Source organism: [Mycobacterium] manitobense (assembly GCF_025821665.1).
Lineage (GTDB): Bacteria > Actinomycetota > Actinomycetes > Mycobacteriales > Mycobacteriaceae > Mycobacterium > Mycobacterium arseniciresistens.
The window spans coordinates 1-56,366 of record NZ_JACKSJ010000025.1 but is presented as its reverse complement, the minus strand read 5'-3'; the positions used below and the strand labels follow the sequence as shown (position 1 = coordinate 56,366).

The window sequence follows — 56,366 nt, the reverse complement described above, 5'->3', positions numbered from 1 at the left end:
GTGGAGCGGCTGCGCTCGCCCTTGCAACACGCCGGCAATGGCTGAGCGAGCGCGCACAGGTCCACACCGAATCCGATGCCTCAGAACGCCGAGTAACCGAAATTTTCAACCGCGCGGTCGAGCAACTTGGCCACGAAAAGCCACAAGTTAGACTGGGCGGATTATATTCGCTTGAGCGGCTCGGAGTAGCCGCCCGAGGCCAGCGCCAGGCAATCGTCAACGTCATTTGTGGATAGCTGCGGATGCCGTACAACGCACCATATGTGCCGTCCGCCGATCACGTGTTCGAAGTTGATCGAAAGAGTGCGGGATCGCCACGCTCTATCCGGCCCGACGCACGGCGACAAGACGAGGAAGCAAGGCGGGAACTTGAAGTCCGCCAGACGGCGCAACGGATACTCGCGGAGCACTTGTCGAAGGACGACGCCCGCGGCTGGAGGGCTTTGGACGGTGGCGCACTGCACGTATCGCTGCGAGGAGCAACGCTCGTTGACTTTGATATGTCTTTGTGCAAGATGGGGGCCGCAGACTTTCAATATGCCCGGTTTGTCGGAACAACGCACTTCGAAGGGTGCGAGTTCGTCGGACAGACCCATTTTGATTCGGCGGTGTTCAAAGGCCCGTGCTGGATCGTTTTAGCCGATTTCCAGATGGCGCATGGTTCGACGGCGTTGAGTTCACGGATTTTGCTTGGTTCGATGAAACAAAATTCGCAGACCACGTCCGCTTTCCCAAGGCCGAGTTCCGCGACTACGCTTTCTTCGGGAATGCACTCTTCGAGGGTATGGCGTGGTTCGGAGACGCCCGATTCCATGGCGGGTTGACGTTCGAAAATGCAACATTTGTGCCGTGTTCGCCGCTGGACAAACTGGATTTGCTGAAAGCGCTAGTAAAACAAGAGGCTGCCGATGACGCCTGTGCACCCAAAGGGTGGCGGTTGTCGCAATCAGGAGTCGATGGTTGGTCTACGTTTGAAGTCATAGGCTTGGACAGCACGTCGGCGGACGCCTCTACGGAAGATCCTCTACCGCCTGAACGAACGTGACAACAAGCGGTGACTGCGCATACTGTGCGCTCGGAGGCCCAGTTACACGAGTTGATTTGCGGTAGTGGTGATGGTCACACGCCCGGCTGTGTGCTCTTACGGGTGATGATGTAAACGGGCACAGGCGCCTGCGTCGTACGGGCGCAGGTTTGCTCCGACTGACCGCGTTTCGACCGTCATCAGGGGCCTACACGGCTAAGTCGCAACCCAACTGACGTCTGCGGAAATCGGCTACAAGTAGCCCCTTAGCTGCACATAGAGGCCGAGTTCCGGCGGTTTACGGAGGCTAGCGAACGAGCCCCGATGGGCCGAAGCAGCTTCCCAAGCTGAATACGCGGGTTCGATTCCCGTCATCGGCTCCACGAAATGCCTGGTAACGGGCCTGAAGGCGCGGGACCCGTTCAGGTGAACACGTGTTGGAGCCCGTCGTGCCGGCTGCCGGCCAGCCGAACCAGGGTCTCCGGCGCTTCGGACAACGGCGAGTAGTCGGTGATGACGTGCTCGGCGATGCCCTTGCCGTGGGCGGTCAGCAGCGCCAAGGTCTCGGTGCTGAGGCGTTCGCGGTCCCACATATGGCCGGTCCCGCGCGGCACCCGTCCGATCTGAGCGCAGCGCAGGCTCAGTCCGTTGTGGTGGAATTCCTCCCCCAGGCGGACTTCTTCGCTTCCCCCCGGGTAGAACGCCAGGTCGATGACCGTGCCCTGGGGGCGCACCATGCGAAGGGCGAGCGCCAACGCGCTGGCTTGACCGCGACATTGAAAAACGACGTCGGCTCCGCGGTCACCGGCACCGTGACGCCATCGGCTTTTCAGCAGGACGGCCGGGTCGACGTCGTGTGGATCGACGACCTCCAGGCCGAGGTCGGCCGCGATCCGGCGGCGTGACGGGGTGGGCTCGACGAGGACGACCGATTCTGCGCCGTGCAGACGGGCGAACAGTGCGGTCAGCAGACCCACGACGCCGGCGCCGGTGACAGCGATTCGGCGACCCCGCACACCGTCGCCGAGGCCGCGCACATCAGTGCCATGAATGTCCGCGGCAGCGTGCAGTAGCCCGTTCGCGCAGATCGGCCCCATGTGGGCGGCGTAGATGCCCAGCACCGGATCGAGTGAAGTCGGCAGCGTGACGAAACGGTCGGTCAGCGCGTCAGCGCGGTAGGCGCTGCGATGCCCGTAGGTCATGGCGGCGAGGTCACCTGCCTGCACTGCAGGTGTCGCGCTTCCGGTGACCCGGCCGACCTGCATGTAGCCGAAACCCTCGATCGGATATCCCACGTCCGAGGTGCCCGGCATGAACAGCCCGAGCTCGGGATCCCACCTACGGTGCAGGCCCGGGTTCGTGCCCTTCACCCAACTGAGGTCCGTCCCTGTCGACAGTCCACTGAAAACGGTCTCCACGTCGAACTGGCCCTCCCGCAGGGGCGGCGGTGGGGGTTCATCGCGCAGTGTGACCACGCCGCTGCGCTCGACCACGACGGCGATCCTGCGATCAGGCATGAAGTCTCACCGGCCGGCCGTCTCTGGCTGAAGCCGCTATGGCGCAGGCCAATTCATGGGTCCGCAACGCTTCGTCGTAGTCGACCAGGATCCCGCCGCGAGCCGCGCCGTTGTCGAGAACGGCGTCGATGAACGCACGATCGGCCGCCCGCTTGGCGTCGTCGGGTTGCAGACTGCGCCGCACGACTCCTCGGTCCGTCCTCGCGACGATCTCGTCTTCGTGAATGGTGACCGACAGGCCGTCAGCATGTAGTTCAAGACCCGCCCGGTGCTTCCAATTCAGGCAGCACGTAGCGGCGACGGTTCCCACCGCTCCGGATTCGAACCTCAGGATCGCGACGGTGGCTCCGTCGACATCGGCGTCCGGCACGCCCGGCGGCGCGGCGTTGGCGTAGGCGTCGACTTCGACGACGTCGCCGCAGAACAGCCGAATCAGGTCCAGCACGTGCGCCGCCTGCTCGACGATCTGACCGCCCGACATCGCCCGCCTGCTCCACCAGGGCACCGGTGGCACGCGGTCGATCCACGACCCCACCGCGAGCCGAACAGGTCGGCCGTCGAGTAGTTCACGGACGAGGTCGACGGCCGCCGAATAGCGCCAATGATGACCGACCGCGGTGACGACGCCGGACATCCGCGCCGTGTCGGCTATGCGCTCGGCAGTAGGCAGGTCCAACGCCACCGGCTTCTCGACAAACATGGCGATGCCTGCGCCGAGCACCCGTTCCTCGATAGCGCCATGGGCATGCGGGGGAACGCACACATACACCGCATCCGGCGACGTGTCCAGGAGTGCCTGCAGGTCAGCTACCACGGCTGCCCCCGTCATGTCGGCAAATGACCGTGCGGCCGCCGGAACCGGGTCCGTCACGCCGATGATGCGTACATCCCCCAGTTGAGCGAGATGGTGTGCGTGGCGCACGGCAACACCACCGGCGCCTACGAATCCGACATTGCAGCAGTCCACAGTTGATCTCCCAGGTCGGCGTCGATGCCGTTTACCCCTGGACACCGGCGCTACTCCACCCCTAGGGGTGGATTTGACGTCGGTGTAAACGGTAACCCGGGTGTCATGCGCGAACGCGATGAACACATTCCGGCCGGGGTGGACCCCGAGGTATGGGCGTGGCTGCCACGGCGGTCCAGTCGCGGGATGTCGTGGACGTTGCAGCGGGTCATCCGGGCCAAAGGCACCAGACGAATCAGCGTCGTGCTGCCCGCCCGCGACGAGGAGCAGACCGTCGGGGGGATCGTCGCGCAGATACGGCGCCGGCTCATGGCGGACGTCAGTCTGGTCGACGAGCTCATCGTCATCGACTCCCGATCGTCCGACGCGACGGCTGCAGTCGCGGCGTCAGCCGGGGCAACGGTGTTTCATCAGGACCAGATCCTGCCCGACCAACCCCGAATGGACGGCAAGGGCGATGCGTTGTGGAAGGGGCTGGCTGCCAGCACCGGCGACATCGTGCTCTTCATCGATTCGGACCTACGCGACTTCACCACGCACTTCATCGTCGGACTGCTCGGCCCGCTGCTGTGTCAACCGGACGTGGTGTTCGTCAAGGCGCACTACCTGCGCCCGCTGACCACCGATCAGGTCACCGTCCCCGGCGGCGGTGGTCGGGTCAGTGAACTCGTCGCCCGGCCCCTCATCAACATGTTCTGGCCGCAGTTGGCCGGCTTCGTACAGCCCCTGGCAGGCGAGTACGGGGGTTACCGAAACGTACTGGAACAGATCCCGTTCGCGACCGGCTACGGCGTCGAGTTCGCGATGCTGGTCGATCTGCTCGATCTGGTCGGGCTGGACGCGCTCGCACAGGTGGACCTGGGCACGCGCACCCATCGTCACCAGGACATCGAAGCGTTGGGGCGGATGGCCGCCCAGATACTGCAGACCGCCAACGCGCGACTCCCGCGTGGGCGCCGCGGTGTCGACGACGCGCCGGTTTCGAGATGGCTCACACAGTTTCGGCACGACACGGCATCTCCCGTGCACCACCAGCTGGTGACCTCCGATGTCAGTGTGCGGGAGAGACCGCCGCTGGCTGACGTCCACGCCGTTGCCGACCTGTCCGCCGCCGCTCCCGCCGCCCGTTCCTGGCCGCTCGAGAATCACCGACCATGACTCCGACGGTGTTGATCAATGCCGGACCGTGGCTGACGGTTCCGCCGGTCGGCTACGGCGGAATCGAGAACATCATCGCGACGCTCATTCCGGAGCTACGCCTGCGCGGGGTGCGTGTCGTCCTTGCCACCGTCGGGCAGAGCACGATCGACGTCGACGAACAGATCCACGTGTTCGACGAGCCGCAGTTCGCCCACCTCGCGGAGCCCTACAACGACGTAGTCGGTGTCGCTGCAGCGCATTTGCAACGCATCGCCGCCGAATTGCGGTGCCGTTCGGACATCGACCTGGTTCACGACCACATGGAGGTGTTGGGCCCGAGCATGCTCGCGACCATGGGCGCCGACCGGCCGACCGTGCTGCACACCCTGCACTGGGATCTGACGAAGCACCGCGCCTTCTACCGCGGATTCGGCAGGCATGATCGATTCCACGTCAACGGTGTCTCCGCCGAGCAACTGCGGCGCGCGCCCGATGCGCTTCGCCACCACAGTCTCGGGCACATCCATCTGGCCACTCCGCTCGCACACCACGCCACACGTCGGCCCGCCCCAGCCGGGAACGGCCATCTCGTTCTGGTCGCGCGGATCAACCGCAGAAAGGGCCAACACATCGCCGCGCGCCTGGCGCAGCGATTCGGGTGGGAGCTGGTTTTGGCCGGGCCGATCGGGCCGTTCACCACGCCGGAGCAGCTGAGCGCCCAGCCGAACGCCGATCGCTGCGCCGACGTTCGGTACTGGCGCGACGAGGTTGCCCCATACGTCGACGGTGAGCGGGTGCGATGGATCGGGAACGTGACCGGGGATGATCGCGACCACCTCGTCTCGACCGCGCTCGCCACCTTGTTTCCGGTGTGCTGGGACGAACCCGGGGGTACCGCGGTCATCGAATCGATGGCCCTCGGCACACCTGTGGTCGGTTACCGCCGCGGCTGTCTGCCCGAACTCGTCGAACCCGGCACGGGATTGCTCGCAGAGTTCGGTGATGAGGCTGCGCTGGCTCGGCTGGTCACTGAAGTCGACAGCATTGATCCCGCCCACTGCCGCGCGGTAGCGGAACGTCGTTTCGCCCCGGACGTGATGGCCTCGGCCTACCTCGAGCTCTACGAGCAGTGCATCGAGGATTCGGCAGCGCGCTCACGCCCCAGGCTCTACGCGTGAGGCGGCCCGTCAATCGCCGGCGTGTTTCGCCACCGACTGCTTGAACGCCTCCTGTGCCTGCGGTGACGAGTTGAACCTCCAGTCGCGCTCTTTCTCGGCCTGGAACCAGATCAGGCCCCGCACCCGCTCCTGCGTGGCGAGGAAGTCGAACAGCCCGTAGATCCAGTCCGCCTTGTCGACGCCCGACTGCGGACCCTCGGCACTGGCCGTCTCCGCGATCACGATGTCGTGCTCACCGTCCAAGCGGCGCAGCCTGTCGAGAGCGTCACCGAAGATCTGATCGGCCGCCTGCCAGGTGTGGCCATCGTCCTCGCCCCAGTTGTAGCCGTCCAACCCCAACACGTCGACGCTGTCGACGCCGGGGAACGCGGCCGCCATGGCGTCGGCCCCCTCCGCGGTCGCGTCGGGACACCACATGAACGAGACGCGGTCGGCCCCGGCCCGCGCGAACCGCTCCCGGATGTGCTTCCATGCCGCGACCGAGTCGGCCGCGGTGTTGCCGTTGACGCCCACCGACCACGGATAGTGCGGTGCGTTCATCTCGTGGCCGACCCGCAGGGTTACCGGCCCACCCCAGGCCGCCAGTTCGCGGGCCCACCGATCCAACCGGTCGTCGAAATCACCGACCGCCACCCGGCTTGATGCGTACGCGGGCTGTTCGACGCCCGCGCCGGGCTGCCAGATCTCGAGCGTGAGCACCGGCTGGGCGCCGGCCGCCTGGATCGACGACAGGTCGGCCACGGGGACGGGGTCATCGATCGCGGCGAACCGCAGCATGTACTGCGGCGACGACTGCGCCATCTGCACGACGACGGGCAACGCGCTCGAGTCCGACTGATTGTCGGGCAGGAACACCCCCCAGCGGACCGGGTGCGCCGCGACGATGCCCGAGGTGTGCTCGACGGGCACGGGCGCGCAGCCCATGGCGAGCAGAAGCGCCGTGGACAGCGATCCGACCAGCAGCCCGTGGACGAAACGCCTCGCCGAAGTCATTCCAGCAGCATTCCCGCCTCGCGGCCGACGACACCAGCCGGGGGTGAACGGGCCGCCGGCTGACAGCGCCTAGCCTCGAGCCTTACCCCCCGGATAGGAAACTGTTGCCGTCCCGCGGTGAACTCTGGCCTCGCGTCGATTACGGAGCGACCCCGGTTCCGCGACCATTTCTTTCATGGCTACAGCGACCCCGGCACCCACCGCCCCCACGGGCGCCCCGAGGTCTTCGCGTCGCCACCCGCGCACCGCCTGCACCGGGCGCCGACGCCTTGCGGTGACCGAACGGACCATCACCGTCCGTGGCGGCGTGCAGCTGGCGGTGCGGGACCAAGGACCCGCCGACGCCCAGGCCACCGTCGTCCTCCTGCACGGTCTCTGCCTCGACAGAGACTCGTGGACCGGCCAGATCGATCACCTGACTAGGCAGTGGGGCGATCGTCTCCGGATCATCAGCTACGACCACCGCGGCCATGGCAGGTCGGATTCGGCCCCGAAGCGCACCTACACGGTCACCCAACTCGCCGAGGACCTCGCCGGCGTGCTGACCGCCCTTCGCGTCACCGGCCCACTCACCCTCGCCGGACACTCGATGGGCGGGATGGTCGCCCTCGCGTACCTCGGCCGCCCTCCCGCTGATCGCCCCGTCGAGCCCACCGGACTGGTCCTCGCCGCGACGGCCGCCGGCCGGCTCACCGAGCGCGGCGTCGCCCGCCTGCTGGCCAATCCGGCGACGAATATCCTGTGCGGGCTGGCCGCCCTCACGCCGCACCGCGCCATCTCTGTGCTCAGCAAGCCGCTGTACGCGGCTCTGGCACTGCGGTGTGACGCCGATGCACGCTCGACACTCTCGAGGTTGTTCGCCGAGACTTCGGCCGCAGCGACGACCCTCGACACCGCCGTCGGATTCCTGCCCGGCCTACGGTCCTTTGATCAACTCTCGACGCTCGGCTCGATCCGCGCCGAGACGGTCGTCCTCAGTGGCGGCGCCGACCTGCTCACTCCGCCGTCGCACGCGCACGAGATGACCGAGGCCATCCCCGGCGCCACACACGTGCACCTTCCCGACGCGGGCCACATGCTGCTCGATGAGGCTCCCCAAACCGTCACCGATGCCATCAGCCGGACTTTCGCGACACGCACCGCCGTCGGCCCACGACCAACTACCGTGAATCACGTTCTCGGACAGCGGTATTCACTGCTCGCCAAGACAGCGTGAACGACGCGGGCCCGGACCCCGCCATCCGCTCCACCGATCCGGCGGTTCGTCGAACTTCGCCTTTCGAGGGTTTGCTGCGGGGCGTTCGGGAATAGTGAGCAAATGGTCGCTGACTCGAGTACGCAGGCAGCGCCGCGGATGAGCCGGCAGGCATCGACCACGGTGTTCATCATCGGATCCCTCGTCGCCGTGCTGATCGCCGGCTGGCTGTCGCTGGTCACCCAACCGACGGCGCTGGTGTCGACGGCATGGTGGCCCGCGGCGGGCATCGCACTCGGACTGGGCCTTCGCCTCCCGCGGCGCTACACCTGGATGCTCGCATCTGCGGTCGCCGCCATCACTTTCCCGCTCCTGATGTGGGCGGGACGGCCGGTGGAGTTGGCGGTCGCGCTGGCGGTGGCAGGCGGAATCGAGCTGGCGGTTGGGGCCGTGCTGCTGCGCGGCCGGTCGGACACCGTGCCTGCGCTGGCCGGCCCTCGGGATCTGGGTCGTCTGCTGATCGCCGTCCTGACCGCCGCGGTCGTCTACGACCTGGTCGGGTCCACCGCCACCTATCTGCTGGCCGACTCGTCGCAAGCCTGGACGCGCCTGGTGACGGCGGTGCCCAAGCACGCCGCGGGCATGCTGCTGCTGGCGCCGCTGTTCATGAAACTTCCCGGCCGCGCGCGTCAGGTACGGCTGCCGGAGATCGTCGCCGAGGTGGCATTGGTGCTCGGCGTGACCGCGTTCGTGTTCGCCTTCACCCCCGGGATGCCGCTGTCCTTCCTCCCCTTCATCCCCTTGCTCTGGGCGGCGGTGCGGCTGTCGACCCGACAACTGATCTGGCTGATGTTGGGCGTCGCGATCATCGCCTACGCCGGCAGCGCAGTTGACCGCGGCCCGTTCGCCTTCGATCGCCTGGGCGAGGACACCGGCGTCGTCGTACTGCAGACCTTCCTGCTGTCGATCGTGGTGGTGTTCCTTCTGCTGTCTCTGGCCGTGGGGCTCGAGCAGCGCACCTCTCTGCGGCTGGCCGAACGGGAGGAACTGTTCCGGACGATCTTCGAGACCTCCGTCGCCGGCATGGTGATCGCCACCCGCGACGCGACGGGATGGAAGGTGACGCGGACCAATGCGTCCGCGGTGGCCATCCTCCCCGGACTCGGCGACCCCTCCACTTCACTGAGCACCCTGTTGGGTGAGGACGCGATCGGCGTGCTCTCCGCAGAGATGGATGCGCTCACCGAGGACAACGCCCGCCTCACCCTGACCACCGCCGCCGACTGCATCCTCAATGTCAGCATGTCCCTCATCAGCGGTGAGTCCACCAGCCGCACCGTGGCCCTTCAGTTCTACGACATCACCGAAGCGGTGCGGGCACGCCGGCTCGAACAGGCCGAGCTCATGCGCGCTGCCGAGGTCCAGCGGGCCCTGTTGCCCGGCAAGTTCCCGAGCACGCCCGGGTGGAGTTCAGGGGCGGTGTCGGTTCCCGCCCGCCAGGTCGGCGGAGATTTCTACGACATCCGGGTGCAGGCGCCGCACGCGGTCCTCAGTCTCGGCGACGTGATGGGCAAGGGCATGGGCGCCGGAATGCTCGCCGCGGCGACGAGGGCGGCCCTGAGGGCCAACGATCTCGACGTCAGTCCGTCCAAAGCCGTCAGCCGTGCCGCCGACGTGATCGACCGCGACCTGCAACGCACCAGTGCGTTCGTCACCCTGACCTATGTGCTGATCGACCTTGCCACGGGTGACTTCCGGTTCGCCGACGCCGGCCACGGACTGCACTTCATCGTCCGCACCGGATCCCACCGGGTGGAGCGCGTGGCGTCTGCCGACCTCCCCATGGGGCTGGAAAGCGGCTGGCACGAGAAGCGCGGCGCGCTGAATCCCGGGGACGCGATCCTGCTGGTCAGCGACGGTGTCCTGGACATGTGGGGTGGCTCGGTCCAGCAACTCTCCGACGCCGTCGCGCGGTGCGCACAGGACTGTGGCGCCGATCCCCAGGCACTCGTCGACGCGCTCTGTGCGGGCGCGAACGTCGATCTCGATCGCGATGACGTGACGGCCGTCGTGCTCCGCAGAGAGCTGCTGGAGATTCCGACGCCGAGGGCCTAGAACACCCGGATCCAGTCGATCAGCATGTCAGCGGGGTAGTTGCCGCCTGCGGGTTCACGACCGCCGGAGCCGCCGACGGCGATGTTGAACACCGGGGCCATCGTGTAGCCCGGGTCGTTGAACGGATACTCCGGCAGCGAGTTCGACGGCACGGTGAAGAACGGCTGCATTCCGGGCTGGTAGTCCTTCCAGAAGTACAGGCCGGCCGGCTGCCACGTCATGCGCCAGGTGTGCCAATCCCCGTCGACCGGGTGCTTGTGGGTCTGGTACTGGGTACCGTCCAGCCGCGCGTGCACGGTGGTGCCCGACGGCCAGTCCCGGTTGCCGTACCACTCCACGAGGTCGATCTCACCGCCGCGCACGGGGTTGTCGTTGATCAACCAGAAGGCCGGCCATGCGCCGTCGGTCAGGCAGTTGAGCTTGATGCGGGCTTCCCATGTGGTTCCGATTCCGCCGCGCCAGTTGCCGATGACCTTCGCGCTGGCGTACTTCTCCTGGATGTTCGCGCCCTCACCGCGGGTGGCGCGGATGACCAGGTTGCCCATCCCGTCCTGGAACACATGCTCCTGGTCGGTGACATAACGACCCATGTTGAACGGCTTGTCCCACTCGACAGGATTCCGGATCGTCTCACGGGCCGGAACGATGAACCACGACGCCGGATCCGGCGGCGCACCGGCCGGTCCGTTGAACTCATCGGCGAACAACAGCCCAGGTCCAGGCTCCGCGGCAGCCACGGGCAATCCGGGTACACCGGGAGGTGGCCCGGGCGGCGCATCGCCGATCACCGGCTGAGCCCCAGCCTTGGGTAGGGGCAGCGCAGCAGCCGCCACCCCGAACCCCAACATCAACATTGCGCTTCGGCGATCCATGCTCGACACCCCCGTACCGTAAACGGAACGGGCGCGAAACTGGGCGCAAACCCCGCCGAAGTCCGTCGCCGGTTCCGCGACAGCCGTCGGCGCGACGGCAGAATCTGCGATCATCCGTGGTTCGTGACGGCCTTAGGATCAGGGCACACCTTCGGCTGTCACGGGGAGATCGGTCATGGCGACACGGCGGTCCGTCCGCGCACTGGTGACGGCCGTGGCCGTGATGATCGCGGTCACGCTCGGTGGCTGGTCACCTCCTGTCGCCCATGCCGACGAGGCCGCATGCCCCGCACAGGTTGCCTCGCTGCAAGCGACCATGGCCAAGATCGGCGAGCACAATGCGCGGGGACTGCCGGGCGGCGTGGGTCCGCCGGAGATCGTCGTCCCGTACAACCGGGAAGCCGACCAGCTCAACGCGGAGAAGGCAGCCAAACTCGGTCAGCTGCAGGCCTGTGCCGCGGTCACCGACAAACTCCGCGCCGGCGGACCCCCGACCAAACCGCTGAACAAGGTTGCGCTGGACAACATCGGCGTCGCCAAGACGAAGGTCCCCAGCGGATGGACCCCTCCCACGCCGCTGCCCACCCTCGGCACCCGGATCACGATCCCGCCGAGCAGCCCGATCAAACCGCTGTGGGATGCGATCAACAAGCAGAAGAGTCCGGAGTATCCCTACCCGAACGTCTCACTGCAGGGCGCGCCCCGGCCGGCGAGCGACGACAGGCACCCGTCGCAACCGGACCGGCCCATCGGCACGAATGCCAGAGGCGGACCGGCGGTCTCGGCCGATCACATCGTGCCCAAGGTGGAGATCATGTATCTGCCGCGGTTCATGGAACTGACGCCGGAGAACATGTGGCTCGTGCTCAACGCACCGGTGAACCTGCAGTGGCTACCCACCGTGGTGAATGCGAAGAACAAGAACTCGCGCTCGGCCGCCGACATGCAGGGTGTCGATCCACAGTGGCAGGACGAGCAGGTCGCACTGCAGGACGAGAAACGCCGAGAACTGACCGAGTTGATCGCGCAACTGGCCGACAGCCAGCTGCCCTAGCGCGGGGAGACTCATCGATGGCCGGAATCGACCACGAGGCCCTCGCGGCCGCGATGCCCTGGGAGACAGAGCCCTTCACGATCCTCGAGCCGGGGGAACAGACCCGCGCGGCGATCCCGCAGGCATGGTGGCCGATAGCCGACTCCTCGGATCCCCGAGACCGCAGGCAGGTGGCGCTAGCCCTCTGGAACGACGACTTCCTGGCTCTCGTGCCGACTTTCGCGCAGGCACTGCATGCCGACCTCGTCGACGTCCGCGTCGTCGAACATCCCTGGATCGGCGCTGCGTCGCTCGACTACGTGGTGGCGGCGAGCGCCGGCGAGGGTTACGGCGTGTGGATGGGCGAGGATCCGGCCACGTTCGGCGACCACGATCCACCGCTGTTCGACTCGCTGCCGCCGCCGGTGCAGACCTTCCTGCGCCGAGTCCACGCCGGTTTCACCACATGGGACCGGGAATCCTGCGGCCTGACCCCGCCCTCGCTCATGAACACGCTGGCCGCGTACTGGGGTGACCCCGAGGACTCCGCCCGGATCGAGTGGTACGAGACGGCAGCGGAAGCACCCGAGATGCGCCGGCTGCTGCGCGTCACCGGACGCGGTCCGCACGGGGATCTGCTGACGTCACCGGACCTGCCCGCCGGCAGTGCGGTCACCTACTTCGAACCCGACTTCGAGCTGAAGCCGTTCGGCGAATCCCTCGACCTGTTCATGACCATGCCGTTGGAAGAGTGACGATGACGTTCCCCGGACCGTGGCCCGGCCCCCAACCGGATCCGTTCTCCGCCCCGCAGTTTCCGCCGCAGCAGCCACCGCCGCCGCCGCAGCAGTGGGCAGGGCCGCCGGGCTGGGGACCACCACCTCCCCCACCGCAGTGGGGATCACCGGGCGGACCTCCCTACGGCGGGCCTCCCTATGGCGGGCCTCCCTATGGCGGGCCGCCGCACGGCGGACCGCCGCCGAAGCGCTCTGGCCGCAAGTGGATCATCGCCGCGGTCGTCGGCGTGCTGGCCGTCGCAGGCGTCGCCGGTGGGATCTGGGGCTACCAGCATCATCAGAGCGAGAAGCAGCTGGCGGGCATCCGCGACACGGTCAGCCGATTCGCTGAAGCCTCCGACACCGCCGATACCGAGAAGATGTCGGCGCTCATGTGTGCCGCGGAGGCCGAACAGTTCGCCGACGGCATGGAGGGCACCGACGACGGCGGGCCCATCAAGGCCGGCGAGCGCCGTGCCGTGAATTTCGGCGCCATCTCGGTCGACGGCGACACCGCCACCGTCGAGGTCACCCGTCCGCCATCGCCGCGAGTCACGCTCAAACTCCTACGCGAAGGCGGTTCCTGGAAGATGTGCAATCCCGCCTGATGTCGCGCGGCCACGAGGCGGCGCTCCCGGCCTCGGGACACTGAGATCGCTCTCAGGTCGGTTGCTGTGTCGAGGATCACACCCGCCCCCAGATCTCGATCGGTAGATGGGTTCGCGACCCTGAATGAATATTCACTTAATGGCCGGATCGTGAACCGACCACCCAACGGTGCCGGCCTCATCCGGCGGCACCCGCGACTTCCTCGAACCAGGTTCTTAGGTTAGCTTAATTAGGGCAGGCTCACCTAAAATTGGTGCTCACGTCCCAGATTCCCGGAGCGGGCGAGTTCGCTCAGATTACGGGCGAGGAGGCCGCCGTAGGGGGCTACCTTTCGCGCACCGGACACGCCCCTCATTGACGCGGCTGGAAATTCCGCGCGAACCGCCGCAGGCGGGAAGCAGCTAAGGCACTCGCTGACGGTTTTGTCTCAGGTTCCTCACAGGCGATTGTCGAATCAAGATCGTCCTCGCAGGTGAGACGTAGCCATTGTTCCTCAGGTAACGCTCAGCTACTGTCCGTCTGCCTGATAAGGCAACCCTCAGTTACTTAGACCAGGAGACCAAGTGCACAAAGCCCATCGCGCAGAGTCGGGGCGGCATGCCGCCGCTTCGCCCTCGCGCGTCAGCAAGTTCCTCGCCGCCGGCATCGCCGTCGCCGGGGCCACGGCCATCGCTGCTGCCCCCGTGTCGCCCATCAACGACGACATCAAGATCAAGGCCCAGGCGCAGGAGCGGGCGGTCGCGTTGACGGCCGCCGCGGACCCGCTCGTTCTGCTGCAGAACTTCTTCGCGGAGTCGCAGCTCAACTTGGGCTACCTCGGCAGCAACGCCACGAACAGCTATGCCGCGGTGGCGGCGGCGTTCGCCGACGCCGACCTGCCCGGCGAACTGTCGAACATCCTCGTGGGCAACCTGTCGGACCCGACGGCGCTGTTCACGCGCCTGTCGCAGTTCCAGTCCGTCTACGGCGACGACCTGCAGATCGCGTTCTTCGGCCGGGAGGACGACCTGTCCACGCCGGTCAACGAGAACTACGACGGCCTCTTCGAGCGCATGCAGCTGTCGTTCACGGAGTTCCAGACGCTGCTGGCGGATCTCCAGGTCTACGACCCGCCTGCGGACGACCCCGACCAGGGCCAGTTCACCAACATGGCGTTCGAGCTGAACAGCTTCTTCGTGTTCGGCGTCCTCGACAACCTCCGCCCGCTGATCGGCGGCACGCCTGCGGGCATCGTCCCGTTGTTCTCCATCCCGGGCGATTTCCTGGGCGGCGAGGTGGCCGGCGGATTCGACGGTGCCCTGCCCGGCTTCGACCGTCTGGACAACCTGATCAACGTGCTCAACGAGCAGACGCTGGTCCGTGCGGCGGTCGGTCCGTTCCAGACGTCGTTCTTCCAGGTCGCGCAGGTCCTGGACGACGCCATGGCGGCCTACGAGGCAGGCGACACCGAACTCGCGATCAACGAGCTGACCAACCTGCCCATCCGCACGGTCAACGCGTTCGTCAACGGCTTCGCGCCCAGCTTCAGCCCGGGCGGGGAGGAATGGCCCAGCCTGCTCGACCCGCGTCAGCAGCAGGCCGGTCTGTTCAAGTACCTGGCGGTGGATCTGCCCAACCAGATCATCACCGCACTGGGTGGTACGCCGGTGACCCCGCAGCTGCCGCCGGCGCCGACGACGCTCACGGAACGGTCCGCGCCCGACGTGCTGGCGGCCTTCGGTCCGGCCGCAGGCACTGTCGACGTCAAGGTCGAGCCGACGCCTGAGGCGCCTGCCAAGATCGACGAGGCCACGACGAAGGACACCGCCGTGCTGGCGGGCAACACCACGGTGCCCGTCACGGTGCCCGCCACCGGCGCCACCGGTGAGGTCATCGAGGTCGACGGCGAGGGCGAGGGCGCTCCTGCCTCGACCACGCCGGTCAAGAAGGGCTACAAGCCCGGTGACGGTCTCAAGGCGCTGAAGAAGGCCGGTGACGACTTCAACAAGGGCGTCAAGAGCTTCACGGACTCGCTGAAGCCCAAGAAGAAGACCACCGAGTCGGAGGCCACGAAGGACGGCGCTGACGACAAGGCCAAGGACGACCCGGGCACCAAGGACGACAAGCCCAAGTCCGACGACAGCGACAAGAAGAAGTCGGAAGGCTCCGAGAGCTGATTCGGAACCGCTGGTAGCGACGGCCCCCTCGGCGACGAGGGGGCCGTCGTGTTTCGACCGCAATGTCGATTCGGCGTCAGTCCAATGTCCATCGAATGTCTGCCGCCGAAATCACGGTCGAGGAGAGCTATACAAGCAGGTGCCGATTCGGGCACCCGCAATTCCGCGGACACCTGTGAGGGAGGGCACCGGTGAAACGCATAGTTCTGGCAGCGATACTCGCGCTCATGATGCTCACCGGCGCGGCATTCGTCGCACCGGCCGCATCGCACGCCGCACCAGGACCGGGCGGGTCGACCGTTCTGACACTGGCGCCGGCTTTCCGTGAACTACCGTCCAATTGGCTTCGCGGCGAGCTCTTCGCCGCACCGAATGTGAAGGTCAAGGTCCCGTACAACAACTTCCCCGGCGCCACCAACACCAACAAGGGCGCCGACAATCTCGACCAGGCATTGCGCTCGACGCCCGGACAGAAGATCGTGCTGGGCCACAGCCAGGGCGCGCAGGTCATCGACGCCTGGCTCCGGCGCTACGGGCCGACGAGCGCCGTGGATCCGGCGACGGTGCAGTTCGTACTCACCGGCGACCTGGAGAGCAAGTACAACGGGTGCGCCAATGTGCCCGACAGCGGATGTGTGGCCGCCTATGGCGGCAACAATTTTCCGGACGACACACCGTTCACAGTCAAAGTGATCGCCCGCCAGTACGACTATTACGCCGACTGCCCGAACGATTTGTCGAATGCGACGGCGAAGAAGAACCGCAGCGCCGCAACGGTGGTCGGCGGTAAAGGCGAGCTCGGTCAGGTGCACGGCGATTACAGCAAGATCGGCTTGAACGATCCCGCCAACAAGGTGTTCGCCGAGGGAAATGCGACCTACATCCTTGGCGCTCCGGCCACCTATTTCCTGCCGATGGTGACGCAGGAATGGACGCCGAACTCTCAGAAGGTCGTCGACGACGCCCGCCTGCGTCCGATCGTCGAATCCGCCTACAGCCGGCCGATGGGCACGCTGCCGGTGCCGCCGGCCGGGTCGTCCTGACGGTCAGCGGAAGTACAGCTCGTCTCCGGTCGGGTAGCCACCGCCGGTGGTGGTGATGTGCACGTGGTCGAAGTGGCCGTATCCGCCGTTACGCACCCCGCTCGGCGTGATGTAGCGCCCGCGCCAGATGGCGTCCTGCATGCCGAACCGCTCGGCGTTCTTCAGGACGAACGCGACGATCTCGTTGCCGAGGGCGATGCCCTCGGCTGACATCGGGTTGGGGATCATCACGTCGAGCGCCAGACCGTTGGGGTGCCAGCGCAACGCGTCGGACCGCACGCCGCCGATCTGGTTGATTTCGGGGAAGGCCGCGCTGATGCTGCGGGCAGCCAGGATGGTCTTGACCTGAAGGCCGCTCTCTGGGGCGTCGCCGGCGTGCAGGATCCGTTCGGCTTTGGCGGTGTCGACGATCCGGTACCGCGACGCCGGGGGCGGCTGGACGGCTACGGGATCGGCGGACGCGGGCATCCACGCCAGCGCGGGTGCGGCCCCGGCGACGAGTTCCATGCCATACGGCGCGGCCGGCTCGGGGGCGGGGGCTACCTGGGCTTCGGGACGTTTGGCCTCGGGCGAGACGTCGGAGCCCGCGGCGATGAAGACGATGGCCGGGGAAGCGAATGCGCCGAGGAGAACCGACACCCGTCGGCGGTCGGCGGTCACCGAATGCCTTCCCACCCGATGCACGATAGATGCAAATTCCAGCAAATGTCACGGTCGAGTCACGGAGTTGTCACGACAACGAATCGGACCTTTCGCATCATTCGACCGATTCGGCGGCATGCCTGCAGGTCACAGCGCCGGCCGCACACGGTCCCCCTGATCGCGGTCGACATTTCTCTCAATGAATTCTTAGTCCAGGCGGTGCGGGTAACGTCACGAACGCCATGCGCCGATTCGTGTACATCGACGGACCCTCGGTCTGCTGGGAGGGGCAGCGGCTCGCGGCTGTCCGGCGGGGTTTCGCCTCCTCGCTGCACGACGCGATCAGCCGCGACATCGTCGACGGCGCCTGGAACCTCGACTACGGCCGACTGTACGAAGCGGTGTGCCCGCAGGCCGAGCGCGGCGGGCACACCTCGCTCTTCGGCGTCCGGCCACACCAGGTCGACACGATCTGGTCGCTCGACGGAGTGGACGCTGTCGTCTTCGACCGGGAGGCGCCGGGCGACACCGCCACGAAGTTCGACGTGATGATCGCGACGCAACTCGTCGAGCACTCCTTCACCGCGATGGAACCCGGCGACCGTGCGGTGGTGATCGCCGGGGACTGCGAGCTGACGCCGGGAGTGCACTCGCTGTCGTCGCGCGGCTTCCCGACCACCGTCGCGTTCTGGGACCACGCCACGGCCCGGGAATTGAAGGGTGTCGCCGACGAGGTGGTCAGCCTCGACGCGGTGCTGGACCGCCTCGGCCGCGGCGCGTGAGGACCTACACCGCCAGGCGTTCCACGCTGACGTCGCCCGACCGCAGCAGTTCCGCGCTCGCATCGATGATCCGGAGCACCGTCCGGCGGTCGCACCCGAGCTGACGGGCGATGGCCTGCGGTGAGTGGTCTCGCTCGTAGCTCAGGTGCAGCACGCCGGCGACATCGTCGGCGGACAGCCCCCGCAGGTCGTCACGCGAGGCGATCGCCTCGGCCATCGACTCCCAGGGCTGGCGCGCCGCGATGCCGATGTCCGCCGACGCCTGCCCGACGGGCTCCTCGGCGAGTTCGGTGACGGTGGCGTCGGCCGCGACGGACGCGTGTTCGTCGTCGAGACCGGCGTCGCCGGCCTCCGGAGGCCCAGGGATGCGGCTGAGCAGGCTGAGCCCGTGCGTGGCCGCCAACAGACTCACCGGCGCCACCACGGCGATCGCCGCCGCCAGCCACGGGTTCATCGGCGCGCCTGCGGGGATCACGGCGTGCAGTGCGTTGGCGCCGACGCTGACGGCGGCCGCGCACGTCAACACGGTCCAGAAGTAGCGACGGCTGCTGGCCTGGTCCTGATAGCCGGCCAGCACCACCACGGCCATCGTCGCCTGCAGGATCGTCCCGTCGACGATCAGCGGCCACAGCCAGGCGAGCTGCCCGGGGACACCGGCTCGCGCCGCCAGGTCACGCAGAGCGGCGAAGGACAGGACGAAGCTCGCGACACCGATCCCCGCGGTGATCACCACCGCTGCGGATCTGGTGAAGGTCAGTGACCGTCGTGACTGGCTCATGGCAGGCGATCCTGCCGAACGCCACCGACAGACCCGCTACCCTCCCGGACCCTGCAACCGGTTGATGAGCGGCAGCCGCCCGATGATGCGGTCGCGAAGACGTGGCTCGGGCTGCTGGACCGGCGGCACGGTGCCCGCGCCGGGCGGCACATAGGCCGGGTTGCCCGGAACGAAGCCGGGTGGGGTGCCGTCGACCGCGGGGACCGGCGGGGTGGCCGGCGGGACGTAGGCCGGCGGCGCGGGGGGTACGTATGCCGGCACGACCGGTTCGGGCAAGCCCTGCGGTGCGGGGGCGGCGGCCGGTGGTTCCGGCGCGGGCGCCTCGGGTACCGGCATCGCTTCCACCGGTTCGACCGGCAGCACCTCGGGCGGCGGAGGAGGTGCCGCGGGCGGATCGACGTCGACGGGCGGTGCGGCGGGCACCGGGCGCGGCGCCGGCTTCTGAGGCCGCGGCGGCAGCTTCGCCACCGGGTCCTGCACCAGGGCCGCCTTCGCCGTCTGTTCCGACGCGTTGGCCGTCTGCTCGTGCTCCGGCGTGGACTGAGGGGTGAGGGCGACCGACAGCGACACCACGAAGGTGACCACCGCGGCGACGAGCACCCCGCCCAGCGCGGCCACCCGCGGCGTGACGAACGGCTGCTTGCCTGCGGGAGTCGGCTCCGCAACGAAGCCGAGGTCGAGGTCGTAGGTGCTGCGGGCCGACGCGAGTGCCGCGCCACGGGCCATCGCCAGGTCGGCCTCGGCGGCGGAGATGACCGCGAGTCCCCCGGCGTCCAGCGATGCGACGACGTCGTCCAGATCGCCGGCCGAGCCGAGGACGTAGACGTCGGCCGGTTCGGACGGGCAGCTGTCGACCAGCGCGGTCAGCCAGTGCGCCACCTCGGCGGCATCACCCGCGCCGAACCGTTCGATGACGTCGACCACCACCTCGTGGGCGTCGACGACCGCGGCCACGGCCGCGTCGGGTTCCACCACACACACGGCGATGTCCTCGAGGCCGGCGATGTCACCGATTCCCGTCGCCAAGGCAGCCGCCGCGTCCGACTCCGAGACCGCGATGACGTTGTCCGCGCCCTTGTCGGCGAGGAGTTCGAGCACCGTCGAGGCGGCAGCCGTCGCGCTTCCGAGCCAGGTGACCCCGATCGCGCGTGGTCGCCGGCCGGGGACCGCGGCGAAGGGTCCCTCGCCGAGAACCGCGTCCACCAGGTCATTCAGGCCATTGTCGGCGCCGTCGAGTTCCAGGGTGCCCTTGTCGACCGTGGCGCCCTCGCCGGTCGCGCCTTCAACGAGCACGAAACGGATGGCAGCCGACGTTATCGAGAGGCCGAGTACTAGGTCCACTGATACGTTCCCGATCTGCTTGTCAGTCGGACCGAGGTTACCGCCGCCTACCCGGGTTGGTGCAATCTGCAACTTCACCGAGCCCGCTACCTGCGGCGATGGGTGGCTACCCTGAGGGTATGAGGCTGCGGAAGGCGTTGGTGACGGTGTCGCTGATCCTCGTCGCCAAGGCCGTGCTGATCGGCTGGGTGGCCTGCGGGCGGGCCGAGATGATCGCCACGCCGTCGCAGATCGAGGCCGGCGCCACGCTGATGACAGCCACCACGTCGGCGACGGCCGCGGCGGACCCCGGGCCCCGGCATCACACCTTGCTGAGGTCCGTTCGCATGGTCTTGACCTGGTAGTCGTCCCACGTCGAGATGTTCCAGTACAGGTACTGCTGGTCGCTGGAAGAGACGTTCGCGGTGGACGACCAAGGATGGATCATCGGCGCGTAGAGCCCCGGCATCTTCGACGAGGTCACGAGCGTCGTCGGGGCCGTCCATGGGCCCTCGGGCCGGTCCGCCTTGCGGATGACCACGTTGTTGTTCTGGTCCGCGTAGAGCATCACGTACTTCTTCTCGTACGCGTTGTACTGCACCGACATCTCGCCGACCGTGGGGTACGTGGTGTTCTTCACCAAGCCGAACCACGACGTGGTGGTCGTCCCGGGCAGGATGGGTTTGGCGGCCGCGGGGTTGTTGTTCACCCACGACGAGCCGTTCCAGTACTGGTACTTGGTCTGGTCGAGGAGGTCCTTCTCGTTGACCCGAGACAGGTAGGCCGTGCCGCCGCGACCGGCCGGTGTGCCGAAGGCGTACACGTATCCGTCTGTTTTCGGTTCTCCGGTCACGGGATCGGTGACCGGCGCACCGCTGGCGTCGACGACCGCGCCCTTGACGTAGGCGAACTGCTGGAAATTCTGGTTGCCCGAGATGAACGGGCGGGTCGAGCGTCCGACGGCGGCGGGCCGTACCGAGGACGCCGGCACCGTGCGCCAGTTCTGGCCGTTGTCATCCGAATACGCGATGGCCGAATAGTTCGTGGTCCACCGGCCCGGGGTGTCCCAGGACCGTACCGACATGAAGTTGATGTACTGCCTGGTCGCGCCGTTGACCCCGGCGCCGGGCACGGAGATCGCGGCGGTGGGAATGATCGTCACCTCGGGTCCGACGGCGTAACCGTACTTCCCGATGATCTCGCGCGAATAGTTGTTGACCGACATCGGTGATCCGCTGTAGGTGCCGGGATCGTGAATGATGCCGTCGTGGACGTACATTCCGTTGGACAGCGTGGTGTCATAGCTGCGGAACAGGGTGTTCATCCGCCAGCCGGTCTGCCGCACCGGATTGTCGCCGTAGAAGGTGTCGCCGAAGGCGATCAGCACCTGGTGTTCGTTCACCGGTGTCAACGGATTGTCGCGAATGCCGTTGTCCCACATGATCCCCAGATCCGTGCCTCCGATACCGAATCTGTCGTAGGTCCTGTTGAAACTGTTCCGGCCGGTGACGGCGGTGATGAGATCGGTGTTGGCGCTGACAGGAACCGGTGTGACCACATTGCTGGTGGCGGGGTCGGGTGTGGCGACCAGCGCCGTGGTGGTGGTCGCGGCAGTCGTGACGGCGGCGCGCGCCGTGGTGGAGACAGCCGCCGTCGACGCCACCTGTTCGGTCTCCCGTCGCGCAGCCACCGCCATCAGCGCCCCGAGCGCCCACGGCGATGTCGGCGCGACCGGCACGTTGGACAGCGTTCCCAGGCCGAGCGCCGCGAGCACGCGGTTCACGATGCGCGTCGCGGGCGCCGGTGCAGGCACCGCAGTGGGCGCGGCCGCCAGGGCCGAAGCGACCTGCCCACCGGCCGCCGTCACCGACGACACCGCGGTGGTGACCGCTGTTGTGACGGAACGGGTCTCGGTCACCGCGGCGAGTGTCTTGGTCTCCGGTTGCGGCCCGGTTGCGGTCTTCTCGACGACGACCGCGCGTGTGGTCACCCTGGGACGCGCGGCCTGGACCTCGATCCTGGTGATGCGGTCGTCTCGTGCGGACTCCCGGGACCGGGCCGAGGACGACGACAGCGCAGGTGGCGCCTTGACTTCGCCTTTGACGACGGCCGGTTGAGCCGGTCCGCCGGTGCCTACGCCGGCAGCCTCGGTGGCGTCGGGGCCACCCGCGTCCGTCTTGACGCCATCTTCGACGGATGTCTCGCCGCCGGCATTCCAGCGGCTCCTGGCGTCGGCACCCGCCGCCTTCAGCCTCTCCAGGCGCTTCTCCAGACGGGACTGCCATGACGGTGACTTCTTCTTCTTCACCACCGGCTCAGGCGTCTTGTCATCTGCAGGTGTCGAAGCGTCCGCGGATTCATCTTTGGCGGCGTCCTTGGTGGTGTCCGTCGAGGAGTCCTGTGATGTGTTGTCGGAGGTGGACGTCTCCTCCGCCAATGCCACCCCGGCACCGCCCGACACCACGGCGATGCCGACGCCGAGCGCCACCGCCAGTCCGCCGACTCGACCCACGTACGCCGATGCACCCATTGATCCGCCTCGAAGCCACATCCCCCGACGGACAAGAGTTCCAGGCGGCACGCGGCCGCCCGTGCACCCAAGGTAAACCCCCGCAGCCGTGCCGGCGCCGCTTTCGCCATAAATCGTCGCAGGCGTCAACGCGCCGTCATGGCCGGGGCTACTCCGCGCGGCTACGCACCAACGTCCAGTGATTGCCGTCGGAGTCGCGGCGGTAGGACAATTCGTCGAGCACCCGGTGGGCGATCGCCAGGCCGCGGCCTCGCTCCGAGAACCCGTCGGGCATCTCGGCCTCCGACAGGTCGATCGGAGAGGGTCTGCCGTCGTCGGTGAAGATCGCCTGGATCGACTCGGGAAGCACCCGGACCTCCATTCGGAGGTGGACGGGCTTGCCTCCGCCGGAGTGTTCGATGATGTTCGCCCCGATCTCACCGACAGCGAGATCCATGTACATACGCACCATTTCAGGGATGTCGTGCGCGGACCAGACGTGGTCGAGGGTCTGCTGGATGGCGTTCAGCGTCTCCGGCCCGGTGGTGGTGTTCAGCACGTACGGCGTGTCAGGTTGGGCCATCGAATGCACCGTCTACCGAATCGTGAACGCGCAGAACTCGATTGAGGTTCGTCAGTTCCAGTACCGTGACCACCTGCCGGGTGGGCGCCGCGATGCGCAGATCTCCACCGGCCTGACGTGCGGCCTTCAGACCGGAGATCAGGGCACCCAACCCGGACGAGTCGATGAACTCGGTCCCGCTGAGATCCACCACCAGTTTGGTGCTGCCCGCCTCGACCAGGCCGTGCAGCTGCTTGCGCAGACCGGGGGCCGCGACCATGTTGAGGCGTCCCTCCGGCCTGATCACCGTGGTGTCGGACGCTGTCGTACGCGTGGGATATTGGGTCATAACGCTCCTTCCGATCGATATCCGCGGTAGCGAACCGCCTGGATCACGACGCTGAGAATCAACAGGTCGAACAGCACCCAGAAGAGGTTCACGCCGACGCCGAGGACGGAGATGGCGCCGAAGTACAGCCGGACTATCCCGATCACCGAAGCGACGACCAGCATCGCCATGGCCGCCAGCTGCCAGGTCACCAGGTGCCACGGCGTGGCGTTCACGGCCTGTCGGGTCTTCGGCGTCACTGCGAACCCGAGCGGGCGTCCGAAATAGACGTTGCGAAACGCCGTGATACACGCCTTGATCCAGACCGGGAACAACGCCAGGCTGTACTGCTGCCCTCGCCACGTCGGGGTACCGCGGCTGATGACGATGAACATCAGCTGGTTGAGGAGCAGGAAGGGGATGAGCCGGCCGAAGAAATCCCAGCTGTAGGCCTGCACCGGCATGATGCCCAAGATCAGGTAGACGGCCGGAGCCGCGATGTAGGCCAGCGCGGCGAATCCGGCGAGGTAGCTGTACATGGTCGACCAGTACATGAGCTTCTGGCCCAGACTGAGGCCCTTCTGCACGAACGGGTTCTCCCGCAGCATCACCTGGATCGTGCCCTGCGCCCACCGCAGCCGCTGCGTGAGCATGGTGCCGGCATCCTCGGGTGCCAGCCCTTCACAGAGCTTCTCGTGGTGGTAGGCCGTTCGCCAACCCATGGAGTGCATACGCATGCACGTCGCCATGTCCTCGGTCACCGAGATCGTCGCCATCGGTAGCACCGGTTGCGCCTCGTCGTCACGGTCCACGTCGACCGACCGGATCAAGGCGCGGATCGACTCGATCGCACCCAGCGGCGACCACTCGCGGTCCGCCAGCGTGGCGAGCGCCTCGTCGTCGAAGACGAGATCGGCCGCCGGGTCCTCCAGGTCTGCGCTCATCGCGGCGATCATCTCCAGATCCGCCCGCATCGCCGTGATGTCCGAATCGACCAGGGTGCGTGCCGCGGCGTCGACACGCTGCTGGAACGTATACGTGATGTCGGCGAGAGGCCGCTTGTCGCGCAGTTCTCGGCGGGCGTCACGCACGGCATCGCGGACCGCATCGAGCGCGGCCTGAGCATCGCGTTCGTCTGACCCGATCTGCCCGGCGGTCTGTTTGAGGATCTTGTCGGCGGTGTAGAGGGTGCGCTTGATGCCCTCCTCGATCGCCCGCACATAGCCGCGGATGCCGAGTTGCATCAACGCTTCCCGGCGCAGCACGGCGTTCGAGCCGCAGAAGTACGCGGCGTTCCAGCCGTCCTTACCCTGCTGGATCGGACCGTAGAACAACGGCGCCTGGCTGCCCAGCGGGTCGCTCATCGGCACGTTGTGGAAGAACTGCGGGGTCTGCACCAACGCCATGTAGGGATCCCGGAAATAGCCGAGCGTGTTGTCCAGGATCTCCGGGGCGGGCACCTGATCGGCGTCGAGCATCAGGATGAACTCGCCGTCGGTCTCGAAGAGTGCGTTGTTCAGATTGCCCGCTTTGGCGTGGCGCGGCTTGTCCTTGGTCCAGTGCGCGGACCGGGTGATGTAGCCGACGCCCTGTTCGGCGGCGGCGGCAGCCAGTTCGGAACGGTCACCGTCGTCGAGGATCCACGTACTGTGCGGGTACCGGATGTCCTGCGCCGCTGTGGCGGTCGCCATCACCATCTCGATCGGTTCGTTGTAGGTGGTGATGAAGACGTCGACGGTGGCGCCTTCCGGCGGCGGTCCGGGTGGGTTGCGGCGGAGCGTCCGCCACATCGTCAGCCCGAAGAGTTGAGAATCGATCACGCTGTATGTCTCTGCGACCACCAACGGAACGGCGATCCACCACGCCGCCCAGTTCACCGACGCCAGCCATCGCCACACGATGTAGTTGACGCCGAGGAGCATCGTCACCAGGATCAGACCGCGCAGCCACGGCGATGGATACTTCCCGGCGGCGACCTGGGGCAGCTGATGCCTCACGACGGCTCGCGTCGCACGGCCACCAGCGTGACGTCGTCCAGCGGAGGAGTCCGGGCATGCAGGCTCCGGGCGAAGTCGCACAGTTCGGCGGGGTCGCGGTATTGAGACACCAATTTCAGCGCGGGCCGGACGTCGATGCCGTCGCCGACCAGGTCGAGGACGCCGTCGGAGGCGATGACGAGGGTGTCACCGGGTTGCAGCGTCACCTCGCCGCGTGTCCAGGTGTACCCGGCGAGCACACCGACGGGGAGGTCCTCGCTGTTGAGGGGTTCCACCCGGGAGTCCTCGCGGATCACCGCCGCGAAGCCGTGGCCCGCGTCGACGAACTCCACCCGCCCGCTGTTGATGTCGAGCTTGGCGTGGAACAGGGTGACGAACGTGTCGGTGCTCGCCAGATCCTCACTCAGTTGCGCCGCAATGGAATTCACCGTGTCGGCGACGTCGACGTCGGTCGCGGTGAGCCGGTCGACAGCGCGGGAGGCGGCCCGCAGGGACGAACGCACACTGGCCGCGAGGATGGCCGCACCCAGTCCCTTGCCCATCACGTCCGCGACGGTGAAGATGGCGCCACCTTGCACGCGGTAGTGGTCGTAGAAGTCACCACCCACTGCGTAGGCCGGAAGACACATCGCGCAGACCGAGTAGCCCGGCAGGTCGCCCAGCGGCCGGGGAAGCAGTTGCCGCTGGACGGCCGAAGCCCGCTCGAGGTCGTCGGAGCTCTCCAGCTCGCGCTGTGCCCACGCGGCGAGCTCTTTGAAGGCCTGCAGTTCGGAGTCCGCCAGTGCCCGGGGCTGGTTGTCGAAGATGCAGAAGGTGCCCACCGGGTGACCGCCGGGCCCGTAGAGCGGATAGCCCGCGTAGAACCTGATGCCGTCACCCCCGACGCCCGGCACGCACGCGAACTCGGTGTCGGCGGCGTCCTCGAGGATCAACGCCGGCTCCTCCGGGTGCTGGTATGTGCGGGCGATGGTGGCCTGGCACACCGAATTGCGCCGCGTCGTCTGGGGGCCCAGCGAGAGGCCGTCGGCCTGCTTGAACCACTGGCGGTCGCGATCGATCAGGTTCACCGATGCCATCGGCACGCCGAACACACAGCGCGCCATCCTGGTGATGCGGGCGAACCGGTCCTCCTGCGGCGTGTCGAGGATGTGCAGTTGCTCGAGGGAGCGCACCCTCTCGTTCTCCACCTCCGGCGGCAGCGCGTACCGCTGGCTCAACGTCTCGGTGTTCACGCCGCCGCCTCACTCAGCGATGCGCCCATCGCCGCGGCCGCAGCCGTGGTGCTGGTCAGTCGCCAATCGGTTTCCTTGTCGTGGTGGAACCAGATGAAGCCGATCACCTGCGGCTCGCCGGCCATCATGCGCACCAGCTCGCCGATCCACTCGGCCTTGTCGCCGCCCGCCTCGGTGCACCCGACCTCGGTGACCAGGATGGGCTTGGCGTCACAGAGCCGGCGCAGCTCGGCCAGCCCGTCGCCGAAGATCTCCGTGGGTGCGGTCCACCGGCTCCCGGGCAGGGTGGTGCCCCAGTTGTAGCCGTCGATACCGAGCACGTCGACGTACTCGTCGCCCGGATACCAGGCCGTGAGCGGCTCACTGCAGATCGGTCCGGCGTCCGGCGCCCACACCCAACGGACACCGGTGGCGCCGGACTCCTGGAAGAGGTGGTGGACGTGCCGCCACGCCGAGACGAACTCCTCGGCGGAGATTCCGGCCCCGGGAGACCACGGATACCAGGTGCCGTTGAATTCGTGGGCGAATCTGAGAAGAACCCGCGATCCGGTGAGTTCGTCGGCCCACCGTCGGAGGTAATCGTCGTAGCAACCGGAATTGATCTTGGGGAGAATGGCTCCGTCAGGCTCCGCGGATTCGCGGTGCCACAGTCGGGGCTCCCAGGTGATGACGGGTTCGGCTATGCGACCGATCACGGCATTCACCTTCGCCACCGGGGGCGGGGAGGCAAAATCCTCGTACCAGAGCACGAATTCAGGGGTTCTGCCCACCGCGTCAGCCACCTCCGCGAGCTCCTGCGCGGCCAGCGGCCCTCCCTGCGTGCTCACCCCGAAACGCAACCCGCCGGCCATTCGCCTCCCGCCGTCCAGCAAATTGCCCCGATTCAACCATAGGCACCGGCGGCCGTTGAAAGGGCCGGAACGATCGAAGTGGTTCGAGCACAGTGATGTCGGCGCCGGCCACTAGCGTTGCGCCCATGCCACACCCCATTCACCACGTCCTGGTGGAGTCGGCCGATCCCTCGCAGCTGGTGCGGTTCTGGTCAGCCCTGCTCGGCCTACCGGTGGTCGACGGCACGTCGGTCGCGCTCGGCGAGGATGCCGCGCTTCGGTTCGCCGCCACGGACGAACCGAAGCAGGTGAAGAACCGGTTGCACCTCGATCTGGCCACCACGTCCGCCGAGCATCCGGACGACCTGGTTCGCAGCGCCCGCGACCTCGGCGCGCGGCCCGTCGACGTCGGCCAGACAGATGACGTGCCCTGGGTGGTGCTGGCGGACCCCGGCGGCAACGAGTTCTGCGTGCTGGAACCGCGTGACGAGTACCGCGGCATCGGCCCTGTCGCCGCGGTCGTGTTCGATGCGCTCGACCCCCGTGCGCAAGCCCAGTTCTGGGCCGAACTCACCGGGCTGCCCGTCACGCGGTCCCATCCGCAGTACGCGTCGCTGCGGCAGGACGGGCGCTTCTGGGTGGAGTTCATTCGCGTCGACACGCCCAAGCGGGTGCGCAACCGGGTACACCTCGTTCTCGCGAAGCACGACGCGGACCTGCCGCACACGGATCCTGAAGGCAACGAGATCCTTCGCTGCTGACGGGGTTCTCGAGCCGCTGCGGCGAGCGGCGCCTCAGGGACCGTACGGCGACTGCTGGTAGGGGTTCTGCGGCGCGTACGGGTTCTGGGGCTGATACGGGTTCTGGGGTTGAGCCGGCACCTGGATCGGGATCGGAACCGGGACGAACGGCACCGTGACGTAGGTCGTCGTCATCGGGTTCGTCGTGGTGGTCCGTGTCGTCGTGGTGGTGGTCGGCGGTGTCGTGGTGGTGGTCGGCGTCGTCGTCGTCGGGGTCGTCGTTGTGGTGGTCGTCGTGGTGGTGGTGGTGGTGGTCGTCGTGACGGGCTGCGTGGTCGGCGGCGGAGGAGGGGGAGGCGGCGCGGGTGGCTGCGTCGTGGGTGGCGGGGGTGGCGGCGGAGGTTCGCTGACCACCGTGAGCGCCGGCGGCGGCGGAGGCTCGCTCGGGGGCGGCGGTGGCGCACTGGCCGGCACCCGCGTCGTCTCCACCTGCGTGCTCGGTGTCGTGCTGCTGGAGCTGGTCAGCCCGTAGGCCACGCCGCCGACTGCGACCAGTGCCACCACCGCCGCGAGGCCGATCACGATCTGCGGCAGACCGAGCCACGGCCGGCGCTGTTCGATCGGTCCGGTGCCGGGCACGTACTGCACCGGCGGTCGCGCTCCGGTCGCGCCGCTCTCGAACCCAGTGTCGAAGCCACTGGAGTAGGGGCTGTCGTAGGCGTCGCCCCCGCTGTACGGCACGGGTTCGCCGGCGCCGTCGTCGTCCTGCGACCAGGCGAGTGCCCGGAACGTCGCCGAGCCGGGCGCATCCGCCGCGGCCTCCTCGACCACCGGCGGGACGACGACCGTCGGCGCCACGCCGGTCTGCGCATCCGATGTCGGTCCGTAGGCGGCGAACAGTGCGGCGCCCACCGCGGCGTCGAGGGCCGGCTGCGGCGTGGTGACCACCGGCGCCCGCGAGTACTCAGAGAGACGCTGAGTGATCAGCGGGATGCTCGCGCCACCACCGATGGTGACCAGTGCGGAGACGTTCGCCCATCCGATCCTGTTGCGCGCCAGTGCATTGTCGAGGGCAGTGAGCACGCCGGTCAGCGGGAGGTCGGCCATGCCGTCGAGTTCGGCGCGGGTGACCCGCACCGTCGAGCCGTAACCGGGCAGCTCGACCGGCAGCTCGGTCATGGTGACCGCCGACAGCCGCTCCTTGGCCGCCCGGCACTCGTCCCGCAACCGGCTCAGCGACCCGACGGCCGCCGTGCCGGCCGGGTCCGTGCCCCCCGCGGCCGCCACGCCGTCGAGCACGTGGGTGAGCAACGCCTGGTCCAGCTGGTCGCCGGAGAAGTCGGCGATCCGGGTGGTCTCGTCGATCGGCTCCAACAACGCGCCCGCATCGGCCAGGGTGATGCTCGTGCCGCTGCCACCGAAGTCGAGCAGTACGACCACGCCCTGCGACGGCAATCCCGGCTCGGCGTTCAGCGCGGACAGCGACGCCACGGCGTCGGGCACCAGCCGCACCGGTGTGCCGCCGGGCGCGAACCGCGGGTTGGTGCGCAGCGCGCTGCGCAGGGCCCACAGCGTGGAGGCGCCCCAGTGCGCGGGGACGGCGATCGAGAGTTCCGGCGATCCGGTCGCTCCGGCGACGTCCACCATCGCGTCGAGCGCCTCGACGAGCAGGGCCTCGGCCTTGTAGGACGAGCCGTCGGCAGCCACCAGCGGCACCGGATCACCGACCCGCTCGACGAAGCCGCTGAGCACCACGCCCGGTCCGGCCACCCCGTGCTCGAGTGCTGAGCCGACCTGCGGTGTGCGGTCGCCGAACAGGGTCAGCACCGAACGGCGCGTCACGGGTCGGTCGCCGACTCGCGCCGCAACCAGGTTGGTGGTGCCGATCGACAACCCCAGGGGGTCGCTCATAACGCCCCACACCCTAGCGCCCCGGATCAGGGTCGGCCGTCAGACACTCCGCGCTGAGCTGCGCCAACCGCGTTCGGCCAGCACGGTTTTGACGTCCCCAGCAACCCTCTACTCGCCGTGTCACCGGTAATTGACGCGCGTGCGGCAACCGATCTGCGGCCGGGACGGGCGCGTTTGGCCGCAGCGCCGCTGGGTATCTCACGTCCATGACGTCACTCTGGCTCGCCGACCGCGTGCAACAGGCAGCACACCCCTCGTCGGTGTCCTCCGACTTCGACCGCAACGCCGACGTCGTGGTGGTCGGTGCTGGCATCACCGGCCTCACCACGGCCGTACTGCTGGCGCGCGCCGGCCGCAACGTCCTGGTGCTCGAGGCGTTCACCGTCGGCGCGGGGGCCACCGGGAACACCACCGCGAAGATCAGCGTGCTGCAGGGCAGCAAGATGTCGAAGATCGTCGGCAAGCACGGGCCGAAGATCGCGAAGATGTACGCCCAGGGCAATCGCGAGGGGCAGGAATGGCTGCTCGGATACTGCGAGGCGCGCGGCATCTCGGTGCAGCGCGAGGACGCCTACACCTACGCCCAGACCGAGAAGGGCGTCAGTTCCGCGCGTCAGGAACTCGAGGCCTGTCAGGCCGCCGGGCTGGCCGCGGACTGGGTCGACGACGCCGACGTGCCGTTCGAGTTCAACGGCGGTGTGCGCCTTGCCAATCAGGCTCAGTTCGATCCGATGCCGTACCTGGACAGCCTTGTGGTCGAACTCGACGAACGCGGCGGCCGGCTGGTGCAGAGCACGCGGGTGCAGCGGGTGTCCGGGCACGGTGACGGCCTCGCGCTGAGCGTGCGCACATCGGCGGGTGAGGAATTCGACGTGCACACCAAGCAGTGTGTGCTGGCGACCGGCATCCCGATCCTCGACCGCGGCGGATTCTTCGCCCGGCTCAAGCCGCAGCGGTCCTACTGCATGGCCTACAAGGTGCCCGGCACCCTCCCCCGTGGGATGTACCTCTCGGTGGACTCGCCCACCCGGTCGGTGCGCTACGCACCCACCCCTGACGGCGACCGCCTGATCGTCGGTGGGGCCGGCCATCCCGTCGGCCGCGAGAAGAGCCCGTCGTCGTCGGTGCAGGAACTCGACTCCTGGGCCAAGCAGCACTACCCGGGCGCCATGCAGACCCACTACTGGTCGGCACAGGACTACACACCCGCCGACGAATTGCCCTACGTCGGGCCGATCCTGCCCGGCGACGACAAGATCTTCGTGGCAACGGGTTTCGACAAATGGGGGATGACCAACGGGGTCGCCGCGGCACTCGCGCTGTCCGGACGCATTCTCGGTGGCCGGATGGACTGGGCGGATGCCTTCGCCAGTTGGAGTCCGCACGAGCTGTCCGGGATCCCGAAGGCGTTGCAGGCCAACCTCGAGGTCGGGTTCAACCTGGCCAAGGGCTGGATCACGCCGGTCACCCGGATGGGGGACCGCTCGCCGGAATCCGGCGGAGTGGTGAGCGGACCGCCGTGGGACCTGGAAGCCAGGTGCCGGGTGAACGGGGTGGAGCACCGGGTGTCGCCGGTGTGCCCGCACCTGGGCGGCATCGTCAACTGGAACGACGCCGACGAGGCGTGGGAGTGCCCGCTGCACGGGTCGCGGTTCGCGCCGGACGGCACGCTGTTGGAGGGTCCTGCGACCAGGGGGCTGACTGCATCCGTACAGTCAGCCCATGGGTGACATCGACGACATCAAGCAGGTCAAGTACCGCTATCTGCGGGCGCTGGACACCAAGGACTGGGAAACGTTCGCCGGCACTCTCACCGAGGACGTCGCCGGTGATTACGGCGAATCCCTCGGCGAGGAGCACCGTTTCACCGACCGCGACGGTCTTGTCGAGTTCATGCGCACGTCGCTGGGGCCGGAGATCGTCACCGAGCACCGCGTCAGCCACCCGGAGATCACGGTCGACGGCGACGAGGCGTCGGGCACCTGGTATCTACAGGACCGGGTGATCGCGGCCGACTTCAACTTCATGCTCATCGGGGCGGCGTTCTACCGCGACCGCTACCGGCGCACGCCCGACGGCTGGAAGATCAGCGCCACCGGCTACGACCGCACCTATGACGCGAGCATGTCGCTGGAGAACCTCGACTTCAAGCTCAAGAAGGGCCGCGCACTGCACCTGTAGACAGCGGTCGCCGGTGCCCTACTGGGCGATGGCGATCAGCGCGCCGGGGCGCAGCCAGCGCATGATCCGCACCAGCGTCGCGTCGTCGATGGCGACGCAGCCCGCGGTGGGCCCGCCGTCGGTGCTGTGCAGGAAGAACGCGCCGCCGTTGCCGGGCACGCGGGCCTTGTTGACGCCCATCACCACGGCGTGTGCGTACTGCGGGATCTGAAGATTCTCGGTGCCACTGGCCAACGAGGTGTTGAACGGGCAGCGGTCCTTCTTGCACACCTGCATCGTGTTGTAGGTGGGGCTCTTCATGTCGCCGTCCCACCAGTGATCCGGTCCGACCTGGACGTACTTCAGCCCACCGCCCGGATTCGGTTCGGTGCCGAAGGCGAAGTCCAGGGTGAACACCCCCATCGGCGTCTTCATCTGTCCGTCGTGGGTCTGCGGAGCCATTCCGTTGGCGCCGATGAACGCCGGGATTCCGGCACCCACCGGCTGCCAGCCCGCGGCGGTGCGCTCGTAGACGTCCATCTTCGCCTTCGAACCACCAACGCCGACAACCGATATCACCTGGGTGGCGGCCCCGACCGAGCGGGCGAACCACGGCGCCGCCGCTGCTGCGGGCGCCGCCGGGAAGACCGAGAGCACGGCCGCCGCACAGAGCAGTATCGACAACCGGCGCACACACCCATCGTCGACGCCGCCGCTCTCGGTCCTGTCAACGTTCGGACACGATCAGGTCGCAACCGCCTGGTCGGCGAACAGATCCGCCAGCCAGGCCGACCACTTCGGCTGTTCGGCCGCGGCCGCGTCGGCGGCCCCGGCACCGTAGAAGTAGATCGTGATCATCATCCGGCCGTGGTCACCGGCGGTGAAGCCGCCGAACACGGCGAGGCCCGCCGCGGGCTGCTCCAGCCGGACGATCACGTCGCGCAGCGCCGTATCCTGGTGGACGAGATCGACCACACCGGCCAATGTCGGTGCCGCGCCGGTGGTCTGGCAGCGATCGCCGACATCGGTGGCCGACAGGCCGAGCGCGTCGGTGAGCCGCCGGTAGGCCGGACGGATGTCGCCGGTGAACGGCACCATCGCGTGCACCGCTGCGCCGGGCGCTCCGGCAAAGTGCTGCAGGTAGCGGCGGAGCACCTCGAAGAATCCGGGCCAGCCCTGCTCGAAGGTCTCCAGTTCGTCGTCCCAGTCGTCCTTCTCGGTGAAGAGGCTGTGCACCATCCGGATCACGCAGCGGTCACCCGAGCGGGCGGTCACCGTGATCTCGGTGGCCAGCGGGCCGGGCGAAACGGTCGAACTCCAGTCGCGCTCCTCGTAGGCGAAGCGGTACGGCGGTTCCCAGCCGGTCACGGTCCCGTGCTGGGTGAGGCCGCCACCGAAGTCGAATTCGATGTCCCCGCCCTGCTTCTCCTCGATGGTGGTGGGCGTGAACCAGGCGCTGTTGCCGGGGCCGGTCGCGATGGCCTCCCACACCTGTTCGGGGGTGCCGGGGACGAGCAGTTCCATCTCGACCCAGCGGCGGCCGGAATCATCACTTCTCACGGGCACGGGAGTTTTCCTCTTTCGGTGCGGGATAGGCGGTGAGCAGCACCCGGTGGGTGCGGCCGCGTGGGTCGGTCTCGTCGTGGTAGCGCGCCACCAGGGTGGCGACGGCGGCGGACACCTCCTCGGTGAACGCCGCCCGGTCTGCGGGCGAGCGGAACCGGATCGCGGTGTCGACCGTCAGTGTCGCCAGGCGCTTGTCCGCGGCACGGGCGGACCGCCACAGGTCGCCGACTTCACGGACGGTGCGTGCGGCGACGGCGATCAGGTATCCGGCGGAGAGCCGGTCGGCCGCACGGTCGGGGTCCGCGGCGACGGGGCCGAGGGCGCCGGGCGAGACCACGTAGGACGAGGCGGTGGCGATCATCAGGCGTTCGGTCAGCCCACCCCAGCGGCGTTCGCCCGCGGAGGTGACCAACCGGTGCTCCTGCAGCGCCTTGAGGTGGTAGTTGACCTTCTGCCGGGTGATGCCCACCCGGGTGGCCAGCGTCGCCGCGGAGGCGGGTTCGGTGAGCTCCGCGAGCAGCCGGCTGCGGATCGGGTCGAGCGCGCTGACGGCCGCGGCCGGGTCCGCGATCACCTCGACGTCCAACATGTCCGCCAGCCTTCCCCTTGACAGGTTTTGTTGTCAAGGGCAGCGGCTACGTTGAAGCCATGGAACTGCCGCTCCGCCGCCGCCGCGAAGGCCTCCGCCAGATCGGCCGTGGCCTGGGGACACTCGACCGCGAGGTCTTCGAGGCCATCGCCGAATCCCCCAGCCCGCTGCTCGATGCCGTGATGCCGCGGCTGACGCGGGCGGCGGACCATTCGAAGCTGTGGTTCGCGCTCGCCGCCGCCATCGGGGCGTTCGGCAGCGCTTCGGCGAAACGCGGCGCCGCCCGCGGCTTGCTCACGCTCGGCGTGACCAGCCTGGTGACCAACCAGGGCGCGAAGAAGATCTGGAAGCGGGCTCGCCCCAACTACATCGTGGTGCCGCTGGCCCGGCGGTCCCGGCGGTTCCCGACGTCGAACTCGCTGCCCTCGGGTCACTCCGCCAGCGCGGCGGCCTTCGCGGTCGGTGTCGGTCTGGAGAGCCCACCGGTCGGATTGGGACTCGCGCTGCTCGCCGGCCTCGTCGGCATGTCACGCATCGCGGTCGGAGCGCACTATCCGGGCGACGTGCTGGCCGGACTGGGCCTCGGGGCCGGCCTCGCCGTCCTCGGCGGGCGCATCGTGCCGACCGCGGTCCCGACCAAGATGCCGACGGCCGCACCGCTGCGCGTGCACACCGATCCCCGTCCCGACGGCGCCGGCGTGGTGCTGGTGATCAACCCGGCGTCCGGCAGCGGGACGGGAGCCCGGGTGGTCGACGAGGTCCGCGACGCACTCCCCCAGGCCAAGATCGTCGAACTCAGCGGTGACGAGGACCTGAAGACGGTGCTGCGGTCGGCCGCCGAGAGCGCCGAGGTGCTGGCCGTCGGCGGCGGTGACGGGACGGTGTCATGCGCGGCCGAGATCGCCGTCGAACTCGGGATGCCGCTCGCGGTGTTCCCCGGCGGGACCTTCAACCACTTCGCCAGGGACATCGGCTGCGACACCGTGGCCAAGACGATCGACACCATCCAGCGAGGCACCGTCTCGTGTGTCGACCTGGTGTGCTTGAACGACAAGGACATCGTGATCAACACGGCCAGCATCGGGGCGTACCCGATGTTCGTCCAGACCCGGGAGAAGCTGGAGCACCGCATCGGCAAACCGCTCGCCGGCGTCTACGCGATGTTCTACACGCTGCGCCGGGGCGTGCCCGTGCGCATCGAGTACGACAACCACACACTGCAGACATCGCTGTTCTTCCTGGGCAACTCGACATACCTGCCGTCGGGCTTCGCCCCCGCCCGCCGGCACAAGATGGACGACGGCCTGATGGACGTGCGGATCCTGGAGACCGGCCGGCCCTTCAGCCGGTTGCGGATCCTGGCGGCGCTGATGCTCGGCCGGCTCACCCGCAGCCCGCTCTACCACGAGATGCGGGTGCCCGAGTTCAGCTTCACCGCGGTGGACGGGCCGACGGAGCTGGCGCGCGACGGCGAAATCGGAACCGTCTACGACGAGGCGAGTTTCAGCGTTCGCTACCGCGCGCTGCAGGTGTTCCGTCCGCTGCCCTGACCCGCGGCGGCACCAGCAGCAGGCACAGCACGAACCAGGCGTACCCGAGGGCCCACCCGGCGAGCACGTCGGACGGGTGGTGGACGTTGAGCACCACGCGAGCGGCGCCGATGGTCAGCACGATCAGGCCGCCGAGCACCGCCAGCGGTATGCGCAGCCGCGGCCGCACCGAGGGCCAGACGACGGTGAGCACCGCGAGCACGATGGCCATCAGCCCGAGCGCATGCCCGGAGGGGAACGACGTGGAGTGCGCGGCGACCAAGGCGCCCGACGGCCGCGGGCGGTCGGCCGCGGCCTTCGCCAGCTCGGTGACGAGGCCGCTCAACACGACGGAGAACACCAGGAACACGGCGAGGCGATGGCGCCGCCGCACGAATGCCCACACGATCACGAACACCGACAGGATCCGGATCACCACCGGATTGACCACCGTGCAGTACACGTCCCAGCCGGTCACCCAGGCGGGGTGTGCCGCGCCGAACCTGTACAGCGGGTCGAGCGCGGCCGAATCCATGGCGTCCTGCCAGGGCCGACCCTGCGTGAAGCCCAGCCACAACGCCGCATAACCGGCGACGGCCACCAGGGCCGAACCGATGAGCAGCGTGCGTCTGTTCATCCCAACAGCTGTATCACGCGGCACGCTCAGCTACCTTTTGATCATGGCGCTGCTACGCAAGTTGTTCCGCATCGGCAAACTTCCCGACGACATGCGCACGCAGGTCGAGGCCGAGGGCGTCATATTCTGCGCGGAATTCCTCGGCGCGGTGGTGCGGTTCACCGGTCAGGTGCCGGGCCGGCGGTCGGTCGGGCTGGTGCGCGGCTACGGCGGCGCACTCGTGCTGACCAACCAACGCGTCCTCGCGACGCTGTCGGCCATCCCGGGCAAGGCCGGGCGGTCTGTGGACCAGCCGTGGACCGCCGTGCAGAGGGGCATGGTCGCGGGCACCGTGTCCGAAGCGGGCCTGCTTCTCGACATCCCCGACCTCGCCGTCGTCCACCCCGAGTTCTCCGGCCAGTTCTCGCTGACCTACAAGACCGCGCTGCCCGCCGACGTGCTCACCCGAATCCCCACCAGAACCATCGGTTTCGATGTGCCACCCAAGTTCGTCTACAGCGCTCTCGGCATTCCCCGCGGCTGAGCTACCGTGCAGAGATGGCCGTATTCGTCCGCAAGCTGCTCCGCATCGGAAAACTGCCAGGTGAGCTCCGTGCCCAGGTCGAGTCCGAGGGGGTGCTCCTGCTCGCCGAATACGTGCCGGTGACGCGGCGTTTCACCGGGTCGATACCCGGCGCGCGAGCCACCGGCAGCGTCGCCAGCTACACCGGCTCGCTCGCCCTGACCGACGAACGGGTGCTGGCGACGCTCTCGACGGTGCCCAAGCTGGCGGGCCGCACCATCGACCAGCCGTGGTCGGCGCCGCAGACCGGCGCCGTGACCGCCGAGATCTCGGATTCGGGCCTGAAACTCGACGTCGACATCGCGACCGTCGACCCCCGCTGCGAGGGCAGCCTGTCGCTGTACTACAAGCAGGACATCCCCGGCGAGGTGCTGGAGCGCCTCCCCGCGCGGACGCTGGCCTTCGACGTGCCGCCGGAGTGGGTGTTCCGGGCGGTCGGTGTGCCCTACCACCCCTGAGACGCACCGCTGCGGACGGCGGCGGGGTCGTCGTTTGGCGCGCAGGGCCCGGGGTATGAGGCGGGCACTTCGCCCCCTCGACGTCTCCAGGAGTTCACATGGCCCGCGCCACGCTCTCGCACCAACTTCACGATCTCGGCCTGGCGGCCTGGTTCGGCGGCACCCTCGCCAACGCCGTCGCTCTCAATGCCGCCGCCTCGGCCGGCGGTGACCCGTCCCGCGTCGGCGCCGTCGCCAATGCCGGCTGGGACCGCTGGACCCCGGTCAATGCGGCCGCGATCGGCGTCCATCTCGCCGGCGCCGTCGGCCTGCTCAAGCACGACCTCGGCCGGATGCGGGCCCAGCAGGGCGTACCCTCCATGGCCGCCACGAAGATCGCCCTGACCGCCGCGGCGCTCGGCGTCACGGGCTACAGCAGGGTGCTCGGCAAGAAGGTCTCCGAGCACCGCGCGGTACCGGCCGCCGACGGCACCACGCCCGCCGCCGCCACCCCGCCCGACGTCGCCGCGGCACAGAAGCAGCTGAAGATCCTGCAGTGGGCGGTACCCGCACTCACCGGCGGCATCCTCGCGATCGGCTCTTACGCAGCGGAGCAGTACCGGCCCGAGGAGGTCTCCAAGGGAGTGCTGCAGCGGCTGCTGCCCTGATCACGGCAGGGCGTTTTCGGGCACATCCCTTGCGGACGCGTCGACCTGCCGCGGGCTCGGCCAGCGTTGCGGGACCGGCCGCCTGCGGACGTTCTGCGGCCACCAGAACCAGCGCCCGAGCAGCGCCGCAAGCGACGGTGTCATCAGCGACCGCACCACCAGGGTGTCGAAGAGCAACCCGAGGCCGATGGTGGTGCCGACCTGACCGATGACGATCAGCTCGCTGCTCGCCATGGACATCATCGTGAAGGCGAACACCAGTCCCGCGGCGGTCACCACCGAGCCCGTCCCGGCCATCGACCGGATGATGCCGGTGCTCAGTCCGGCGTGGATCTCCTCCCTCATCCGGGACACCAGCAGCAGGTTGTAGTCCGCGCCGACCGCCAGCAGCACGATGACCGACATGGGCAGCACCATCCAGTGCAGCGGTATCCCGATCAGGTGCTGCCACAACAACACTGACAGGCCGAACGAGGCGCCGAGGCTGAGCACCACGGTGCCGACGATCACCGCTGCCGCGGCGACGGCCCTGGTGAGCACCACCATGATCAGGAAGATCAGGATCAGCGCCGCGATGGCGGCGATCAGCAGGTCGTAGTCGGCGCCCTGCTGCATGTCCTTGAACATCGCTGCGCTGCCACCGATGTAGACCGTCGAGCCCTCCAGCGGGGTGCCCTTGATCGCGTCCGCCGCCGCGACGCGCAGTGGCTCGATGTGCGACGTGCCCTCCTCGGTCAGCGGATCGCCTTGATGGAAGACGGTGAACCGGACGGCGTGGCCGTCGGGCGAGAGGAACAGCTTGATGCCGCGCTGGAAGTCCGCCGTCTCGAACGCCTCCGGCGGCAGGTAGAAGTTCTCGTCGTTCTGAGCGGCGTCGAACGCCTTGCCCATCGCGGTGGCGTCCTCCTGGGTGGCCATGTTCTGGTCCTGCTGCGCCTTCTGCGCCTGATACTGGTTGAGCATCATCTGCTTCTGGTTCTTCATCGTCTGGATCATCGCCGGCATCAGCGCCGCCAGTTGCGGTGTCAGATCAGCGAGCTGCTCGATGTCGGGCACCAGCTCCTGGAAGTCGTCGGAGAGCGCGCCGATGCCGTCGAGGCTGTCGAAGATCGACCGCAGCGACCAGCAGATCGGGATGTCGAAACAGTGCGGTTCCCAATAGAAGTAGTTGCGGATCGGGCGGAAGAAGTCGTCGAAGTCGGCCAGGTGGTCGCGCACCTCGGCGACGGTCAGGGAGGTGTTGTTGAACTTGTCGGCCATCCGCCGGGTGACGTCGGCCATCTGCAGCGTGATGGACTGCATCTTCTCCATGGAGTCGATGGTCACCTGCATCTCGTCGGCCTGCTTCAAGGTGTTCTCCAACACCCGCTGCTGATAGTCGTTGTTCATGAGTTGCCCTGTGCCGCTTTGGCTCATGGTGTAGGCCAGCGACGCATGCTCCACCGGCTTGCCGTCCGGGCGGGTGATCGTCTGCACCTGCGCGATGCCGTGCACGCGGACCATCGCCTTGGCGATCTTGTCGATCACCAGGAAGTCTGCGGGGTTGCGCAGGTCGTGGTCGGCCTCGACCATCACCAGTTCGGGATTCATCTTCGCTTCGGAGAAGTGCCGGTTGGCCGCCGCGTAACCGATGTTGGCGGGCACGTCGTCGGGCTGGAAGATCCGGTCGTTGTAGGTGGTGTGGTAGCCGGGCAGGGTCAGCAGTCCGACCAGCGCCAGCACGACGGCCATCACCAGCACCGCACCGGGCCACCGCACGGTGGCGGCGCCGACCCTGCGCCATCCGCGCGAACGTCCCCACCGCCTCGGCTCCAGCACGCGACCGAACCGGCTCGTGATCGAGATCAGTGCCGGCCCGAGGGTCAGCGCCGCGGCGACGACGATCGCCATGCCGATGGACAGCGGGATGCCCATGGTCTGGAAGTAGGGCAGCCGGGTGAAGTGCAGGCAGAGCGTCGCTCCGGCGATCGTCAGCCCAGACGCCAGCACGACGTGCGCCGTGCCGTGGAACATGGTGTAGTACGCCGATTCCCGGTCCTCGCCGGACCGCCGCGCCTCCTGGTAGCGGCCGATCAGGAAGATCGCGTAGTCGGTGGCGGCGGCGATGGCCAGCGTCACCACCATGTTGGTCGAGAAGGTGGTCAACCCGAAGACGTCGTGGTAGCCGAGGAAGGCGACGATGCCCCGGGCCGACAGCAGGCCGATGACCACCATCACCATCGTGACGAGCATGGTGACCACCGACCGGTAGACCAGCAGCAGCATCACGATGATGACGGCGAAGGTCAGCGCCTCGATGGTCTTCATGCTGGCGTCGCCGACGGCGTTCTGATCCGTGGTGGTGGCCGCCGGACCCGTCACGTAGGCCTGCACGCCGGGCGGCGGCTGCACGCCGGCGACGATGGCGCGCACCGCCTCCACCGACTCGTTGGCCAGCGCCTCGCCCTGATCGCCTGCGATGTACACCTGCACGTATGCGGCCTTGCCGTCGACACTCTGCGCGCCCGCCGCGGTCAGCGTGTCGCCCCAGAAGTCCTGGACGTGCTGGACGTGGGTGGTGTCGGCACGCAACTGGCGGATCATCTCGTCGTAGAAGATGTGCGCGTCCGCGCCCAGCGGATCGTCGCCCTCGAGGACGATCATCACGTTGCTGTTGGTGTCGTACTCATCGAACACCTCGCCGACGCGCTTGGTCGCGACCAGCGCCGGAGCGTCGTTGGGGCTCATCGACACCGCGCGCAGCTTGCCCACCTCTTCGAGCTGGGGCACCACGGTGTTGAGCAGGCCGACGATGACAACCCAGGCCAGCACGATCGGGACGGCGAAGGTGCGGATGAACCTCGCCACCCGGGGTCGCGCTGCGTGCCGTGCGGGCGGGATGGCGTCGGTCGGGGTGTCGTCGGCGCCGGCTTGCGCCTGCCACCCGGCGGGGTTGCTCATCTGCCCTCGATTCGCTCGCAAGCTTCGCTCATGCCGCCTTCACCAAGCAGTACGTCGCGGCGTTCACGCCCTGAGCCGTCCTTTCGTCCTTCACTTCGTCGTCGACGAGGACGCGGCAGCCGATCGACTCGCCGTCGCCCTGAGCCAGGATGTTCGGCGTCACCGAGGGCACCGTCGTCTCGAGCCGCAGGGACCACGGCAGGGTCACCTCGCCGGTCCGCTGCGGCAGCCCGTCGAGGTCGGTGTAGTTGATCACCGCGGTGCCGCCCGAGCCGAAGACCTCGTAGATCACGACCTTGGGGTTGAAGTTGTCCGCCGTGTCGGTGCCGACCGGTGTCACCACCGCGCCGTCCGAACCGAACACCGATCGCAGGTGGGCCACGCTGACGACGCCGACCGCGATGGCGACCACGAACAGGAGGGGCAACCAGACGCGTTTGAGCATCACGAAGACTGCGGTCACGTCGACCCTTTCGCGGTGGTGGCTGCCGCAGGCGACCTGGCGGCGGTTGATCTAGAAGGGCAATCTAAGCCGCTAAGTGGATAGCGTCAATCCACTTATGGACGCCCGTTACGCAGATCACTAAACTGACCGTGATGATTGACAAACCATGCCGAGGGCTGCGCAAGGACGCCGAACGCAATCGGCAGCGCGTGCTCGAGGCCGCGCGCGAACTGTTCGCGGCGAAGGGCATGGAGGCCACCCTCAACGACGTCGCCCAGCACGCGAATGTCGGCGTCGGCACCGTCTACCGACGGTTCGCGACCAAAGAGGAACTCGTCGACGCGATCTTCGAACACGGCATCCAGCAGGTCGTCGCCCTCGCGGAAGCGGCTTTACAGCAAGAGGATTCGTGGGACGGCTTCGTGTGGTTCGTCGAGCAGCTCTGCGAACTCACCGCCACCGACCGGGGCCTGCGCCAGATGGTCTACAGCACCGCCTACGGCGGGTACGGCGTCGACTGCGCCCGAGAGCGGATCGCCCCGCTGACGTCGAAACTGGTCGAGCGGGCACGCGACGACGGCCACCTGCGGGCCGACATCGAACCCACCGACGTGCCCTGCCTCGGACTGCTTGCCGGCACCGTGGGCGAGTGGGCCGGGCACGTCGAGCCCGGACTGTGGCGGCGGTACGTGGCGCTGCTGCTCGACGGCATGCGCCGGCGCGAGGGGCAGGAACCCCTCGACGTCGAGCCGCTGGACGAGAAACAGATGGACGCCGCGATGCACGGCTGGCGCCCCGCGGGCTGACTGCCGGGCCTGCTCATTGTGTGACTGGAGTGATCCCTGTGAAATCTGGGTATAAAATCAAGATCCAGCCAACCAAGGAGAGGCCGTGTCCGTCGACAGCCGGTTCGCGCGACGGGCGGCATCGGTCGCCACGTCGGTGACCGCGCTCGCCGTCCTCGCGATGCCTGCCGCCCCGTCGGCATCCGCCGCCCCGAAGTGTTCAGACATCGAGGTGATCTTCGCGCGCGGCACCGATGAACCGCCCGGGCTCGGCGTCGTCGGAAAGGCGCTGGTCGGCGCGCTGCGTCCGATGGTCAAGGGCAAGTCCATCGGCACCTACGCCGTCGAATACCCGGCGTCGTGGGACTTCGTCCAGGTAGCCGCCGGCGCCAATGACGCCAGCCGCCGTGCCCAGTCCACGGCGGCGAAGTGTCCCGACACGAAGATCGTGCTCGGCGGCTACTCGCAGGGCGCGGCGGTCATCGATGTCGTGGCCACGTCGCCGATCGCGGGGCTCGGCTACAGCGCGCCGCTTCCCGCCGCGGTCGTCCCGCACATCGCCGCGATCACCGTCTTCGGCAACCCCTCGGCGCGGGTGGGCCAGCCGCTGACCCGGATGAGCCCGGTGTTCGGCGCACGCACCGCCGACCTGTGCAACACCAACGACCCGATCTGCTCACTCGGTCAGGATTTCGACGCGCACGTCCGCTATCCGCAGTCCGGTCTGGTCAAACTGGCCGCACAGTGGGTGACACGCCACGTGCAGCCGAGCGTCGGCCCCGCACCGTCCAAGAGGTAGCGCCTCCGCGGCGCACCGACGGGCGCCGGATGTGGAATCTTTGAATGAGGCAAAGGGTTGCGCATCGACACCGGACGCTGTGCGGTGACAGCACACCAGCGAGAGGAGCCCGGTGACCGAGCCACGCCGCGACAGCACCCGTCGAGACAACGTCCTGATCGTGCACTGGCACGACCTGGGCCGGTATCTCGGCGTCTACGGCCACCCCGACGTCACCAGCCCGCGCCTGGACGACTTCGCCGCCGAGAGCATCCTGCTGACCCGCGCCCACGCCACCGCACCGCTGTGCTCGCCCTCACGCGGGTCGCTGTTCACCGGCCGCTACCCGCAGACCAACGGCCTCGTCGGGCTGGCCCACCACGGCTGGGAGTACCGCTCGGGCATCCGCACCCTGCCGCACATCCTTGCTGAAACCGGTTATCACACTGCTCTTTTCGGCATGCAGCACGAGACCTCCTTCCCGGCCCGGCTCGGGTTCACCGAGTTCGACGTGTCCAACTCGTTCTGCGAGTACGTGGTCGAGCACGCCGCCGCCTGGCTGCGGCAGTCGCCGCACCGGCCGTTCCTGCTCACCGCGGGGTTCTTCGAGACGCACCGGCCGTATCCGCACGACCGGTACACCCCCGCCGACCCCGACAGTGTCTCGGTGCCGGGTTTCCTGCCCGAGAACGACGAGGTCCGCCAGGACCTCGCCGACTTCTACGGTTCGATCACCGTGGCCGACGCCGCGGTCGGCCGGCTGCTCGACACCCTGGAGGAGACCGGTCTGGACCGCAGCACCTGGGTGGTGTTCATGACCGACCACGGGCCCGCCCTGCCGCGCGCCAAGTCGACGCTCTACGACGCGGGCACCGGCATCGCCATGATCATCCGGCCGCCCCGCGACGCGGGCATCGCGCCGACGGCCTATGACGACCTGTTCAGCGGTGTGGACCTGGTGCCGACGCTGCTCGACCTGCTCGGCATCGAGGTGCCCGCGGACGTAGACGGCATGAGCCACGCAGCGAACCTCATCGCGCCGCCGGTGGACGGCTCCCAGACCCGCACCCACCTGTACTCCACGAAGACCTACCACGACTCCTTCGACCCCATCCGCGCGATCCGGACCAAGGATTACAGCTACATCGAGAATTACGCCGCACGGCCGCTGCTGGACCTGCCGTGGGACATCGCCGCCAGCGCGCCCGGCCGGGCGGTGGCGCCGTTGGTGAATTCCGAACGGCCGCAACGCGAGCTGTACGACCTGCGCACCGACCCGGCGGAGCAGGACAACCTGCTCGGTCCCGACGCGACCGCGGATGCCGAGGCCGTCGCCAACGATCTCGCCCTGTTGCTGCACGACTGGAGACAGAAGACCAACGACGTGATTCCCTCCGATTTCGCGGGTACCCGGATCTCAGAGCGCTTCACCGAGACATACCTGCGCATCCACGGCGGAAGGATCACCAGCAGGTCGGCGCTCGCGGCCGACCGCGGCATCGAAGATCAACACAGCACCACACAAGAGTCAGGATCACGATGATTCAAATAGTCGGTTCTGCAACGGAATACGGCGCCGGTTAGGCTCTCGCGCATGCCTGACCATCCGACGGCGTATCTCGTGCTGGCGTCGCAGCGCAGCGGCAGCACGTTGCTCGTCGAGTCGCTGCGAGCGACCGGCGTCGCCGGTGAACCCCAGGAGTTCTTCCAGTATCTGCCCCGCACCAGCCAGGCGCCCCAGCCCCGCGAGTGGTTCGCCGACGTCACCGACGAATCGATCCTTCGGTTGCTCGACCCGCTGGACGCCGGCACGCCGGACCTGGCCCCTGCCACGATCTGGCGGGATTACATCCGCACCGTCGGCCGCACCCCCAACGGCGTCTGGGGCGGGAAGCTGATGTGGAACCAGACGCCGCTGCTGCTGGACCGCGCCAAGGATCTGCCCGACCGGTCCGGTGACGGCCTGCTCGCGGCGATCCGCGACGTGGTCGGTTCCGACCCGCTGCTGGTGCACGTGTACCGGCCCGACGTCATCTCCCAGGCGGTGTCGTTCTGGCGGGCGGTGCAGACCCGGGTCTGGCGCGGCAGGCCCGACCCGGTGCGGGACGCCCGCGCCGAGTACCACGCCGGCGCCATCGCCCACGTGGTCAGGATGCTGCGCGCCCAGGAGGAGGGCTGGCACACCTGGTTCGCCGAGGAGAGCGTCGACTACGTCGACGTGCCGTACCCGGTGCTGTGGCGCAACCTCACCCAGGTCGTCGGAGACGTCCTCGAACGACTCGGCCTCGATCCCCGGCTTGCGCCGTCGCCGGTGCTCGAACGGCAGGCCGATCAGCGCTCCGACGAATGGGTCGACCGCTACAAGGCCGACGCGCAGAGGGAAGGACTTCCGACATGACAGCAACCATCGAGGACCTCCGGGTCGACGAACTCCGCCTGCTCGAGGCCGAGGCCGTCCACATCATCCGGGAGGTCGTCGCCGAGCTGCAGCGGCCGGTGCTGCTGTTCTCGGCGGGCAAGGACTCCATCGTGCTGCTGCGGCTGGCGGAGAAGGCGTTTCGGCCGTCGCCGCTGCCGTTTCCGGTCATGCACGTCGACACGGGCCACAACTTCGACGAGGTCATCGAGTTCCGCGACCGCCGGACCACCGGCCAGGGCCACAAGCTGATCGTCGCGTCGGTACAGGAGTCGATCGACAACGGCCGGGTGCCCGATCCGGGTCCGGGCGCGTCGCGCAACCGGCAGCAGACCCGCACGCTGCTCGACGCGCTGGAGGCCGGTGGCTTCGACGCGGCCTTCGGCGGCGCCCGGCGCGACGAGGAGCGGGCCCGCGCCAAGGAGCGCATCCTGAGCTTCCGCGACGAGTTCGGGCAGTGGGACCCCCGCGCACAGCGCCCGGAGCCGTGGTCGCTCTACAACGGCCGCATCAAGAAGGGCGAGCAGGTCCGGGTCTTCCCGCTGAGCAACTGGACAGAGATCGACATCTGGCGCTACATCCAGCTGGAGAACCTCGAGCTGCCCTCGATCTACTTCGCCCACGAGCGGGAGGTGGTCGGCCGCGACGGCATCCTGCTGGCGGTGTCGGAGTACGTGCAGCCCCAGGGCGACGAGACCTCCGCGGTCGAATGGGTGCGCTACCGCACCGTCGGCGACCTGACGATCACCGGTGCGGTGCGCTCGCGGGCCGTCGACATCGAGAAGGTGATCGAGGAGATCTCCGCGGCCACCGTCTCCGAGCGCGGCGAGACCCGCGCCGACGACCGCACCTCGGTGGCCGCCATGGAGGACCGCAAGCGAGAGGGTTATTTCTGATGAGCGCTTCGACGGTGTCGGCACCGACCACCCCGGTCACCCGCCAGCTGCTGCGGATCACGACCGCCGGATCGGTGGACGACGGCAAGAGCACGCTGATCGGGCGGCTGTTGCACGACACCGACAGCCTCCCGCTCGACCATCTGGAGGCCGTCAAGGACGAAGAGGGGGTCGCCGACCTGGCGGCGCTGTCCGACGGGCTGCGCGCCGAGCGCGAGCAGGGCATCACGATCGACGTCGCGTACCGGTTCTTCTCCACCGAGAGCCGCAGCTACATCCTGGCCGACACCCCCGGCCACGAGCGCTACACCCGCAACATGTTCACCGGCGCGTCCAATGCCCACGCCGCCGTGCTGTTGGTGGACGCCCGCGCCGGTGTGCTGCGCCAGACCAACCGGCATGCCCGAATCGCGAAGCTGCTCGGCATCAAGCACTTCGTAGCGACGGTCAACAAGATCGACCTGGTGGACTTCGACCGCAACCGCTTCGAGGAGGTGCGCGAGGAGCTGCATCAGGTGGCGGCACGCCTCGGCGGCCTCGAGCTCACGGTCATCCCGATCGCCGCGAAACTCGGCGACAACGTGGTGCACCGCTCGGACAACACGCCCTGGTACGAGGGGCCGACACTGCTGGAGTATCTCGAGAACGTCGAACTCGTTGCGCCGCAACCGGAGGCGAGCAAGCTGCGGCTCCCTGTGCAGTGGGTGTCGCGGCCGACCGCCGAGCAGCGCCGCCGCTACACCGGCCGGCTGGCGGCGGGCACGCTGAGTGTCGGTGACACCGTCGTGAGCCTGCCGTCGGGCACCAGGTCGACGGTCACCGTGGTCGACACCCTCGACGACGACCGGCCGGTGGCCGTCGCGCCGCTGTCGGTGTCGATCGAGCTGGCCGACGACATCGACGTCGGCCGTGGCGACGTCTTCGTCAGCGGCGAGGAGGACGCCACCCTGCCGGTGCTGGCCCGTGAGGTCGACGGCACGGTGTGCTGGTTCCGCGACACCCCGCTACGGGCCGGCGACCGGCTGGCGTTCAAGCAGGGCACCCGGACGGTGCGGGCCACCGTCCAGGCCCTGCACAGCCGGCTGGACCCAGAGACGCTCGAGGAGGTCGACAACCCGGTCGAGTTGTCGCTCAACGACATCGGCTCTGTCACGCTGCGCACCAGCTCGATCGTGGTGGCCGACGCCTACGCCGACAACCGGGACAGCGGCGCCTTCATCCTGATCGACGAGACGACGAACGACACCGTCGGCGCCGGCACCATCACCGAGCCGCGAGAGGTCAAGCCCGGCGAGCAGACGCGCAACGACATCCGTTGGCATCCATCGTCTCTCGACCGCGCCCACCGGTGGACGGCCACCGGGCAGCGCGGCGCCACGATCTGGTTCACCGGGCTGCCCGCGTCGGGAAAGTCGACGATCGCGGTGGCGGTGGAGCGGGCCCTGGTCGAGTCGGGTCAGGTCGCGTACCTGCTCGACGGCGACAACATCCGGCACGGGCTGTCCGATGATCTCGGCTTCTCCGCCGGTGACCGCGCCGAGAACATCCGTCGGGTCGGGCATCTCACCCGGCTGTTCGCCGATGCCGGCGTGGTGGCGCTGGCGTCGCTGGTGTCGCCGCTGAAGTCCGACCGCGACATCGCCCGCGCGCTCAACGATGCGGCGAAGCTGCCGTTCATCGAGGTGTACGTGTCGACGTCGGCCGAAGAGTGCGAGAAGCGCGATCCGAAGGGCCTCTACAAGCGGGCCCGCGCCGGCGAGCTCAAGGGCCTCACCGGTGTCGACGCGCCCTACGAGGCGCCGGAGAACGCGGATCTGGTGCTCGACACCACCGGCGCCGACATCGACAGTCTGGTCGCCCAGGTTCTCGACCTGCTGAACCAGAGGCGCTAGCCGACCCTGGCCACCACGAACACCCGGCGGAACGGGAAGAACGTCCGGCCGTCGGGCGTGGCCGGGTAGGCCTCGTCCAGCAGCGGGATCAGTTCGGTGCGGAAGCGCTGCCACTGATCGTTGTCGAGGCGGCTGCGCACCGGGGTCAGCGCGGTGCCGGTGATCCACTCGAGCACCGGGTGATCGCCGGTCAACTCGTGCAGGTACGTGGTCTCCCATGCGTCGACGGTGCAGCCCGCCTCGGTGAGCAGTTCGGCGTAGCCGGCGGGTGCGTCGACCACCTTGCCGACGCGGAACGGTATGTCACTCAACAGGTCCCGCCATTCGACGCTGCTCGCGAGGTCGCGCACCGCGACGTGTGACGGCGCGTCGAAGTTGCCGGGCACCTGGAAGGCGATCCACGCGCCCGCGCCCAGCGCGCGCGTCCAGGACACCAGCACGTCCCGGTGTTCGGGCACCCACTGCAGGGTGGCGTTGCTCACCACGACATCGGTGTCGGGCGCCGGCGTCCATGCACGCACATCGCCCACCCGGGCGTCGACGCCGCGCTCTCGGGCGGCGTCCACCATCTCCTGCGAGCTGTCCCAGGCCTCGATCACCGCGCCGGGCCACCGCTCGGTCAGGGTGACCGTGAGATTCCCCGGGCCGCAGCCAAGGTCGACGACCCGGCGGGGATCCTGCGCACCCACCCGCGCCAGCAGGTCGAAGAACGGCCGCCCGCGGTGGTCGGCGAAGGCCAGGTAGGTGTCGGGATTCCACATGTGCGTCAGTCTCGCACTTCGCTAGCATCGGAGGCCGTGGAGCCGTCCAGCGCCGACCCGGTCGATCCGCCCATCCCCGTTCCCGACGTGCCCGGTGGCGACGCCGGCCCCCGTGGGCTGCCTCGTCGGGAGGATCTCACCGTCCGCCAGCGGCTGATCGTCGACTCGTCGGCCGCCGCGGACATCGCACTGCGCACCGGTCTGGCGTCGATGGTTGGCGCGGCGATGCTGCCGTCGGTGATCGGATCGCTGTTCCGGCCCGAACAGGCCGGCATCGAGCAGGAGCACCTGCGGTTCTACGGCGAACTGGCGGCGGCCCGCGATCCCGCAGTGTCGTTCCCCGCGCCGAAGGAGCCGCCGCGGATCTCCTCGCGTCCGGCCAATCCCGTCGCCGAGTGGATCGCACACGGGCGGGTGCACAACATCAGGTTCAGGAGCAGCTTCGAGGCGGTGAACCCGGCGCTGCGGGAGCGGTGCAGCGGCTTCGAGCGCAACAACGTGGTCCGCGCGCAGCACTGGCGCCACGATGACGGTCCGCACCCGACGCTGTGCGTCATCCACGGCTTCCTCGGCTCCGCGTACCTCGCCAACGGCCTGTTCCTGTCGCTGCCCTGGTTCTACCGGTCCGGCTACGACGTGCTGCTCTACACCCTGCCGTTCCACGGCCGACGGGCCGAGAAGTGGTCGCCGTTCAGCGGTTACGGCTACTTCGCGGGCGGCGCCGCCGGATTCGCCGAGGCGATGGCCCAGGCGGTGCACGACTTCCGCTCGCTGCTGGACTATCTCGAGTTCACCGGTGTCGACCGCATCGCGCTGACCGGTATCTCTCTGGGCGGCTACACCTCCGCGCTCATCGCGTCGGTCGACGAGCGGATCCAGGTGGTGATCCCGAACGTTCCCGTCGTGACGCCCGATCGCACGGTCGACGAGTGGTTCCCGGCCAACAAGCTGGTCGCCCTCAATCGCGCAGTCGCACAGACTGACCCACAGATCGCGGAGGCCGCCACCCGGTACTCCTCGCCGCTGAACTACCGCCCGCTGGTGCCGAAGGAACGCCGGCTCATCATCACCGGGCTCGGTGACCGGCTCGCCCCGCCGGAACAGGCCGAGATGCTGTGGGAGCACTGGGATCGCTGTGCGTTCCACTGGTTTCCCGGCAACCACCTGCTGCACGTCAGCCAGCCGGACTACCTGCGCCGGATGACGCGCTTCATGAGCGGCTACATGCTGGCCTGAGCGGCGACGGCGTCCTGCGTCACGGGTTCCCGGCGGCCCGGCTGGTCCGTCGGCCACCACAGCTGGTCGAGCAGACCGTCGGGCAGCGCCGTCGGATCGCCCTCCAGCCGCTCGTCGGACGCCGGGGCCAGCGCCTCCAGCGCCGGGCGGTGCCGCCCCCGCTGCGGGGTGAGGCCGGCGGCGGGTGCTCCGGCGCCGGGCCGCTCCGCCGTGCGGACCGCGCACCCGACGGCGACGCTTCTACGCGCCGCCGTGCCGGTGATCTCCAGCGCGGTCCAGGTGTCCGAAGACAGCGCGGGGACGGCGGCGAGTGTCTCGGACAGGTTGTCCTTCACCGCGACCCGGTACGCGGCGACGAATCCGGCCTCGTCCCGGACACCCCGCCACGTCTCCTTCGCGCCCGGCGGGACGGGAGTGTCGGCCCGGTCCTCCACCGTCACATTCCAGCCGGCCTCGCGAAGGTGATCGGTCAGCCGGCGGCCTGCGATCTGCGCCGTCTCCTGCAATGGGATGCTCGTCGACCGTGCCTGCAGCGCGGCCAGGTTGTCCGCCGCTCCCAGCGTCAGGCTCACCCACGTGGTGCGGGTGCCGCCGGCGTCGTGGCTGACGACTTTCACCTTGTGGGCGCGGATCCCGTAGCGCTCGACGTAGCCGGCGATGAGCGGCAGCGGCACTGCCCGCTGTTCGGACGGGTCCAGCCGCAGCACCACGGTCGCGTAGGCCGCCGGCCTGCCGGACCCCTTGGCGTGCCGCTTGCCGTGGTTGCGGCGCCACACCGCGAGGCGCCGGCTGACCATCGTCGTGGCGAAGAGCCCACGCCACCAGGCGAAGACGACGATCAGCACCGCGGCGGCGACGCCGAGCACCCACCAGTCGAGGGTGGTCTGCCACGGGTAGGCCAGCGCCGCCGCGACGATGACGAGTGCCGCCAGGGTGATCCGAACCGTCATGCGGGGTCCTTTCGTCGGTCAGAGCCGAACACCACGACCGCCAGCACGATCAGCGCGAGCGCGCCCGCGCCGGCGAACGCCACGATCCTCGGGGTGTCGTCCTTCGCGGGTGGTTCCGGCGGCGCGGCCACCGGCTTGCTGGAAACGGCTTTCGCCGTTGCGGTTTCGGGCACATCCCAGGTCAACGCCGCAACGGGGTCGACGCTGCCCGCGCCGACCACACTCGACGGCGTGCGCGGGCCGCCGTGGGCGGTGGTGGTCAGCCTGCGGACCACCTGTTCGGCCGACAGCTGCGGATACCTGCTGCGGACCAGCGCCGCGACGCCCGACACGTATGCCGCCGCGTAACTGGTGCCCTTGATCGGGTTGTACTCCTGCCTCTCGTTGGGCAGGCCGTTGGCCAGACCGCCGCCGGGGGCGTTGCTCACCGACGTGATGCTCTCGCCGGGCGCCGCGATGCCGACCCACGGGCCGGCCATGGTGAAGTCCGACGGTTGCCCGCCGGGGGTCAGCGATCCGACCGACAGGACGTACGGCTGCCACCACGACGGGATCGAGACCGAGGTGACCCCCGCCCAGTTCCTCGGGTCGGCAGGATTGCCCGCGTCGGCAACCGGATTCGACTCGCATGCCGTCCCGGTGGTCAGGCCGCCGCGCTGGTTCCCCGCGGCCGCCACGACGACCGCGTCCTTCTCGATGGCGGCGTACCGCAGCGCGGCGCCGAGTTCCGCCTGGTCGACCGACCTGTCCGCCGGGAGGCAGGTGACCACCGAGATGTTGATGACGCGGGCGCCGAGATCGGCGGCGCGCACCACCGCCCGGGCCAGACTCGTCACGTCGCCCGCCGCCCGCGCGGTGGCCTGGTCCTCGCCCGGGTTGCGCGGGGAGAACGCCGCGGAGTTCTGCCGGATGGACAGGATCCGCGCGTTCGGCGCCACCCCGGAGAAGCCGTCGGTGCCCGGCTTGCCCGCGATCAGGCCGGCCACCAGGGTGCCGTGCCCGTCACAGTCGGTCAGGCCGTCGGTCGACTGCACGAAGTCCCCGCCCGGCTCCACGTCGGGCAGCCTCGGACCGGGTTGCACGCCGGTGTCGATGACCGCGACGGTCTGCCCCTCGCCCCGGCTGTGCTCCCAGGCGCCGGCCAGGTCGAGCGCGACGGCATTCGGGCTGACCGCACCGGGATCGCTGCCGCCGATCACGCCGCTCGTCACGCATTCGGTGCGCTGTTCCATCGGCTGCGCCGGTCCGGCGCTGCCGGACGGCGGCGGCAGCAGCGGGTCGACCTCGGGCGGGCTGACGGCGGCGGCAGGTGGACTGCTGATCAGCAGCACCGTGCACGTCGCGGTCAGCGACGCCAAGACCTTGTGCATCACCGAGGCATCACCGTTCGAGGACCCAGGTGAACAGCCCGACCAGGTAGGCCATCACCGGGATCAACGATGCGTCGACGGCGGCCGCGGCGAAGCCCACCAGGCGCCGCATCGGCAGCGAATAGCTCTCCGGCGATGCGACCTTCGGGTTGAGCGCGACGATCACCCACACCGCGACCAGCACGGCCAGCGCGAGCAGCGTCCACCACGCCGCCTGGTAGCGCTCGGTCACCGCGAACGTCACCAGCAGCGCGGTGGCCACCAGGTAGGAATGACCGAGCAGCCACGCCTTGCAGGGCGCCGAATCCCACACGCGGGCACGCAGAGTGGCGCCGGCGGCAGCTGCCGCGACGACGTACCACGCCCACGGCGAGGCGTCCGACGGTGCGACCAGGAACAGCGAACCGGTGACGGCCAGCAGCACACCGGCCGCGATGAAGCCGACCTGATGGGACTGGCTGATCCGCACCCGGCGCGGCAGGTCCTCGAGGACGCGCAGAGGCTGGGCCGACGGCGTCGGGTCCCCGGGTGCGGGGATGACCGGCAACGGGAACCGGGCAAGCGTCGCGGAGAGTTGCGCGGCCTGAACGGTGACCAGCAGCCCGATCACGATCAGCAGGCAGCCGATCTTCACCGGGTTCAGCTCCCAGAAGATCGCCGCGCCGGAAGCCAGCAGGACGCCGAGGCCGACGGTCGCCGTCGCGGTGAACAGGCCGATGGCGCGTGCCCCGGTGGTGAGGCTGATGACCGACCAGGCGGCCACGCCTGCAGCGCAGAGCAGAATCTGAGGTGCACCGAATTCGCCGGGTACGGCCAGCGTGAACGCGGCTGCCACCGGCGCCAGCGCCACCACGGACAGCGCAGTGCCCAGCCGGGCGGCCCCCGGGCGGGCGAGCAGCGCAGCCAGCGCGGTGGCCAGGGCCAGTCCGCAGACGGTGAAGAGTCCGACCAGTTCGTCGGTGACCACCCGGTGCGTCACGGACAGGGCCGTGGCGATGAGCACCAGACCGAGCACCGCGAGCGTCGCGCCGCGCTGGATCTGGGCGATGCCCCACGGCTTGGCGCGTGCCGCCGAGAAGATGACGGCGGCGTCGGCGATGTCCTCGACGATGCGCGGCGCCGGGGTGCCCGCCGGGACCGGCTGCAGCGCAAGGAGATCACCATCGACGACGCCCACGGTGTCCAGCGTGGCGTCCAGGCTGAACGGCGCCCCTCCGATGGGTGCCAGGCTCAGCCGCACCGGGTCGGGCACCTCGGGATCGTCTGAACCGCCTGCCGGCAGCACCAGGCGCTGGACCGCGGGCAGGATCTCGCGCAGCGGCAGGTCGGCAGGAAGCGCGACCTCGGTCAGCCGGCCGCCGTCGTCGCCGGCCGCGAGGACGGCCACGCGCACGATCGGCATCACAGTGTTGTCGGACATTGCTCGTTTCTCGGATCTCTCGTCGTGTCTTCGGTTGTCTCCGCGTCGAAGTCGCGGGTGAGGTTGAGGTCGGGGAACCAGGGTCCGCTGGGCAGCGAACCGGTCAGCCGCTCCACGGCGGCGGCGATCGCGAACGGGGTGCCCGGGGCGAAGCTGGAGACCCATTCCCCGTCGAACGCCTTGGCCGGGCTGACCAACACCCGGCCTGCGAGGGTGTCGACGATGCTCACGCCGACGCTGGTGGTGACGCGGTGGCCGTCACGGTGCTCGCCCGCGACGATCTCCACATACGTTCTGGTGTCGGCGAAGGCGGCCTCGACGACCGGACGGGCGGACGCCGGAATCCCGAGGAAGTCCAGCACCTCAGCCAGCGGAACACCGTCGCGGATCTGCTGATCGGAACGGGCGCCCAGCGCAGCCGGCAGGGCGAACTCGTCGAAGTGGGCGGGTTTGCGCCCCGACAGTCCGACGGCCAGCACCGGAACCAGCGCATGCGGGTGATCGATCGCCATCTCCGTGAACGTCACGAGGTGGGCGTTGCGCAGGACCACCACGGTGCGGCCCTCGCGGCGCGCGATCACACCGCGCAGCAGATCGCCCGGCCCGGAGACGAAGCGCAGATCGAGCCACTGCTCAGCGCGCGTCGTCACCCGGACCCACTGTGCCACCGCGGGATCGATCATCCCGTCGGCGTTCATCACCCCGAGTGCGGTCAACTCGGCGGTGCGTTCGGCGACGAACTGGGACCGTTGAGACATGTCGCTGTACGGCGGCGTGATCGCCAACACCCACGGAAAGGAACCCGCACCGAGGGTGTCGGCGACGAACCACGCCTGCTCGACGGTCAGTTCGACGGCGTTAGGACTCACTGAGCCTGACGCCGGCCCCGGTTTGCCAGCGGTGGCTCATGCCCCCCACTTGGCGCCTTCGGCCATGTCGCGCGCGTTCATCGACGCGGTGTTCATCTCGTGGGTCGACGCCATCGCCCGGTAGGCGCGCACCAACTCCTCGAGCGCCATGTTCCACTGCGCCTGCCACGCCTGGTACGTCATACCCGTGTCGCCCTGCCACGCACCGGCCAGCGCTGCCTGCTCGCTGGCGATGTCCGCGCCCACCGCGTGCATCGCGCCGGCATAGGTCGACATCTCTCCGGCGTGAGCCATCATCGCCGGGTAGTTGTACATGATCTGAGACATCACAAACCCTTTCGTTCGCCTTTGAATCCGGTCAGATCGCGGTGTAGGTCGACGCGGCCGCGGCGTCCTCGGCCACGTAGGTGCCTGCGGCGTCGCCCAGGTTCACCTGTGCGATGTCCAGCAGTGCGTTCACCTTGGCCGACACCTCGATGAACCGCATGTGCGCGGCCTGGAACGCCGCCGACGACTCACCCATGTGAAACGCCTGCGCCGACGTCGCCGCCTGCTCGGCCTGCGCCATGGTCGAACGCATCAGCGCCGTCTTGGCGCCGAACGCGGCCTCGGAGGCCACCAACTGCGGAATGTGCGCATCCAACATGCTCATCTATTGCTTCCTTTCACCCTTGTTCGTTCGAAACAGACTGTCCCCCAGCACGTCGCTCAGTTGCGCGATCCCCCCTCCGGGCCGTCCTGCTCGGGCTCCCACGACGTGGGCAGCATCGGCACCACCGGGCCCCCGTCGAACGCATCGGTGGACACCGTCGTCAGCCCCGCAGCGGCGGCATCGGAGCGGCCCGCGGTACCGCTGAACCCCATCGGCCCGCCACCGCGGGTCGACGCACTCACCCGCGGCTCATCGGCCGACGACGTCTCGCCGTCAGGCTCGTCCTCGTAGTCCATGTAGGCGTCGGCGTATCCGCGCCCCTTGACCTCGGCGACCTTCTTGCGCCGCCGTTTCCGCCGCTCCGCGGCCGACAGCGCCGCAGCGGCGGCCGCGGCGGGGATGCCGGACGCCGGCGCCTTGGCACTCGAACCCTCCCGGAACGTCGGGGAGAACCCCTCCTCCGGATCGGACCCCGCCACGGCGTACGGCGCGATCGGCGCCGCCGCGGGGGCGGCGGCCGACGTGGACGGTGCGGGGGCGGCGGCCGACGTGGACGGTG

At 68.6% G+C, this 56,366-nt stretch carries 54 protein-coding genes and 1 tRNA gene; 27 read left to right on the top strand and 28 right to left on the bottom strand.

What is annotated here, in order from left to right:
• The first annotated feature begins 622 nt into the window (after positions 1 to 622).
• Both H7I41_RS03945 and H7I41_RS03940 read left to right on the top strand, forming a co-directional pair.
• Positions 623 to 1,045: a pentapeptide repeat-containing protein gene (locus H7I41_RS03945; protein ID WP_264011261.1), complete on the top strand. Its 423-nt coding sequence runs from the start codon at positions 623 to 625 to the stop codon at positions 1,043 to 1,045.
• A gap of 300 nt (positions 1,046 to 1,345) precedes the next feature.
• Positions 1,346 to 1,407: transfer RNA gene (locus H7I41_RS03940), tRNA-Ser, on the top strand.
• A 39-nt stretch (positions 1,408 to 1,446) separates the two neighbouring features.
• Here the strand turns inward: H7I41_RS03940 and H7I41_RS03935 are convergent.
• Positions 1,447 to 2,541: a zinc-dependent alcohol dehydrogenase gene (locus H7I41_RS03935; protein ID WP_264011260.1), complete on the bottom strand. Its 1,095-nt coding sequence runs from the start codon at positions 2,539 to 2,541 to the stop codon at positions 1,447 to 1,449.
• Positions 2,534 to 3,508 (bottom strand): Gfo/Idh/MocA family protein, encoded by a 975-nt coding sequence (locus tag H7I41_RS03930; protein WP_264011259.1) that lies wholly within the window; start codon positions 3,506 to 3,508, stop codon positions 2,534 to 2,536. Before H7I41_RS03930 ends, H7I41_RS03935 begins: the two co-directional genes overlap by 8 nt.
• Before the next feature lie 105 nt (positions 3,509 to 3,613).
• Here H7I41_RS03930 and H7I41_RS03925 point away from each other — a divergent pair, with 105 nt between their 5' ends.
• The gene (locus H7I41_RS03925; protein WP_264011258.1) at positions 3,614 to 4,666 is read left to right on the top strand and encodes a glucosyl-3-phosphoglycerate synthase; all 1,053 of its coding nucleotides are present in this window, start codon (positions 3,614 to 3,616) and stop codon (positions 4,664 to 4,666) included.
• Complete coding sequence (locus H7I41_RS03920) at positions 4,663 to 5,826, top strand: glycosyltransferase (protein ID WP_264011257.1); 1,164 nt, start codon at positions 4,663 to 4,665, stop codon at positions 5,824 to 5,826. The genes H7I41_RS03925 and H7I41_RS03920 overlap by 4 nt, the downstream gene beginning before the upstream one ends.
• 9 nt (positions 5,827 to 5,835) lie before the next feature.
• On the opposite strand, the gene H7I41_RS03915 is transcribed toward H7I41_RS03920, so the two are convergent.
• Positions 5,836 to 6,819, bottom strand: coding sequence for a glycoside hydrolase family 26 protein (locus tag H7I41_RS03915; RefSeq protein ID WP_264011256.1), 984 nt, complete (start codon positions 6,817 to 6,819; stop codon positions 5,836 to 5,838).
• A 274-nt stretch (positions 6,820 to 7,093) separates the two neighbouring features.
• Between H7I41_RS03915 and H7I41_RS03910 the strand changes: the two genes are divergently transcribed.
• Together H7I41_RS03910 and H7I41_RS03905 are read left to right on the top strand one after the other, a co-directional pair.
• Positions 7,094 to 8,035, top strand: coding sequence for an alpha/beta fold hydrolase (locus H7I41_RS03910; protein WP_264011255.1), 942 nt, complete (start codon positions 7,094 to 7,096; stop codon positions 8,033 to 8,035).
• A 138-nt stretch (positions 8,036 to 8,173) separates the two neighbouring features.
• Positions 8,174 to 10,129 (top strand): SpoIIE family protein phosphatase, encoded by a 1,956-nt coding sequence (locus H7I41_RS03905; protein ID WP_264011254.1) that lies wholly within the window; start codon positions 8,174 to 8,176, stop codon positions 10,127 to 10,129.
• Here the strand turns inward: H7I41_RS03905 and H7I41_RS03900 are convergent.
• Positions 10,126 to 11,001, bottom strand: coding sequence for a glycoside hydrolase family 16 protein (locus tag H7I41_RS03900; protein ID WP_264011253.1), 876 nt, complete (start codon positions 10,999 to 11,001; stop codon positions 10,126 to 10,128). The genes H7I41_RS03905 and H7I41_RS03900 overlap by 4 nt on opposite strands.
• A gap of 175 nt (positions 11,002 to 11,176) precedes the next feature.
• Between H7I41_RS03900 and H7I41_RS03895 the strand changes: the two genes are divergently transcribed.
• The 5 genes from H7I41_RS03895 (at position 11,177) to H7I41_RS03875 (ending at position 16,618) form a co-directional block, all read left to right on the top strand.
• Entirely contained in the window at positions 11,177 to 12,055 is an 879-nt protein-coding gene (locus tag H7I41_RS03895; RefSeq protein ID WP_264011252.1) for a hypothetical protein, read from the top strand.
• Positions 12,056 to 12,072: 17 nt separating this feature from the next.
• On the top strand, positions 12,073 to 12,789 hold the full coding sequence (locus tag H7I41_RS03890; RefSeq protein WP_264011251.1) for a hypothetical protein: 717 nt from the start codon (positions 12,073 to 12,075) through the stop codon (positions 12,787 to 12,789).
• Between the two features lie 2 nt (positions 12,790 to 12,791).
• Entirely contained in the window at positions 12,792 to 13,418 is a 627-nt protein-coding gene (locus H7I41_RS03885) for an Rv0361 family membrane protein (protein WP_264011250.1), read from the top strand.
• Positions 13,419 to 13,982: 564 nt separating this feature from the next.
• Complete coding sequence (locus tag H7I41_RS03880) at positions 13,983 to 15,575, top strand: hypothetical protein (RefSeq protein WP_264011249.1); 1,593 nt, start codon at positions 13,983 to 13,985, stop codon at positions 15,573 to 15,575.
• Positions 15,576 to 15,805: 230 nt separating this feature from the next.
• Positions 15,806 to 16,618 (top strand): PE-PPE domain-containing protein, encoded by an 813-nt coding sequence (locus H7I41_RS03875; protein ID WP_264011248.1) that lies wholly within the window; start codon positions 15,806 to 15,808, stop codon positions 16,616 to 16,618.
• A 3-nt stretch (positions 16,619 to 16,621) separates the two neighbouring features.
• Here the strand turns inward: H7I41_RS03875 and H7I41_RS03870 are convergent, their stop codons facing one another.
• The gene (locus tag H7I41_RS03870; RefSeq protein ID WP_264011247.1) at positions 16,622 to 17,293 is read right to left on the bottom strand and encodes a VldE C-terminal domain-containing protein; all 672 of its coding nucleotides are present in this window, start codon (positions 17,291 to 17,293) and stop codon (positions 16,622 to 16,624) included.
• Positions 17,294 to 17,502: 209 nt separating this feature from the next.
• On the opposite strand from H7I41_RS03870, the gene H7I41_RS03865 reads away from it, so the two are divergent.
• Positions 17,503 to 18,042 (top strand): NYN domain-containing protein, encoded by a 540-nt coding sequence (locus H7I41_RS03865; protein ID WP_264011246.1) that lies wholly within the window; start codon positions 17,503 to 17,505, stop codon positions 18,040 to 18,042.
• Between the two features lie 4 nt (positions 18,043 to 18,046).
• Here the strand turns inward: H7I41_RS03865 and H7I41_RS03860 are convergent, their stop codons facing one another.
• Both H7I41_RS03860 and H7I41_RS03855 read right to left on the bottom strand, forming a co-directional pair.
• Positions 18,047 to 18,820, bottom strand: coding sequence for a DUF2637 domain-containing protein (locus tag H7I41_RS03860; RefSeq protein ID WP_264011245.1), 774 nt, complete (start codon positions 18,818 to 18,820; stop codon positions 18,047 to 18,049).
• Positions 18,821 to 18,856: 36 nt separating this feature from the next.
• Entirely contained in the window at positions 18,857 to 20,161 is a 1,305-nt protein-coding gene (locus H7I41_RS03855; RefSeq protein WP_264011244.1) for a DUF7159 family protein, read from the bottom strand.
• Positions 20,162 to 20,280: 119 nt separating this feature from the next.
• Between H7I41_RS03855 and H7I41_RS03850 the strand changes: the two genes are divergently transcribed.
• The gene (locus tag H7I41_RS03850) at positions 20,281 to 20,505 is read left to right on the top strand and encodes a hypothetical protein (RefSeq protein WP_264011243.1); all 225 of its coding nucleotides are present in this window, start codon (positions 20,281 to 20,283) and stop codon (positions 20,503 to 20,505) included.
• Here H7I41_RS03850 and H7I41_RS03845 read toward each other — a convergent pair.
• The 6 genes from H7I41_RS03845 to H7I41_RS03820 form a co-directional block, all read right to left on the bottom strand.
• Positions 20,463 to 22,670: a glycoside hydrolase family 183 protein gene (locus tag H7I41_RS03845; protein ID WP_264011242.1), complete on the bottom strand. Its 2,208-nt coding sequence runs from the start codon at positions 22,668 to 22,670 to the stop codon at positions 20,463 to 20,465. The genes H7I41_RS03850 and H7I41_RS03845 overlap by 43 nt on opposite strands.
• Before the next feature lie 148 nt (positions 22,671 to 22,818).
• Positions 22,819 to 23,232, bottom strand: a complete 414-nt coding sequence (locus tag H7I41_RS03840) for an ATP-binding protein (RefSeq protein WP_264011241.1) — start codon at positions 23,230 to 23,232, stop codon at positions 22,819 to 22,821.
• Positions 23,219 to 23,560, bottom strand: coding sequence for an STAS domain-containing protein (locus tag H7I41_RS03835; protein WP_264011240.1), 342 nt, complete (start codon positions 23,558 to 23,560; stop codon positions 23,219 to 23,221). Before H7I41_RS03835 ends, H7I41_RS03840 begins: the two co-directional genes overlap by 14 nt.
• The gene (locus tag H7I41_RS03830; RefSeq protein WP_264011274.1) at positions 23,557 to 25,461 is read right to left on the bottom strand and encodes a glycosyltransferase; all 1,905 of its coding nucleotides are present in this window, start codon (positions 25,459 to 25,461) and stop codon (positions 23,557 to 23,559) included. Before H7I41_RS03830 ends, H7I41_RS03835 begins: the two co-directional genes overlap by 4 nt.
• A gap of 71 nt (positions 25,462 to 25,532) precedes the next feature.
• Positions 25,533 to 26,768, bottom strand: a complete 1,236-nt coding sequence (locus H7I41_RS03825; RefSeq protein WP_264011239.1) for a GAF domain-containing SpoIIE family protein phosphatase — start codon at positions 26,766 to 26,768, stop codon at positions 25,533 to 25,535.
• Entirely contained in the window at positions 26,765 to 27,595 is an 831-nt protein-coding gene (locus H7I41_RS03820; protein WP_264011238.1) for a glycoside hydrolase family 26 protein, read from the bottom strand. Before H7I41_RS03820 ends, H7I41_RS03825 begins: the two co-directional genes overlap by 4 nt.
• 149 nt (positions 27,596 to 27,744) lie before the next feature.
• On the opposite strand from H7I41_RS03820, the gene H7I41_RS03815 reads away from it, so the two are divergent.
• Complete coding sequence (locus H7I41_RS03815; protein ID WP_264011237.1) at positions 27,745 to 28,359, top strand: VOC family protein; 615 nt, start codon at positions 27,745 to 27,747, stop codon at positions 28,357 to 28,359.
• Between the two features lie 33 nt (positions 28,360 to 28,392).
• On the opposite strand, the gene H7I41_RS03810 is transcribed toward H7I41_RS03815, so the two are convergent.
• Entirely contained in the window at positions 28,393 to 30,249 is a 1,857-nt protein-coding gene (locus tag H7I41_RS03810; protein ID WP_264011236.1) for an Hsp70 family protein, read from the bottom strand.
• A 206-nt stretch (positions 30,250 to 30,455) separates the two neighbouring features.
• Here H7I41_RS03810 and H7I41_RS03805 point away from each other — a divergent pair, with 206 nt between their 5' ends.
• Both H7I41_RS03805 and H7I41_RS03800 read left to right on the top strand, forming a co-directional pair.
• A complete protein-coding gene (locus tag H7I41_RS03805; RefSeq protein WP_264011235.1) occupies positions 30,456 to 31,979 on the top strand; it encodes an FAD-dependent oxidoreductase in 1,524 nt (507 codons plus the stop codon).
• Complete coding sequence (locus H7I41_RS03800) at positions 31,972 to 32,430, top strand: nuclear transport factor 2 family protein (protein WP_264011234.1); 459 nt, start codon at positions 31,972 to 31,974, stop codon at positions 32,428 to 32,430. The genes H7I41_RS03805 and H7I41_RS03800 overlap by 8 nt, the downstream gene beginning before the upstream one ends.
• Positions 32,431 to 32,448: 18 nt before the next feature.
• Here H7I41_RS03800 and H7I41_RS03795 read toward each other — a convergent pair whose 3' ends face one another.
• The 3 genes from H7I41_RS03795 to H7I41_RS03785 are packed head-to-tail and all read right to left on the bottom strand — an operon-like array spanning position 32,449 to position 34,564.
• Positions 32,449 to 33,102 (bottom strand): L,D-transpeptidase family protein, encoded by a 654-nt coding sequence (locus H7I41_RS03795; protein ID WP_264011233.1) that lies wholly within the window; start codon positions 33,100 to 33,102, stop codon positions 32,449 to 32,451.
• A 51-nt stretch (positions 33,103 to 33,153) separates the two neighbouring features.
• Entirely contained in the window at positions 33,154 to 33,969 is an 816-nt protein-coding gene (locus H7I41_RS03790; protein WP_264011232.1) for an SRPBCC family protein, read from the bottom strand.
• Positions 33,959 to 34,564: a winged helix-turn-helix domain-containing protein gene (locus H7I41_RS03785; RefSeq protein WP_264011231.1), complete on the bottom strand. Its 606-nt coding sequence runs from the start codon at positions 34,562 to 34,564 to the stop codon at positions 33,959 to 33,961. The genes H7I41_RS03790 and H7I41_RS03785 overlap by 11 nt, the downstream gene beginning before the upstream one ends.
• 59 nt (positions 34,565 to 34,623) lie before the next feature.
• On the opposite strand from H7I41_RS03785, the gene H7I41_RS03780 reads away from it, so the two are divergent.
• The gene (locus tag H7I41_RS03780) at positions 34,624 to 36,114 is read left to right on the top strand and encodes a bifunctional phosphatase PAP2/diacylglycerol kinase family protein (protein WP_264011230.1); all 1,491 of its coding nucleotides are present in this window, start codon (positions 34,624 to 34,626) and stop codon (positions 36,112 to 36,114) included.
• Here the strand turns inward: H7I41_RS03780 and H7I41_RS03775 are convergent.
• Positions 36,068 to 36,730, bottom strand: a complete 663-nt coding sequence (locus H7I41_RS03775) for a phosphatase PAP2 family protein (RefSeq protein WP_264011229.1) — start codon at positions 36,728 to 36,730, stop codon at positions 36,068 to 36,070. The genes H7I41_RS03780 and H7I41_RS03775 overlap by 47 nt on opposite strands.
• 43 nt (positions 36,731 to 36,773) lie before the next feature.
• Between H7I41_RS03775 and H7I41_RS03770 the strand changes: the two genes are divergently transcribed.
• The 3 genes from H7I41_RS03770 to H7I41_RS03760 all read left to right on the top strand — a co-directional run bounded on the left by H7I41_RS03770 (position 36,774) and on the right by H7I41_RS03760 (position 38,397).
• Entirely contained in the window at positions 36,774 to 37,253 is a 480-nt protein-coding gene (locus H7I41_RS03770) for a hypothetical protein (RefSeq protein ID WP_276008246.1), read from the top strand.
• 14 nt (positions 37,254 to 37,267) lie between these two features.
• Entirely contained in the window at positions 37,268 to 37,750 is a 483-nt protein-coding gene (locus H7I41_RS03765; RefSeq protein WP_264011228.1) for a hypothetical protein, read from the top strand.
• Positions 37,751 to 37,848: 98 nt separating this feature from the next.
• Positions 37,849 to 38,397, top strand: coding sequence for a hypothetical protein (locus H7I41_RS03760; RefSeq protein ID WP_264011227.1), 549 nt, complete (start codon positions 37,849 to 37,851; stop codon positions 38,395 to 38,397).
• Here H7I41_RS03760 and H7I41_RS03755 read toward each other — a convergent pair whose 3' ends face one another.
• Both H7I41_RS03755 and H7I41_RS03750 read right to left on the bottom strand, forming a co-directional pair.
• Positions 38,398 to 41,337 carry an MMPL/RND family transporter gene (locus tag H7I41_RS03755; protein ID WP_264011226.1) on the bottom strand — a complete coding sequence of 980 codons (2,940 nt, stop codon included), beginning with the start codon at positions 41,335 to 41,337 and terminating at the stop codon, positions 38,398 to 38,400.
• 28 nt (positions 41,338 to 41,365) lie between these two features.
• On the bottom strand, positions 41,366 to 41,782 hold the full coding sequence (locus H7I41_RS03750; protein WP_264011272.1) for an MmpS family transport accessory protein: 417 nt from the start codon (positions 41,780 to 41,782) through the stop codon (positions 41,366 to 41,368).
• 152 nt (positions 41,783 to 41,934) lie between these two features.
• Here H7I41_RS03750 and H7I41_RS03745 point away from each other — a divergent pair, with 152 nt between their 5' ends.
• The 6 genes from H7I41_RS03745 (at position 41,935) to cysC (ending at position 48,549) form a co-directional block, all read left to right on the top strand.
• On the top strand, positions 41,935 to 42,588 hold the full coding sequence (locus H7I41_RS03745) for a TetR/AcrR family transcriptional regulator (RefSeq protein WP_264011225.1): 654 nt from the start codon (positions 41,935 to 41,937) through the stop codon (positions 42,586 to 42,588).
• Between the two features lie 160 nt (positions 42,589 to 42,748).
• Entirely contained in the window at positions 42,749 to 43,366 is a 618-nt protein-coding gene (locus H7I41_RS03740) for a cutinase family protein (RefSeq protein ID WP_264011271.1), read from the top strand.
• A gap of 112 nt (positions 43,367 to 43,478) precedes the next feature.
• Positions 43,479 to 44,888 (top strand): sulfatase family protein, encoded by a 1,410-nt coding sequence (locus H7I41_RS03735; RefSeq protein WP_264011224.1) that lies wholly within the window; start codon positions 43,479 to 43,481, stop codon positions 44,886 to 44,888.
• A gap of 51 nt (positions 44,889 to 44,939) precedes the next feature.
• Entirely contained in the window at positions 44,940 to 45,743 is an 804-nt protein-coding gene (gene stf0 / locus H7I41_RS03730; RefSeq protein WP_264011223.1) for a trehalose 2-sulfotransferase, read from the top strand.
• The gene (gene cysD / locus H7I41_RS03725) at positions 45,740 to 46,657 is read left to right on the top strand and encodes a sulfate adenylyltransferase subunit CysD (protein WP_264011222.1); all 918 of its coding nucleotides are present in this window, start codon (positions 45,740 to 45,742) and stop codon (positions 46,655 to 46,657) included. Before stf0 ends, cysD begins: the two co-directional genes overlap by 4 nt.
• Complete coding sequence (gene cysC, locus H7I41_RS03720) at positions 46,657 to 48,549, top strand: sulfate adenylyltransferase subunit CysN (protein WP_264011221.1); 1,893 nt, start codon at positions 46,657 to 46,659, stop codon at positions 48,547 to 48,549. Before cysD ends, cysC begins: the two co-directional genes overlap by 1 nt.
• Here cysC and H7I41_RS03715 read toward each other — a convergent pair.
• Complete coding sequence (locus H7I41_RS03715) at positions 48,546 to 49,310, bottom strand: trans-aconitate 2-methyltransferase (protein ID WP_264011220.1); 765 nt, start codon at positions 49,308 to 49,310, stop codon at positions 48,546 to 48,548. The genes cysC and H7I41_RS03715 overlap by 4 nt on opposite strands.
• A 36-nt stretch (positions 49,311 to 49,346) precedes the next feature.
• Here H7I41_RS03715 and H7I41_RS03710 point away from each other — a divergent pair, with 36 nt between their 5' ends.
• Positions 49,347 to 50,546 (top strand): alpha/beta hydrolase family protein, encoded by a 1,200-nt coding sequence (locus H7I41_RS03710; protein WP_264011219.1) that lies wholly within the window; start codon positions 49,347 to 49,349, stop codon positions 50,544 to 50,546.
• Here the strand turns inward: H7I41_RS03710 and eccE are convergent.
• From eccE to H7I41_RS03675, 7 genes are all read right to left on the bottom strand, one after another.
• Positions 50,531 to 51,496, bottom strand: coding sequence for a type VII secretion protein EccE (gene eccE, locus H7I41_RS03705; RefSeq protein ID WP_264011218.1), 966 nt, complete (start codon positions 51,494 to 51,496; stop codon positions 50,531 to 50,533). The genes H7I41_RS03710 and eccE overlap by 16 nt on opposite strands.
• Positions 51,493 to 52,866 (bottom strand): type VII secretion-associated serine protease mycosin, encoded by a 1,374-nt coding sequence (mycP, locus tag H7I41_RS03700; protein WP_264011217.1) that lies wholly within the window; start codon positions 52,864 to 52,866, stop codon positions 51,493 to 51,495. The genes eccE and mycP overlap by 4 nt, the downstream gene beginning before the upstream one ends.
• Before the next feature lie 10 nt (positions 52,867 to 52,876).
• Positions 52,877 to 54,286: a type VII secretion integral membrane protein EccD gene (gene eccD, locus H7I41_RS03695; protein ID WP_264011216.1), complete on the bottom strand. Its 1,410-nt coding sequence runs from the start codon at positions 54,284 to 54,286 to the stop codon at positions 52,877 to 52,879.
• Complete coding sequence (locus H7I41_RS03690; protein ID WP_264011215.1) at positions 54,268 to 55,155, bottom strand: ESX secretion-associated protein EspG; 888 nt, start codon at positions 55,153 to 55,155, stop codon at positions 54,268 to 54,270. Before H7I41_RS03690 ends, eccD begins: the two co-directional genes overlap by 19 nt.
• 36 nt (positions 55,156 to 55,191) lie before the next feature.
• Positions 55,192 to 55,482: a WXG100 family type VII secretion target gene (locus tag H7I41_RS03685; RefSeq protein WP_264011214.1), complete on the bottom strand. Its 291-nt coding sequence runs from the start codon at positions 55,480 to 55,482 to the stop codon at positions 55,192 to 55,194.
• 31 nt (positions 55,483 to 55,513) lie between these two features.
• Positions 55,514 to 55,807, bottom strand: coding sequence for a type VII secretion protein EsxS (locus tag H7I41_RS03680; protein ID WP_264011213.1), 294 nt, complete (start codon positions 55,805 to 55,807; stop codon positions 55,514 to 55,516).
• A 56-nt stretch (positions 55,808 to 55,863) separates the two neighbouring features.
• Positions 55,864 to 56,366 (bottom strand): PPW family C-terminal domain-containing PPE protein (locus tag H7I41_RS03675; protein ID WP_505011356.1); only part of this gene is annotated, 503 nt, incomplete at its 5' end.

Excerpts from the sequence above, each read along its gene's own strand:
- H7I41_RS03935 (WP_264011260.1), bottom strand. The coding sequence starts at position 2,541 with ATGCCTGATCGCAGGATCGCCGTCGTGGTCGAGCGCAGCGGCGTGGTC.
- H7I41_RS03925 (WP_264011258.1), top strand. The coding sequence starts at position 3,614 with ATGCGCGAACGCGATGAACACATTCCGGCCGGGGTGGACCCCGAGGTA.
- H7I41_RS03920 (WP_264011257.1), top strand. The coding sequence starts at position 4,663 with ATGACTCCGACGGTGTTGATCAATGCCGGACCGTGGCTGACGGTTCCG.
- H7I41_RS03915 (WP_264011256.1), bottom strand. The coding sequence starts at position 6,819 with ATGACTTCGGCGAGGCGTTTCGTCCACGGGCTGCTGGTCGGATCGCTG.
- H7I41_RS03905 (WP_264011254.1), top strand. The coding sequence starts at position 8,174 with ATGAGCCGGCAGGCATCGACCACGGTGTTCATCATCGGATCCCTCGTC.
- H7I41_RS03900 (WP_264011253.1), bottom strand. The coding sequence starts at position 11,001 with ATGGATCGCCGAAGCGCAATGTTGATGTTGGGGTTCGGGGTGGCGGCT.
- H7I41_RS03895 (WP_264011252.1), top strand. The coding sequence starts at position 11,177 with ATGGCGACACGGCGGTCCGTCCGCGCACTGGTGACGGCCGTGGCCGTG.
- H7I41_RS03890 (WP_264011251.1), top strand. The coding sequence starts at position 12,073 with ATGGCCGGAATCGACCACGAGGCCCTCGCGGCCGCGATGCCCTGGGAG.
- H7I41_RS03885 (WP_264011250.1), top strand. The coding sequence starts at position 12,792 with ATGACGTTCCCCGGACCGTGGCCCGGCCCCCAACCGGATCCGTTCTCC.
- H7I41_RS03875 (WP_264011248.1), top strand. The coding sequence starts at position 15,806 with ATGCTCACCGGCGCGGCATTCGTCGCACCGGCCGCATCGCACGCCGCA.
- H7I41_RS03865 (WP_264011246.1), top strand. The coding sequence starts at position 17,503 with ATGCGCCGATTCGTGTACATCGACGGACCCTCGGTCTGCTGGGAGGGG.
- H7I41_RS03860 (WP_264011245.1), bottom strand. The coding sequence starts at position 18,820 with ATGAGCCAGTCACGACGGTCACTGACCTTCACCAGATCCGCAGCGGTG.
- H7I41_RS03850 (WP_264011243.1), top strand. The coding sequence starts at position 20,281 with ATGAGGCTGCGGAAGGCGTTGGTGACGGTGTCGCTGATCCTCGTCGCC.
- H7I41_RS03845 (WP_264011242.1), bottom strand. The coding sequence starts at position 22,670 with ATGGGTGCATCGGCGTACGTGGGTCGAGTCGGCGGACTGGCGGTGGCG.
- H7I41_RS03840 (WP_264011241.1), bottom strand. The coding sequence starts at position 23,232 with ATGGCCCAACCTGACACGCCGTACGTGCTGAACACCACCACCGGGCCG.
- H7I41_RS03835 (WP_264011240.1), bottom strand. The coding sequence starts at position 23,560 with ATGACCCAATATCCCACGCGTACGACAGCGTCCGACACCACGGTGATC.
- H7I41_RS03830 (WP_264011274.1), bottom strand. The coding sequence starts at position 25,461 with ATGCTCCTCGGCGTCAACTACATCGTGTGGCGATGGCTGGCGTCGGTG.
- H7I41_RS03815 (WP_264011237.1), top strand. The coding sequence starts at position 27,745 with ATGCCACACCCCATTCACCACGTCCTGGTGGAGTCGGCCGATCCCTCG.
- H7I41_RS03810 (WP_264011236.1), bottom strand. The coding sequence starts at position 30,249 with ATGAGCGACCCCCTGGGGTTGTCGATCGGCACCACCAACCTGGTTGCG.
- H7I41_RS03805 (WP_264011235.1), top strand. The coding sequence starts at position 30,456 with ATGACGTCACTCTGGCTCGCCGACCGCGTGCAACAGGCAGCACACCCC.
- H7I41_RS03800 (WP_264011234.1), top strand. The coding sequence starts at position 31,972 with ATGGGTGACATCGACGACATCAAGCAGGTCAAGTACCGCTATCTGCGG.
- H7I41_RS03785 (WP_264011231.1), bottom strand. The coding sequence starts at position 34,564 with ATGTTGGACGTCGAGGTGATCGCGGACCCGGCCGCGGCCGTCAGCGCG.
- H7I41_RS03780 (WP_264011230.1), top strand. The coding sequence starts at position 34,624 with ATGGAACTGCCGCTCCGCCGCCGCCGCGAAGGCCTCCGCCAGATCGGC.
- H7I41_RS03775 (WP_264011229.1), bottom strand. The coding sequence starts at position 36,730 with ATGAACAGACGCACGCTGCTCATCGGTTCGGCCCTGGTGGCCGTCGCC.
- H7I41_RS03770 (WP_276008246.1), top strand. The coding sequence starts at position 36,774 with ATGGCGCTGCTACGCAAGTTGTTCCGCATCGGCAAACTTCCCGACGAC.
- H7I41_RS03765 (WP_264011228.1), top strand. The coding sequence starts at position 37,268 with ATGGCCGTATTCGTCCGCAAGCTGCTCCGCATCGGAAAACTGCCAGGT.
- H7I41_RS03760 (WP_264011227.1), top strand. The coding sequence starts at position 37,849 with ATGGCCCGCGCCACGCTCTCGCACCAACTTCACGATCTCGGCCTGGCG.
- H7I41_RS03755 (WP_264011226.1), bottom strand. The coding sequence starts at position 41,337 with ATGAGCAACCCCGCCGGGTGGCAGGCGCAAGCCGGCGCCGACGACACC.
- H7I41_RS03750 (WP_264011272.1), bottom strand. The coding sequence starts at position 41,782 with ATGCTCAAACGCGTCTGGTTGCCCCTCCTGTTCGTGGTCGCCATCGCG.
- H7I41_RS03745 (WP_264011225.1), top strand. The coding sequence starts at position 41,935 with ATGATTGACAAACCATGCCGAGGGCTGCGCAAGGACGCCGAACGCAAT.
- H7I41_RS03740 (WP_264011271.1), top strand. The coding sequence starts at position 42,749 with ATGCCTGCCGCCCCGTCGGCATCCGCCGCCCCGAAGTGTTCAGACATC.
- stf0 (WP_264011223.1), top strand. The coding sequence starts at position 44,940 with ATGCCTGACCATCCGACGGCGTATCTCGTGCTGGCGTCGCAGCGCAGC.
- cysD (WP_264011222.1), top strand. The coding sequence starts at position 45,740 with ATGACAGCAACCATCGAGGACCTCCGGGTCGACGAACTCCGCCTGCTC.
- cysC (WP_264011221.1), top strand. The coding sequence starts at position 46,657 with ATGAGCGCTTCGACGGTGTCGGCACCGACCACCCCGGTCACCCGCCAG.
- H7I41_RS03715 (WP_264011220.1), bottom strand. The coding sequence starts at position 49,310 with ATGTGGAATCCCGACACCTACCTGGCCTTCGCCGACCACCGCGGGCGG.
- eccE (WP_264011218.1), bottom strand. The coding sequence starts at position 51,496 with ATGACGGTTCGGATCACCCTGGCGGCACTCGTCATCGTCGCGGCGGCG.
- mycP (WP_264011217.1), bottom strand. The coding sequence starts at position 52,866 with ATGCACAAGGTCTTGGCGTCGCTGACCGCGACGTGCACGGTGCTGCTG.
- eccD (WP_264011216.1), bottom strand. The coding sequence starts at position 54,286 with ATGTCCGACAACACTGTGATGCCGATCGTGCGCGTGGCCGTCCTCGCG.
- H7I41_RS03685 (WP_264011214.1), bottom strand. The coding sequence starts at position 55,482 with ATGTCTCAGATCATGTACAACTACCCGGCGATGATGGCTCACGCCGGA.
- H7I41_RS03680 (WP_264011213.1), bottom strand. The coding sequence starts at position 55,807 with ATGAGCATGTTGGATGCGCACATTCCGCAGTTGGTGGCCTCCGAGGCC.